This window comes from Vibrio anguillarum, assembly GCF_001989995.2.
In the GTDB taxonomy this organism is placed as follows: domain Bacteria; phylum Pseudomonadota; class Gammaproteobacteria; order Enterobacterales; family Vibrionaceae; genus Vibrio; species Vibrio anguillarum.
Genome location: NZ_JAHGUP010000012.1, coordinates 1 through 57,671 on the forward strand (window position 1 = coordinate 1; position 57,671 = coordinate 57,671).

The 57,671-nt window shown below is 44.6% G+C and carries 49 protein-coding genes and 2 tRNA genes (1 of these 51 running past the window's edge); 10 read left to right on the forward strand and 41 right to left on the reverse strand.

The window, feature by feature from the left end:
• Positions 1-2: 2 nt before the first annotated feature.
• The 11 genes from PL85_RS02425 to cysP all read right to left on the reverse strand — a co-directional run bounded on the left by PL85_RS02425 (position 3) and on the right by cysP (position 10,916).
• Positions 3-95: transfer RNA gene (locus PL85_RS02425), tRNA-Ser, on the reverse strand.
• 186 nt (positions 96-281) lie between these two features.
• On the reverse strand, positions 282-479 hold the full coding sequence (gene csrA / locus PL85_RS02430; protein WP_010320440.1) for a carbon storage regulator CsrA: 198 nt from the start codon (positions 477-479) through the stop codon (positions 282-284).
• Positions 480-571: 92 nt separating this feature from the next.
• Positions 572-1,759, reverse strand: a complete 1,188-nt coding sequence (locus tag PL85_RS02435; protein WP_115339504.1) for an aspartate kinase — start codon at positions 1,757-1,759, stop codon at positions 572-574.
• Positions 1,760-1,964: 205 nt separating this feature from the next.
• Positions 1,965-4,547, reverse strand: coding sequence for an alanine--tRNA ligase (alaS, locus tag PL85_RS02440; protein WP_115339503.1), 2,583 nt, complete (start codon positions 4,545-4,547; stop codon positions 1,965-1,967).
• A 121-nt stretch (positions 4,548-4,668) separates the two neighbouring features.
• Positions 4,669-5,172, reverse strand: coding sequence for a recombination regulator RecX (recX, locus tag PL85_RS02445; protein WP_017048942.1), 504 nt, complete (start codon positions 5,170-5,172; stop codon positions 4,669-4,671).
• 35 nt (positions 5,173-5,207) lie between these two features.
• Positions 5,208-6,254, reverse strand: a complete 1,047-nt coding sequence (recA, locus tag PL85_RS02450; protein ID WP_010320444.1) for a recombinase RecA — start codon at positions 6,252-6,254, stop codon at positions 5,208-5,210.
• A gap of 133 nt (positions 6,255-6,387) precedes the next feature.
• Positions 6,388-6,879, reverse strand: a complete 492-nt coding sequence (pncC, locus tag PL85_RS02455) for a nicotinamide-nucleotide amidase (RefSeq protein WP_088720873.1) — start codon at positions 6,877-6,879, stop codon at positions 6,388-6,390.
• 113 nt (positions 6,880-6,992) lie between these two features.
• On the reverse strand, positions 6,993-8,120 hold the full coding sequence (locus tag PL85_RS02460; protein WP_115339502.1) for a sulfate/molybdate ABC transporter ATP-binding protein: 1,128 nt from the start codon (positions 8,118-8,120) through the stop codon (positions 6,993-6,995).
• Positions 8,117-8,980: a sulfate ABC transporter permease subunit CysW gene (gene cysW / locus PL85_RS02465; RefSeq protein WP_088728610.1), complete on the reverse strand. Its 864-nt coding sequence runs from the start codon at positions 8,978-8,980 to the stop codon at positions 8,117-8,119. The genes PL85_RS02460 and cysW overlap by 4 nt, the downstream gene beginning before the upstream one ends.
• A gap of 10 nt (positions 8,981-8,990) precedes the next feature.
• On the reverse strand, positions 8,991-9,848 hold the full coding sequence (gene cysT / locus PL85_RS02470; protein ID WP_017046719.1) for a sulfate/thiosulfate ABC transporter permease CysT: 858 nt from the start codon (positions 9,846-9,848) through the stop codon (positions 8,991-8,993).
• Between the two features lie 66 nt (positions 9,849-9,914).
• Entirely contained in the window at positions 9,915-10,916 is a 1,002-nt protein-coding gene (gene cysP, locus PL85_RS02475) for a thiosulfate ABC transporter substrate-binding protein CysP (RefSeq protein ID WP_019281910.1), read from the reverse strand.
• Between the two features lie 212 nt (positions 10,917-11,128).
• Between cysP and cysM the strand changes: the two genes are divergently transcribed.
• Both cysM and mutS read left to right on the forward strand, forming a co-directional pair.
• Positions 11,129-12,019 carry a cysteine synthase CysM gene (gene cysM / locus PL85_RS02480; protein WP_115339501.1) on the forward strand — a complete coding sequence of 297 codons (891 nt, stop codon included), beginning with the start codon at positions 11,129-11,131 and terminating at the stop codon, positions 12,017-12,019.
• Between the two features lie 242 nt (positions 12,020-12,261).
• Positions 12,262-14,850 carry a DNA mismatch repair protein MutS gene (gene mutS, locus PL85_RS02485; protein ID WP_096035988.1) on the forward strand — a complete coding sequence of 863 codons (2,589 nt, stop codon included), beginning with the start codon at positions 12,262-12,264 and terminating at the stop codon, positions 14,848-14,850.
• 132 nt (positions 14,851-14,982) lie between these two features.
• On the opposite strand, the gene rpoS is transcribed toward mutS, so the two are convergent.
• The 11 genes from rpoS to folB form a co-directional block, all read right to left on the reverse strand.
• Positions 14,983-15,984, reverse strand: coding sequence for an RNA polymerase sigma factor RpoS (gene rpoS, locus PL85_RS02490; protein WP_017047531.1), 1,002 nt, complete (start codon positions 15,982-15,984; stop codon positions 14,983-14,985).
• A 72-nt stretch (positions 15,985-16,056) separates the two neighbouring features.
• On the reverse strand, positions 16,057-16,989 hold the full coding sequence (gene nlpD, locus PL85_RS02495; RefSeq protein ID WP_047688264.1) for a murein hydrolase activator NlpD: 933 nt from the start codon (positions 16,987-16,989) through the stop codon (positions 16,057-16,059).
• A gap of 5 nt (positions 16,990-16,994) precedes the next feature.
• Positions 16,995-17,621 (reverse strand): protein-L-isoaspartate(D-aspartate) O-methyltransferase, encoded by a 627-nt coding sequence (locus tag PL85_RS02500; protein WP_013857716.1) that lies wholly within the window; start codon positions 17,619-17,621, stop codon positions 16,995-16,997.
• Entirely contained in the window at positions 17,621-18,367 is a 747-nt protein-coding gene (gene surE, locus PL85_RS02505; RefSeq protein WP_094123537.1) for a 5'/3'-nucleotidase SurE, read from the reverse strand. The genes PL85_RS02500 and surE overlap by 1 nt, the downstream gene beginning before the upstream one ends.
• A gap of 12 nt (positions 18,368-18,379) precedes the next feature.
• Positions 18,380-19,477: a tRNA pseudouridine(13) synthase TruD gene (gene truD / locus PL85_RS02510; RefSeq protein WP_094131713.1), complete on the reverse strand. Its 1,098-nt coding sequence runs from the start codon at positions 19,475-19,477 to the stop codon at positions 18,380-18,382.
• Positions 19,478-19,634: 157 nt separating this feature from the next.
• Complete coding sequence (gene ispF / locus PL85_RS02515; RefSeq protein WP_013857718.1) at positions 19,635-20,120, reverse strand: 2-C-methyl-D-erythritol 2,4-cyclodiphosphate synthase; 486 nt, start codon at positions 20,118-20,120, stop codon at positions 19,635-19,637.
• Positions 20,113-20,844 (reverse strand): 2-C-methyl-D-erythritol 4-phosphate cytidylyltransferase, encoded by a 732-nt coding sequence (gene ispD / locus PL85_RS02520; protein WP_010320457.1) that lies wholly within the window; start codon positions 20,842-20,844, stop codon positions 20,113-20,115. Before ispD ends, ispF begins: the two co-directional genes overlap by 8 nt.
• Entirely contained in the window at positions 20,845-21,126 is a 282-nt protein-coding gene (gene ftsB, locus PL85_RS02525) for a cell division protein FtsB (RefSeq protein WP_026027578.1), read from the reverse strand.
• Positions 21,127-21,255: 129 nt separating this feature from the next.
• Positions 21,256-22,059: an undecaprenyl-diphosphate phosphatase gene (locus PL85_RS02530; RefSeq protein ID WP_115339499.1), complete on the reverse strand. Its 804-nt coding sequence runs from the start codon at positions 22,057-22,059 to the stop codon at positions 21,256-21,258.
• 12 nt (positions 22,060-22,071) lie between these two features.
• Positions 22,072-22,563, reverse strand: coding sequence for a 2-amino-4-hydroxy-6-hydroxymethyldihydropteridine diphosphokinase (folK, locus tag PL85_RS02535; protein ID WP_017047527.1), 492 nt, complete (start codon positions 22,561-22,563; stop codon positions 22,072-22,074).
• Positions 22,560-22,913 carry a bifunctional dihydroneopterin aldolase/7,8-dihydroneopterin epimerase gene (folB, locus tag PL85_RS02540; protein WP_013857722.1) on the reverse strand — a complete coding sequence of 118 codons (354 nt, stop codon included), beginning with the start codon at positions 22,911-22,913 and terminating at the stop codon, positions 22,560-22,562. Before folB ends, folK begins: the two co-directional genes overlap by 4 nt.
• A 187-nt stretch (positions 22,914-23,100) precedes the next feature.
• Here folB and plsY point away from each other — a divergent pair, with 187 nt between their 5' ends.
• Positions 23,101-23,703: a glycerol-3-phosphate 1-O-acyltransferase PlsY gene (plsY, locus tag PL85_RS02545; RefSeq protein ID WP_017047525.1), complete on the forward strand. Its 603-nt coding sequence runs from the start codon at positions 23,101-23,103 to the stop codon at positions 23,701-23,703.
• 110 nt (positions 23,704-23,813) lie between these two features.
• On the opposite strand, the gene PL85_RS02550 is transcribed toward plsY, so the two are convergent.
• Complete coding sequence (locus PL85_RS02550) at positions 23,814-24,662, reverse strand: alpha/beta fold hydrolase (protein ID WP_013857724.1); 849 nt, start codon at positions 24,660-24,662, stop codon at positions 23,814-23,816.
• 135 nt (positions 24,663-24,797) lie between these two features.
• Complete coding sequence (gene tsaD, locus PL85_RS02555; RefSeq protein ID WP_017046706.1) at positions 24,798-25,814, reverse strand: tRNA (adenosine(37)-N6)-threonylcarbamoyltransferase complex transferase subunit TsaD; 1,017 nt, start codon at positions 25,812-25,814, stop codon at positions 24,798-24,800.
• A gap of 240 nt (positions 25,815-26,054) precedes the next feature.
• On the opposite strand from tsaD, the gene rpsU reads away from it, so the two are divergent.
• The 5 genes from rpsU to PL85_RS02580 all read left to right on the forward strand — a co-directional run bounded on the left by rpsU (position 26,055) and on the right by PL85_RS02580 (position 30,755).
• Positions 26,055-26,270, forward strand: coding sequence for a 30S ribosomal protein S21 (gene rpsU, locus PL85_RS02560; protein WP_004396009.1), 216 nt, complete (start codon positions 26,055-26,057; stop codon positions 26,268-26,270).
• Between the two features lie 29 nt (positions 26,271-26,299).
• Positions 26,300-26,743: a GatB/YqeY domain-containing protein gene (locus tag PL85_RS02565; protein WP_010318215.1), complete on the forward strand. Its 444-nt coding sequence runs from the start codon at positions 26,300-26,302 to the stop codon at positions 26,741-26,743.
• Between the two features lie 95 nt (positions 26,744-26,838).
• A complete protein-coding gene (dnaG, locus tag PL85_RS02570) occupies positions 26,839-28,581 on the forward strand; it encodes a DNA primase (RefSeq protein ID WP_013857726.1) in 1,743 nt (580 codons plus the stop codon).
• 98 nt (positions 28,582-28,679) lie between these two features.
• Positions 28,680-30,536 carry an RNA polymerase sigma factor RpoD gene (gene rpoD / locus PL85_RS02575; protein ID WP_013857727.1) on the forward strand — a complete coding sequence of 619 codons (1,857 nt, stop codon included), beginning with the start codon at positions 28,680-28,682 and terminating at the stop codon, positions 30,534-30,536.
• Between the two features lie 143 nt (positions 30,537-30,679).
• A tRNA-Ile gene (locus tag PL85_RS02580) sits at positions 30,680-30,755 on the forward strand.
• Positions 30,756-30,979: 224 nt separating this feature from the next.
• Here PL85_RS02580 and PL85_RS02585 read toward each other — a convergent pair.
• The 8 genes from PL85_RS02585 to PL85_RS02620 form a co-directional block, all read right to left on the reverse strand.
• Positions 30,980-32,683: a S8 family serine peptidase gene (locus tag PL85_RS02585; protein ID WP_115339498.1), complete on the reverse strand. Its 1,704-nt coding sequence runs from the start codon at positions 32,681-32,683 to the stop codon at positions 30,980-30,982.
• Between the two features lie 312 nt (positions 32,684-32,995).
• Positions 32,996-33,292 carry a Dabb family protein gene (locus PL85_RS02590; RefSeq protein ID WP_115339497.1) on the reverse strand — a complete coding sequence of 99 codons (297 nt, stop codon included), beginning with the start codon at positions 33,290-33,292 and terminating at the stop codon, positions 32,996-32,998.
• A 144-nt stretch (positions 33,293-33,436) separates the two neighbouring features.
• The gene (locus PL85_RS02595) at positions 33,437-33,721 is read right to left on the reverse strand and encodes a type VI secretion system PAAR protein (RefSeq protein ID WP_115339496.1); all 285 of its coding nucleotides are present in this window, start codon (positions 33,719-33,721) and stop codon (positions 33,437-33,439) included.
• A 178-nt stretch (positions 33,722-33,899) separates the two neighbouring features.
• Positions 33,900-34,628, reverse strand: a complete 729-nt coding sequence (locus PL85_RS02600; RefSeq protein WP_017043424.1) for a hypothetical protein — start codon at positions 34,626-34,628, stop codon at positions 33,900-33,902.
• Positions 34,629-37,892, reverse strand: a complete 3,264-nt coding sequence (locus PL85_RS02605; RefSeq protein WP_115339495.1) for a T6SS effector BTH_I2691 family protein — start codon at positions 37,890-37,892, stop codon at positions 34,629-34,631. It lies immediately after the preceding gene.
• On the reverse strand, positions 37,889-38,776 hold the full coding sequence (gene vasW, locus PL85_RS02610; RefSeq protein ID WP_115339494.1) for a type VI secretion system accessory protein VasW: 888 nt from the start codon (positions 38,774-38,776) through the stop codon (positions 37,889-37,891). The genes PL85_RS02605 and vasW overlap by 4 nt, the downstream gene beginning before the upstream one ends.
• A complete protein-coding gene (locus PL85_RS02615) occupies positions 38,776-40,863 on the reverse strand; it encodes a type VI secretion system Vgr family protein (protein ID WP_115339493.1) in 2,088 nt (695 codons plus the stop codon). Before PL85_RS02615 ends, vasW begins: the two co-directional genes overlap by 1 nt.
• Positions 40,864-41,002: 139 nt before the next feature.
• On the reverse strand, positions 41,003-41,521 hold the full coding sequence (locus tag PL85_RS02620) for an Hcp family type VI secretion system effector (protein WP_013857791.1): 519 nt from the start codon (positions 41,519-41,521) through the stop codon (positions 41,003-41,005).
• A 303-nt stretch (positions 41,522-41,824) separates the two neighbouring features.
• Here PL85_RS02620 and arfB point away from each other — a divergent pair, with 303 nt between their 5' ends.
• Together arfB and PL85_RS02630 are read left to right on the forward strand one after the other, a co-directional pair.
• Positions 41,825-42,238 carry an alternative ribosome rescue aminoacyl-tRNA hydrolase ArfB gene (arfB, locus tag PL85_RS02625; RefSeq protein WP_017043428.1) on the forward strand — a complete coding sequence of 138 codons (414 nt, stop codon included), beginning with the start codon at positions 41,825-41,827 and terminating at the stop codon, positions 42,236-42,238.
• Between the two features lie 381 nt (positions 42,239-42,619).
• Positions 42,620-44,371 (forward strand): lysophospholipid acyltransferase family protein, encoded by a 1,752-nt coding sequence (locus PL85_RS02630; RefSeq protein ID WP_115339492.1) that lies wholly within the window; start codon positions 42,620-42,622, stop codon positions 44,369-44,371.
• Positions 44,372-44,917: 546 nt separating this feature from the next.
• Here PL85_RS02630 and PL85_RS02635 read toward each other — a convergent pair.
• The 9 genes from PL85_RS02635 to hsdR all read right to left on the reverse strand — a co-directional run.
• The gene (locus PL85_RS02635; RefSeq protein ID WP_115339491.1) at positions 44,918-46,924 is read right to left on the reverse strand and encodes an AAA family ATPase; all 2,007 of its coding nucleotides are present in this window, start codon (positions 46,922-46,924) and stop codon (positions 44,918-44,920) included.
• A 132-nt stretch (positions 46,925-47,056) separates the two neighbouring features.
• Positions 47,057-48,517 carry a Tn7-like element transposition protein TnsE gene (locus tag PL85_RS02640; protein ID WP_115339490.1) on the reverse strand — a complete coding sequence of 487 codons (1,461 nt, stop codon included), beginning with the start codon at positions 48,515-48,517 and terminating at the stop codon, positions 47,057-47,059.
• A gap of 85 nt (positions 48,518-48,602) precedes the next feature.
• The gene (locus tag PL85_RS02645) at positions 48,603-50,198 is read right to left on the reverse strand and encodes a TnsD family Tn7-like transposition protein (protein WP_019281928.1); all 1,596 of its coding nucleotides are present in this window, start codon (positions 50,196-50,198) and stop codon (positions 48,603-48,605) included.
• A 75-nt stretch (positions 50,199-50,273) separates the two neighbouring features.
• On the reverse strand, positions 50,274-52,016 hold the full coding sequence (locus tag PL85_RS02650; protein ID WP_115339489.1) for an ATP-binding protein: 1,743 nt from the start codon (positions 52,014-52,016) through the stop codon (positions 50,274-50,276).
• Position 52,017: 1 nt separating this feature from the next.
• A complete protein-coding gene (locus PL85_RS02655) occupies positions 52,018-53,160 on the reverse strand; it encodes an SIR2 family protein (protein WP_115339488.1) in 1,143 nt (380 codons plus the stop codon).
• Between the two features lie 9 nt (positions 53,161-53,169).
• Positions 53,170-54,393: a restriction endonuclease subunit S gene (locus PL85_RS02660; RefSeq protein WP_115339487.1), complete on the reverse strand. Its 1,224-nt coding sequence runs from the start codon at positions 54,391-54,393 to the stop codon at positions 53,170-53,172.
• 2 nt (positions 54,394-54,395) lie between these two features.
• Positions 54,396-55,889: a class I SAM-dependent DNA methyltransferase gene (locus PL85_RS02665; protein WP_115339486.1), complete on the reverse strand. Its 1,494-nt coding sequence runs from the start codon at positions 55,887-55,889 to the stop codon at positions 54,396-54,398.
• Positions 55,890-55,892: 3 nt separating this feature from the next.
• Positions 55,893-57,665, reverse strand: coding sequence for an AAA family ATPase (locus PL85_RS02670; RefSeq protein ID WP_019281924.1), 1,773 nt, complete (start codon positions 57,663-57,665; stop codon positions 55,893-55,895).
• A 1-nt stretch (position 57,666) separates the two neighbouring features.
• On the reverse strand, positions 57,667-57,671 hold the 3' portion of the coding sequence (gene hsdR / locus PL85_RS02675) for an EcoAI/FtnUII family type I restriction enzme subunit R (RefSeq protein ID WP_019281923.1). Its footprint extends 2,311 nt past the window's final position; 5 of the gene's 2,316 nt are visible here — the last part of the coding sequence; its start codon lies off the right edge, out of view; the stop codon is at positions 57,667-57,669.

Below are 57,671 nucleotides of genomic sequence, written 5' to 3' on the forward strand. Positions count from 1 at the left end.
AATGGCGGTGAGGGAGGGATTCGAACCCTCGATACGGCTATAAACCGTATACTCCCTTAGCAGGGGAGCGCCTTCGGCCTCTCGGCCACCTCACCGTCTTGCGGAGGCACATATTACTTTTTACCAAAAATATGTCAAACACTTTCTTGGTAAAAGCGACAAAAATCAAATCAACCGTTGGCTATTTAATCAAAGCGCTGTGAAATTAAACTTTTCTGTCATATCAGTGACTTCAAAGCATAAAAAAGGCCAGCAAAATTCGCTAGCCTTCCTTGTGATAATTAGTAGTTGCTAGGTGCAACACTACCATTACCTTTTTCAGCTTGAATGCGCATGTAGATTTCTTCACGGTGGACAGAAACCTCTTTCGGTGCATTCACACCGATACGCACTTGGTTACCTTTTACACCAAGAACTGTTACTGTCACTTCATCACCGATCATTAGTGTTTCGCCAACGCGGCGAGTCAAAATTAGCATTCTTTGCTCCTTGAGTAATCTCTGTATTATATTGCAACTGCGCTATTATCCACTAAAAGTTATATTTTCGTAAACTATCTATTAGTGCGCTCTCACCCTAAAGATGCATGTTTTAGGTGAGAAGTTAACAGCTCATCTGACCCTATATAGGCCTCATGTAAAATATTGGCTGCTTTATCAACATGTTGTGGCTGCATAACCAGCATTAACGATTGTTTATCAACCGAAAGAGAACTTACTTCTATTCCTTGTTCTGCCAGTAATTCACATGAGCGCTCAACTAATTCCTGAGCCAGCAAACCTACCGTGGTCAATAAACTAACGGGTTCACTATTACGGATTTTGTCATTGAAAACCAGAGCTAATTTAGCACATGCGTCTCGTTTTATAATGACACCTGTCCATTCTGCCTCTTCGATCACACTCCACACTTCGACACCGAGCATTTGGCACTGCTTGGCTAAACTCGGGAAATGATCATGTTGCACAGTAATAAGCGCCATGTCGCGTTGAATCGCAATGCCACATACTGCTTTATGACACTGCTCACCTTTGATTAGACTGCCTGCGTTTACATCAAAAGTAGACAATACGCGTAAAGGAACTTCATTTTCCCACGCATATTGCACACAAGGTAAATGCAGAACTTTAGCGCCTTTACGTGCCATTTCTTCCATTGACGGGAAATCAACGATCTCTAATTTTTGAGCCGTTGCAACCACACGTGGATCACATGTGTAAACACCATCCACATCAGTGAATATTTGACACTCATCGGCTTTAAGAGCTCCCGCTAGCGTCACAGCGCTAGTATCAGAACCTCCACGTCCTAAAGTGGTGATATCCCCATTCTCATTCACACCCTGAAAACCCGCTACCACCACAATATGATCTTGTGCCAGCAACTCGGTAATCGTTCGAGTATCAATCATTTTAATCGTCGCGTCATTGTGTTGATTATCGGTCACAATGTTCGCTTGAGCTCCGGTTAGTGAGCGAGCTGAATAGCCTAATTTATTGAGTGTCATCGCTAATAGCGCCATAGACACTTGCTCACCAGCAGAGAGCAAAACATCAAGTTCCCTTGCAGTTGGTACACTATCGATTTGTTGTGCTAAGCCCAACAGTCGATTGGTTTCTCCTGACATTGCAGAAACAACTACAACCACTTGATTACCATCATTCTTCGCCTTAATGATGTGTTCAGCGACGGTATGGATTCGTTCTATTGAACCCACCGAGGTTCCGCCAAACTTTTGCACGATAAGGGGCTTTTTCACCTATCTTCACCTTCCCAAGACCAAAGTCTCATTAGGACCAAATCGAAAGCAGAGCACTATGTTGAGTATCGATTCAGTAGTTACAAAAACAAAACCAAGCAGATAACTGGCTCGTATCCTATTGCGCCAATTAGACCACTTGGTTTGGTAAATAAAATTACGCCCAATCAAAAAACAGTGATTGAGCGTGACTTATTACAGCGGTTTATAGATGCTCAGCAATCCAAGCATCTACGGAAGCTAAAGCGCCAGGCAAGGCATTAACATCCGTACCTCCCGCTTGAGCCATATCCGGACGGCCGCCACCTTTACCACCCACTTGCAAGGCAACCATATTGACCAGCTCCCCTGCTTTAACTTTAGCGGTAAGATCTTTGGTCACACCCGCAATCAAACCCACTTTATCATCAGCCACATTACCCAGCATGATAATGCCACTGCCTAACTGATTTTTTAGCTCATCAACCATACCACGCAGCGCTTTGTTATCGGCGCCATTAAGTTGAGCCACTAGCACTTTCACACCCGCAATTTCTTTTACATTGCTGATCAGATTGGCACTTTCTTTCGCTGCAAGTTTATCTTTTAACTGCTGTAACTCTTTTTCCAAAGATTTCGCTTTAGCCGCCATTTCAGCCACTTTGACTTCATATTGAGCCTGCTGTTGATCCAATAGATCCAGCGCACCTTCACCCGTCACCGCTTCAATACGACGAATGCCAGCGGCAATACCGCCTTCAGAAACTATTTTGAATAGGCCGATGTCACCGGTGTTACTTGCGTGAATACCACCACACAGTTCGGTTGAGAAATCACCCATCGACAATACACGAACTTCATCGTCGTATTTTTCACCAAACAGTGCCATAGCACCTTTGGCTTTTGCCGCTTCGATGTCCATAATATTGGTTTCAATCGTGTGGTTACGGCGAATTTGCGCGTTCACTAGACGTTCCACTTCTTTTAGCTCTGCGGGCGTCATTGCTTCTAAATGAGAGAAGTCAAAACGCAAGCTTTCTGCTTTTACCAATGAGCCTTTTTGCGCCACGTGCGTACCTAATACTTGGCGAAGTGCAGCATGCAACAAATGTGTGGCGGAGTGGTTCAGTGAAATTGCAGCGCGGCGCTTAGCATCAACAATGGCTTTCGCTTCATCGCCTTTGGCGAGTACGCCCTCGATAAGTTCACCGTGATGAGCAATGGCGTTGCCGAGTTTTTGTGTATCTTCAACTTTAAACAAGCCCGTGGCCGTTTGAATAACACCCGCATCACCACATTGACCACCGGATTCAGCGTAGAAAGGTGTTTCGCCCAAGATCAAAATCGCTTTATCACCCGCAGATAGAGTGTCAACTTCATTGCCGTCAACAAACATAGCGGCAATGCGGCTCTCGCCTTGTGTCGCGCTGTAGCCACAGAAAGCGGTATTGGTATCAACTTTAATGATTGCATTGTAGTCAGTGCCAAATTGGCCCGCTTCACGCGCTCGTTGACGCTGCTCTTCCATCGCTTTTTCGAAACCTTGTTCGTCAATGGTCAGCTCACGTTCACGTGCAACATCATTAGTTAAATCAGCCGGAAAACCGTAGGTATCGTAAAGTTTAAAGACAGTTTCACCATCCAGTACGCTACCCTCTAAATTATCGAGTGCATCATTGAGGATCACCATACCGCGTTCAAGAGTGCGACCGAAGTTCTCTTCTTCAATGCGCAGCACTTTTTCTACAAGCGCTTGCTGCTTTTTCAGTTCTTCACCAGCCGTTCCCATCACTTGTGCTAATGGGCCAACCAGTTTGTGGAAGAAAGCACCTTGTGCGCCCAATTTATTACCATGACGCACCGCTCGACGAATAATCCGACGCAGTACATAGCCACGGCCTTCATTCGATGGCATCACACCATCCACAATCAAGAAAGCACAAGAACGGATGTGATCAGCAACAACGCGTAGCGATTGATTGGAAAGATCGCCATAACCCGTTACATCAGCGGCGGCTTTAATCAAGGCTTGAAACACATCAATTTCATAGTTTGAGTGAACACCCTGCATGATCGCAGAAATACGTTCAATACCCATACCAGTATCAACGGAAGGTTTTGGAAGTGGCTCCATCGTGCCATCGGCATGACGGTTAAACTGCATGAATACGTTGTTCCAAATTTCAATGAAACGATCGCCATCTTCCTCTGCCGAACCTGGAGGACCACCCCAGATATGATCGCCATGATCATAGAAAATTTCAGTACAAGGACCACACGGCCCCGTGTCACCCATTTGCCAGAAGTTGTCTGACTCATAAGCTTTACCACCCGGTTTATCGCCAATGCGAATAATGCGCTCAGCCGGAATGCCTACTTTTTTATTCCAGATATCAAATGCTTCATCATCGGTTTCATACACGGTAACCAGTAGACGATCAGCGGGCAACTTGAGTGTTACAGTAAGAAACTCCCACGCGTATGCAATAGCGTCTTCTTTGAAATAATCACCAAAGCTGAAGTTACCCAACATTTCAAAAAAGGTATGGTGACGAGCGGTAAAACCAACGTTTTCCAGATCGTTATGCTTACCACCAGCTCGCACACAACGTTGAGCCGTTGTTGCACGTGTATAAGCACGCTTTTCTAAACCAAGAAAACAATCTTTAAATTGGTTCATTCCTGCATTTGTGAACAACAGGGTTGGGTCATTAGCGGGGACTAATGATGAACTATCAACAATTTGGTGTCCTTTACTTTCAAAGAACGAGAGGAACGCGCGGCGAACCTCATCAGTGCTCATAAACATGCAGCTCTTCCTGAAATACTCAAGTTAGAATTTTGCGTTATTGTAAAGCATGGACAAGAGTTCGACTAGTTTTCTTATAGAAAAGGCATGGCAGGAAATAAATTGCGGATCAGACGAAGAGTTAAGCTTCCGATGATGATAAAGCGTAGCTAATTTGCTCGAAGCTAAAACCTCGATACTGCAAAAAACGTACTTGTTTGGCATGTTCTTTTGAACCTTTTTCCGCAGGTTCTCTGAATTTTTTTTCAGCCACTGCTTTTGCCAATTCAAACCAATCTTGAGGCTCTTGATATAAAGCGGTTTCAATATCATCGCTACTGACTCTTTTTTGGCTCAGCTCTTGTCGAATGCGCCGCTCACCATGACCTTTAGTGACATGTTGTCTTATTTGACTTGCGGCATAGCGCAGTTCATCCAAATAATGGTTCTCAAGGCAGTAACTCATTGTTTGAACGATAATTTCCGTATCATACCCTTTACTAATGAGCTTTTGCTGTAGCTCATGCTCGCTGTGATCTCGCCGGCTCAGTAATTGCAATGCGCACTCTTTGCACGATAACGTCGATTTGAATTTAGAGGAATACATACTGTCCCTATTGGTCATGGATAAAACAAAGCCCTGCATTGCAGGGCTTTGTTGAAATATAAACGTGGAGAAGATTACAACTCTTCTTCTTGAGGCATTTCGCTCAAAATAGGTTCTTCAACAATTAACTCGGCTGGATTGAGCAGCATTTCACGTAACTTAGTATCAAGAGCCATGGCGGCGGCTGGATTCTCTCTCAAGAATTTACAGGCGTTTGCTTTACCTTGACCAATTTTATCACCGTTATAGCTATACCAAGCGCCCGCTTTCTCAACTAATTTATGTTTCACGCCGAGATCAACCAATTCACCTTCACGGTTAAAACCTTGTCCGTAAAGAATTTGAGTATCCGCTTGTTTAAAGGGAGCCGCGATTTTGTTCTTAACCACTTTAATACGCGTTTCGTTACCCACGACTTCGTCACCCTCTTTAATAGAGCCTGTACGACGAATATCTAAACGAACTGAAGCGTAGAATTTAAGGGCATTACCACCTGTTGTGGTTTCAGGGTTACCAAACATCACACCAATTTTCATACGGATCTGGTTAATGAAGATGCACATGCAGTTGGACTGTTTTAGGTTACCCGTTAACTTACGCATCGCTTGAGAAAGCATACGTGCTTGTAGACCCATGTGGCTATCGCCCATTTCACCTTCAATTTCAGCTTTTGGTGTCAGTGCAGCCACAGAGTCAATGACGATAACATCAATGGCACCAGAACGGGCCAAGGCATCACAAATTTCAAGCGCTTGTTCACCCGTATCAGGTTGTGAAACCAACAGCTCATCGATGTTCACACCCAGTTTTTTAGCATAAATTGGGTCAAGGGCATGTTCTGCATCGATAAAAGCACAGGTTTTACCCACTCGTTGTGCTGCTGCGATCAATTCCAGCGTTAACGTTGTTTTTCCTGATGATTCAGGGCCGTAGACTTCAACGATACGTCCCATTGGTAAACCACCAGCACCCAATGCAATATCCAAAGAAAGTGAACCGGTAGAAATGGTTTCAACATCCATTGTACGGTTGTCACCAAGGCGCATGATCGAACCTTTACCAAATTGCTTTTCAATTTGACCCAGTGCTGCGGCTAGCGCCTTCTGCTTATTTTCGTCCATTACTTTCTCCAAACTGTCGCTGTGGGTAGCGGCTCGTTAAATTTTTTATCGACTCTTTAGTCGCCAATTGGGGTTAATTATACTGTTGATTCATACAGTGTCCATAGCTGTGTCGAAAAAATTTCGACTAGGTTCAATTTGGCTGCGATAAAAAGTGACTCACCACTTGTAATGCATGAGTAATCGCCTGCTTGCGCACCTGTGCGCGATCGCCTTTAAAACAAAGCGTCTCAGCACGTTCCCAGCCTTGCTTAGAAGCCCATGCAAAGCATACGCTTCCCACTGGTTTTTCTGCGCTACCACCGTCAGGACCAGCAATACCACTGATCGCTACACCAATAGTGGCTTGGGAATGCAAAAGTGCTCCTTGTACCATTTCACGCACCACGGGTTCGGAAACCGCGCCAAAATCCACCAGTGTCTGTGCTTTGACACCGAGCATCTCTTGTTTAGCGAGATTACTGTAGGTCACAAACGATCGTTCAAACCAAGCCGAACTTCCTGCAACCTCGGTAAGTGCAAATGCCACACCACCACCAGTGCATGATTCAGCACTGGTGAGGATCTCTTTTTGTGCTAACAATTGCTGACCTAATTGTTCACTTAATGCAAAAATCGCTTTCATTACGCCCTCTCCAAAGCCACGTTATCTTGCTTGAACCTTTATAGCAAATTGAATCTCCAGAAAACAGAATGGGCACGCAAGCGTACCCATTCTCAATCGTTCGTCCGTTGTATTTAGATCTCAAACATTAAACTATCTGCGTCTAAGAATGGCCAACGAATGGTGTGCGGAGTGCTGCTCTCCTCACCAAAAAAGTAGCCCACTTGTGGTGTAGCAAAGGTTTTGTCGCCTCGTGTGAGCGGTTGTTCACTCAATGCTCTATGGGTTAATTTTGCTTCCCATAATTGCTCACTCTCCCAGCCGACTGGCGCAAGTTCCACTCGCACTTCCGCGCCAACAGGATTGACAGAGACCACTTCAAAAGGCAATGAAGCTTGGCTATTTTGTTTGTTCGATAGGCTCAACTCATGGCTGCGTACATACAACTTTCCTGATTGATTAATCGCGTGATCTTTCGGCGGTAAGATAAACGATTGACCGTTGACCCACTGCTCGTTATTCCAGTTGGCTTGGAATACATTCACATTGCCAAAAAAGTCAAAGACGAAGCGACTGTTCGGTTGAGCATAAAGCTGCACTGGCGAGTCGATCTGTTCGATGCGGCCATTGCTCATCACGACCACGCGATCAGAGAGTTCAAGTGCTTCATCTTGATCGTGGGTGACAAATACGCTCGTAAAACCGAGCTCTTCGTGCAAGCTGCGCAACCAGCGGCGCAATTCTTTACGCACTTTGGCATCCAGTGCGCCAAAAGGCTCATCCAGCAGTAGCACTTCCGGCTTTGTTGCAAGAGCGCGAGCCAAGGCGATGCGCTGCTTTTGCCCGCCGGACAGTTGTTCAGGATAGCGCTCAGCTAAATGGCCAAGTTGCACAATATCCAATAGCTGTTTGACTCTTTTGGTGATTTCCGCCGCCGCTGGTCTATGACGGCGATCCATCACTTGCAAACCAAACGCGACATTGTCAGCCACCGTCATATGACGAAAAAGTGCGTAGTTTTGAAACACAAAGCCAACTCGGCGCTCGCGAACGTGAACATGAGTCACATCGCGATCTCTAAAATGAATCGTTCCGCTATCAGCACCTTCAAGGCCGGCAATAATGCGCAACAAAGTGGTTTTGCCTGAGCCTGAAGGACCAAGTAAGCCAATCATCTCGCCATCATCAATCTGTAACGAGAGCGGAGAGAGCGCTTGAAATGGACCAAATTGTTTGGAAATGTTGTCTAAACGTATACTCATACCGTCTCTTGCTCTCTGTTCGTTTTTGTCTGATTGTTGTGTTGACGCCATTCAACATAAGCTTTAAAAACTAAGGTTAATAATGCAATGAAAGCCAATAGCGAGGCGCTAGCAAACGCCGCTTCCGATTGATAATCTTCATACAGTAGCTGCACATGTAGCGGTAAGGTATTGGTTTCACCACGAATATTGCCCGACACAACCGCTACTGCGCCAAATTCACCAATGGCACGCGCATTGGTTAGGATGACACCGTAAATCAGTGCCCACTTTATATTTGGTAAGGTGACGCGACGAAACAGTTGCCACCAAGATGCACCCAAAATAACCGCGGCTTCTTCATCCGAGCGGCCTTGCTGCTGCATCAGCGGGATCAGCTCACGAGCAACAAACGGGCAAGTCACAAAGACCGTGACCAATAAAATTCCCGGCCAAGCAAACATCACTTGCAGATCGCGCTCAAACAACCACTCGCCCAACCAACCACTGCTGCCGTAAAGCAGTAAATACAGAAGGCCTGCAACAACCGGTGATACGGCAAACGGAATATCAATTAAAGTGGTTAATATTTTTCTACCCGGAAATTCAAAACGAGTCACTGCCCAAGCTAATAACACGCCGAACACTAAGTTAATTGGCACCGTGAGTAGCGCAACTAGCAATGTTAAACCAATGGCATGACGCGTATCGGGTTCAATTAAATGACTAATATAAGTCGATAAACCACTGGCAAAGGCTTGTTTGAAAATGCTCACTAGCGGGATAATCAGCAACAATGCAACCCAAAACAGCGCAAAGCCAATCAAACTCCACTTCACCCAAAGTGCTTCACCGACTCGTAACGGTTGATGTGCTTTCATCATCGGTTCCTTAACGTCCATGAATTCGACGCAGGTATGCACCCTGCCATAGATTGATCAGTAGTAGCAGCGATAACGATGCCATCAATACTACCGAGGCAATGGCACTCGCCGCCGGAAAATCAAATTCTTGTAAGCGTACAAAAATCATTAATGAGGTAATTTCACTGACGTAAGGCATATTGCCCGCAATGAAAATCACTGCACCAAACTCGCCCAAGCTACGCGTAAATGAGAGTGCAATACCAACCAATAGTGCTGGACGAATCGAAGGCATGATCACTTTCCAAAATACGGCGCTGTCTGATGCGCCTAACGTCATTCCCGCTTCTTCCTCTTCTTTGGAGATCTCTTCCAAGACGGGTTGTACCGTGCGCACCACAAACGGAATACTGGTAAACGCCATCGCGACAACAATCCCCAAGGGGGTATAAGCCACTTTAATTCCAAGCTCGCCAAGTACGCTGCCCACCCAGCCATTGGATGAGTAAAGCGTCGCCAACGTGATGCCTGCAACGGCGGTAGGCAAAGCAAACGGTAAATCGACTAAAGCATCAAGAATACGTTTGCCATAAAAATCATAACGAACCAGCACCCAAGCGAGCAATAATCCTAGCAAGCCATTAAACAATGAGGCGATGAGTGCCGCGCCCACCGTTACTTTGTAACTGGCCAGTACACGAGGGTCCGCCACCACCTGCCAATACTCGGTGAGCGACATTTGGCTCGTTTGCATAATCAAACCACTGGCGGGCAATAGCAGCACTAAGCTGACAAAAAACAGCGAAGTACCGAGGCTAATACCAAATCCGGGTAGCACCCTTTTATGGCGTGGGCGAGATAAAGAAGCGGTGAAGGAATGGCTCATAAACCCTCGAAACAAAACGGATGCGTAAGAAAACCACCCACACTCAGCGCAGGTGGCGATGACGAATTAACGACGTTGAAGTTGGTCAAGCTTCGCGCCATTGGCAAAATGAAGTTTCATGGCACTTTCCCACCCGCCAGCAATGCTCTCAACTGTTAGCAATTCAACTTCAGGGAAGCGATCAGCAAATTCTGCGTTCACTTTCTCATCATGAACGCGGTAGTTAAACCCAGCCAGTAAACGTTGCGCTTCTTCACTGTACAGATAAGCGAGATATTCTTTGGCTACCTCAAGCGTGCCTTTACGCTTGGCATTTTTTTCCACCACGGCCACGGGAAACTCGGCCAAGATAGAGGTCTTAGGCACCACTACTTGATATTCATCCACGCCATACTGCTGACGAATATTGTTCACTTCAGATTCAAACGTAATCAGCACATCGCCAATGCCACGTTCAACAAACGAAGTAGTCGCACCACGGCCACCAGTATCAAATACCGCGACATTGGCTAAAAATTGTTTGAGGAATTGATCCTGTTCGGCTTGGTTCTCTTTGCCAAAAGTCTTTTGTGCATAACCGACCGCGGCCAAATAGGTATAACGTGCATTGCCTGAAGTTTTAGGATTGGGGAATACAGAAGCCACATCAGCTTTAGCGAGATCGCCCCAATCTTGAATATTTTTTGGATTTCCCTTGCGCACTAAAAATGCGGTCGTGGAGTAGTAAGGTGAGCTTGCATTGGGCAATTTTTCTTGCCAATTAGCATCGATAAGCTTGCCACGATCGTGCAGCACCTGAACATCCGTTACCTGATTGAATGTCACTACATCGGCGGCTAACCCCTGCAAAATTGAGCGAGCTTGCGCAGATGACCCACCGTGCGACTGTTTGATCTCCACTGTTTGGCCTGTCTTTTGTTGCCAGTGTTTTTCAAACACTGGGTTATAAGAAGCAAACAGCTCGCGAGCGATGTCGTACGATGAGTTGAGAATAGTTTGATCCGCGGCCGAAACATTCAACGATCCTACGGCTAATAAGCTGGCTAAGGCTGACTTGATGAACTTCATATATTGCTACTCCCTAATCACTACGGCCAAAATGGCGTCCTTAGCAATTAGAGTATGAGGAAAATGAATTATAACAAAGAGGATAACTAGAACTTTTTGGAATAAACTCTAGCAATAAATTGTATGCCAATTACCAGCACGACTTTATAGTAGTACTCGGTAAGGTGGATACGTCACCTTACTCTTCCGAGTACAAAATTAAGGACAACATGATGGCGGACTTTCCAACGATTGAAGCATATGTCGGGCAAACGCCTTTAGTTCGCTTGCAGCGACTGGCGGCTCACACCTCAAGCACCGTATTGGTCAAGCTAGAAGGCAATAACCCAGCAGGTTCAGTCAAAGATCGCCCAGCGCTCAATATGATAGTGCAAGCAGAGCGTCGCCAAGAGATCCAACCGGGCGATACCATCATTGAAGCGACCAGCGGCAACACGGGTATTGCGCTGGCAATGGCGGCCGCCATCAAAGGCTACAAAATGATTTTAATCATGCCAGATAATGCTACCCAAGAGCGTAAAGACGCAATGAAAGCGTATGGTTGTGAGCTCATTTTAGTCAGCAAAGAGCAAGGCATGGAAGGAGCGCGCGATTTAGCATTAAAAATGCAAAGTGAAAGCAAAGGAAAAGTACTCGATCAATTCAATAACCCCGACAATCCGCAAGCTCATTTTGATTCTACTGGCCCAGAAATTTGGCAACAAAGCCACGGGGAAATCACCCACTTTGTCTCAAGTATGGGCACAACGGGCACCATCATGGGCACTTCTCGCTATCTAAAAACGCAAAATCCAGAGATAAGCATTGTCGGTTTACAACCAGCAGAAGGCAGTGCAATTCCGGGCATTCGCCGCTGGCCTCAAGCTTATTTACCCGGCATTTTTGAATCATCACGTGTTGATGTGGTACTCGATATCGAAGAGCAAGATGCCATCAATACGGCTCGTGCTTTGGCAACCCAAGAAGGTATTTGCGCTGGCGTCAGCTCTGGAGGCGCCGTTTTCGCTGCGTTACAAATCGCGCAACAAAATCCCGGAGCGGTGGTTGTCGCCATCATTTGCGATCGAGGCGATCGTTATCTCTCATCCGGTCTTTTTTCTTAGATCGAATCTCCAACCCAACGGGCTAATCAGTGCTGACGCGCTCATCACTTTTTAGCCCTTGGCTTTGCTTCCACATCAGCATCCCTTGATTGCTCAGCAATAGCGAAGTTTGTTATCCTCTCCAACTATTTAAATGCATGTTCTGACGATTCTTTCTAACTCATGTCAGAGCTAAGGCCGCTGCCATTCCTGTAGGGTGGTCATTTTCACAGTCAGCCATTGATAATCGAGTGACGAATAACATGAGCAAATCCAGCGCATCTTCCGCCGAGTCTTCACCACAGCACACCCCGATGATGCGGCAATATCTGCAATTGAAAGCCGAAAATCCCGATATTCTGCTCTTTTATCGGATGGGCGATTTCTACGAGCTGTTTTACGATGACGCTAAACGCGCATCGCAATTGCTGGAAATATCACTCACCAAACGCGGTGCTTCTGCGGGTGAGCCTATTCCAATGGCGGGCGTTCCCTATCACGCCGTGGAAGGTTACTTAGCGAAATTGGTACAGCAGGGCGAATCCGTCGCGATTTGTGAACAAATTGGCGATCCTGCCACCAGCAAAGGCCCCGTTGAGCGTAAAGTGGTGCGGATTGTCACGCCCGGCACGGTCACGGATGAAGCCTTACTCTCTGAGCGAATCGATAACTTAATTGCCGCCATCTACCACCACGATGGTCGCTTTGGCTACGCAACCTTAGACATCACTTCAGGGCGCTTCCAACTGAGCGAGCCAGAAACCGAAGAGGCGATGGCCGCCGAACTGCAACGCACCGCACCGCGCGAACTGCTCTTCCCTGAAGATTTCACGCCAGTCACTTTAATGGGCAATCGCAAAGGCAACCGTCGCCGCCCTATTTGGGAATTTGAGTTAGAGACAGCAAAACAGCAGTTGAACCAACAATTTGGTACGCGTGATTTGGTCGGTTTTGGCGTAGAACAGGCAAAACTGGGCTTATGCGCCGCTGGCTGCTTGATTCAATACGTGAAAGATACGCAGCGCACTGCACTGCCTCATATTCGTTCACTGACGTTTGATCGCCAAGATCACTCGGTGATCTTAGATGCCGCCACGCGCCGTAATTTAGAGATCACGCAGAACTTGTCCGGTGGCTTTGATAACACCTTAGCGGAAGTGCTCGATCACTGCGCCACCCCAATGGGCAGCCGCATGCTCAAACGCTGGTTACACCAACCTATGCGCTGTATTGATACGCTGAATCAACGCCTTGATGCGATCGGCGAGTTGAAACAGCTTGCTCTGTTTAGTGAATTACAACCTGTGCTGAAACAGATTGGCGATATTGAACGTATTCTTGCTCGTTTGGCATTGCGTTCCGCTCGCCCAAGAGACTTAGCACGCCTGCGACATGCGATGCAGCAATTGCCGCAGCTCAGTGAAATACTGCAACCCTTGTCGCAACCCCACTTAGTTCAGTTAACTCATCATGTACAGCCATTGGATGAGCTGTGCACACGGCTTGAGCGAGCGATCAAAGACAACCCACCAGTTGTGATTCGTGATGGTGGCGTGATTGCCGATGGCTACAGCGCCGAACTGGATGAATGGCGTGATTTAGCCAACGGCGCAACCGAATACTTGAATAAATTAGAAGCTGAAGAGCGCGAACGTCACGGCATTGATACGCTCAAAGTCGGCTACAACGCGATTCACGGTTTCTACATTCAAGTCAGCCGTGGCCAAAGTCACCTTGTTCCTCCCCACTATGTGCGCCGCCAAACGCTGAAAAATGCCGAGCGGTATATTATTGCCGAGCTAAAAGCGCATGAAGATAAAGTGCTCAACTCGAAATCAAAAGCACTAGCAGTGGAAAAGCAGCTTTGGGAAGAGTTATTTGACTTATTGTTGCCTCATTTAGAGCAGATGCAAAACCTTGCATCTTCGCTATCGCAGCTCGATGTGTTGCAAAACCTTGCCGAGCGCGCTGAAAGCTTAGATTACTGTCGCCCGACCTTAAGTAAAGAGCCAGCGATCCATATCCAAGCGGGCCGTCACCCTGTCGTTGAGCAAGTGATGAATGACCCCTTCATTGCCAACCCAATTGAGCTCAATCCGCAACGAAAAATGTTGATCATTACCGGGCCTAACATGGGCGGTAAATCGACCTACATGCGCCAAACTGCATTGATTACTTTATTAGCGCATATCGGTTGTTATGTGCCAGCAGAAGCAGCACACATCGGTTCGATTGACCGCATCTTCACCCGCATTGGTGCATCGGACGATCTCGCCTCTGGTCGCTCTACTTTCATGGTTGAAATGACCGAAACTGCCAACATTTTGCATAATGCGACACAAAATAGCTTGGTATTGATGGATGAAATTGGCCGCGGCACCAGTACCTATGATGGGTTATCACTGGCTTGGGCAAGTGCACAATGGCTCGCAAGCCAAATTGGCGCGCTAACGCTATTTGCCACTCATTATTTTGAACTGACCGAGCTGCCAAACCAGCTACCTCACTTAGCCAACGTGCATTTAGATGCCGTGGAACATGGCGATAGCATTGCCTTTATGCATGCGGTTCAAGAAGGGGCGGCAAGTAAATCTTACGGCCTAGCAGTGGCAGGTCTTGCTGGCGTGCCTAAAACCGTGATCAAAAACGCGCGCGCTAAACTGTCGCAGCTTGAATTACTAAGCCAGCAACAACCTAATAGCAGTAAAAGCTCAACTGTAGATATTGCTAATCAACTCAGTTTGATCCCAGACCCAAGCGAAGTCGAACAGGCATTAGCAGCTATTGATCCTGACGATCTAACGCCTCGCCAAGCATTAGAAGCGCTTTATCGCTTGAAGAAGCTAATGTAACAATCTGATATTACAAATAAAAAAGGCATCGATTTTAAGTCGGTGCCTTTTGTGCTTTTATGCAATAGTTTTATAAATCAACGGTTTTATAAATCAATGGTTTTATGAATCAAGGTCTTGTTGAACCAACCTTTAGTCGTATTCAACATTAAACAGCGCTTCCATGTTCAAGCCTTGTTTAACTAAGATCTCTCTCAAACGACGTAGACCTTCCACTTGAATTTGACGAACTCGTTCACGGGTTAAGTTAATTTCGCGCCCGACTTCTTCTAAGGTGGACGGTTCATAACCTAATAGTCCAAAACGGCGTGCAAGTACCTCTTTTTGTTTTGGGTTCAGTTCATCTAACCAATTCAGTAGTGATTCACGGATATCATCATCTTGCGTAGAAATTTCAGGATCAGAGTTGTTCGCATCTGGGATGATATCGAGTAGTGCTTTGTCACCATCGCCGCCAATCGGTGTATCAACAGAACTGATACGCTCGTTCAGACGCAGCATTTTACTGACATCTTCTACTGGCTTATCCAGTTGGAACGCAATTTCTTCTGCGGTAGGTTCATGATCTAACTTCTGCGATAGCTCGCGAGCCGTGCGAAGGTAGATATTCAACTCTTTAACGACGTGAATTGGCAAACGGATAGTGCGCGTTTGGTTCATTAATGCACGTTCAATGGTTTGACGGATCCACCAAGTAGCATAGGTTGAGAATCTAAAGCCACGTTCTGGATCAAATTTTTCTACCGCGCGGATCAAGCCTAAATTACCCTCTTCAATTAGATCGAGTAAAGCCAAGCCACGATTACCATAACGGCGAGAAATTTTAACGACCAAACGTAAGTTACTTTCGATCATGCGTTTACGAGCAGCTTCATCGCCTCTCAGTGAACGACGAGCATAAAGTACTTCTTCTTGAGCTGTTAATAATGGAGAAAAACCAATCTCGCTAAGATACATCTGTGTTGCATCTAAGCTTTTTGTTGACGCATCAAATCCTTCTTTGGCATCTTCGATTTGAACATCGTCATCGCTTTGGCTTTTAGTGGTGGTGAGTTCTTCATCAACCTCAATCGAATCCATGATCTCTTGGTCTTCAAACTCTTCGACTTTCGTTACTGCATTGCTGATACTCATAGCGCCTCCCCCTGGCGAGCTAGCAAGACATTACTACTTTCTAATGTCGCTACATGACTCTTTCAAGTATGTTTACGGTAAGTAGCGTTTTGGATTCACCGACTTACCTTGATAACGAATTTCAAAGTGTAAACGAACACTACTGGTTCCTGAGCTGCCCATGGTTGCTATTTTTTGGCCAGCTTTAACACTTTGTCCTTCTTTTACCAGTAACCGATCGTTATGAGCATAAGCACTGAGGTAGTTATCGTTATGTTTAACAATCACAAGATTGCCGTAACCTCTTAATGCATTTCCCGAATAGACAACGGTTCCTGCAGCAGTTGATAAAATGGATTGACCACGCTGTCCTGCGATATCGATCCCTTTATTTCCTTGATCGCCTGCTGAAAAGTTTTTAATTATTCTCCCTTGTGTCGGCCATAACCATTTTGAAACTTTATCATCTTTTGGTTTAGCAAAGGTTACATTAGCATTAACATTTTGCTTACCTTTTGAATCAACATACTCTTTTGATTTCGATTGTTCAACTACCTTAGGAGGATCTTTCTTTGCGACTTTGGTCGAAGAACTTGCGGCATTAGATCCACTATTTTGATTAGAGTTTTTACTCACTCCGTCTACAACCATTGGGGGGGAAACTAAGCCAGCCATTGTGCTCGAAGGGGTTGCAGCCACAATGACTTCTGTTACACCACTACCACCGTAAGCAGGAGGCGTGTAATTGGGGATCCATAATTTGAGTTTTTGACCGGGATGAATGGTGTAAGGTTTTTTTAAATTATTGAAACGGATCAAGTCGTTTACATTTTTATCTGTGACGTAAGATATAAAATAGAGCGTATCGCCTTTTTGCACTTCGTAAAAACTGCCGCGATAACTACCACGAGGAATGGCATTATAGTCTTTATTGAGCCCAGAAACGGGTGCAGGAGTATGAGCAGCACATCCGATAAGGACGCTACTAATTAGCACCATTATTACTCTGTTTCTTAGGTTACTCATCATCACTAAGCTAAATCACCGGCAACTAAAGGAACAAAACGCACCATCTCAATGGTGTTAGAAATAAAATCATCGCCTTGGCGAACTATTTTCAATAACTGTTGCTCACTACTGCCGACAGGGATCACTAAACGGCCACCTTCCGCAAGCTGATCAAGCAGCGCATTTGGGACAAATTCGGCCGCTGCCGTAACAATGATCGCATCAAAAGGAGCTTTAGCATCCCAGCCCAACCAGCCATCACCATGCTTAGTGGAGACGTTATAAATATCCAGTTGCTTTAAACGACGCTTCGCGTCCCACTGCAATGACTTGATCCGTTCAATCGAATACACGTGCTCAACCAACTGGGCAAGCACAGCGGTTTGATAACCCGATCCTGTGCCAATTTCTAAGACCTTACTCTGCGGCTCAAGTTCTAAAAGCTGCGTCATTTTTGCCACAATGTAAGGTTGTGAAATCGTTTGTCCTTGGCCTATCGGCAAGGCATTGTTGTCATAGGCTTGATGCATCATCGCCTGAGAAACAAAGCTTTCTCTTGGCAAACAATGAATGGCATCCAAAACGGTTTGATCTTGGATACCATTCGCGATCAGAAATTCAATTAATCTGTCGGCATGTGGATTGGCCATTACCCTTTTTCCTTCAACCAGTTATCCATACTTGGCAGTGACTCGTGAGCCGTAAGATCAACCTGCAACGGCGTCAAGGAGACATAGCCATGCTCAATCGCATAGAAATCAGTCCCTTGCCCTGCATCTTGCTCTTTACCCGGAGGACCTAACCAATAAATATCATGCCCACGAGGATCTTTCTGCTTAATCATACTTTCTGCGTGATGGCGAGCACCTAAACGCGTCACTTGAATACCCGTTAACTCCTCAAATGGACGATCTGGTACGTTCACATTCAATAATCTATTGGTTGGGATCGGGGCATTGAGATGCTGTTCGACCAACTGGCGCGCTATCTGCGCTGCCGTAGTAAAATTAGCCGTCCCGACCAGTGAAAACGCGATCGCTTGCACCCCAAGAAAGTGCCCTTCCATCGCCGCCGCAACCGTGCCCGAATAGAGCACGTCATCGCCCAAATTCGCACCATGATTGATGCCTGTCAGCACCAAATCAGGCAGATCATCTTTGAGCAGTTCATTGAGTGCAAAATGCACACAATCGGTTGGTGTGCCTTGCACTGAATAGGTATTAGGTGCAATGAGATCCACACGAAGCGGCTGCTCTAATGTCAGCGAATTGGAGGCTCCTGACCGATTACGATCCGGCGCGACAATCACGATCTCGGCGAGATCCGCCAGCGCGCGTGCTAGGGTATTTAAACCTTGCGCATATACACCATCATCATTGCTTAATAAAATCTTCATCGAGTTTTATCCTTAGAACTCGCGTTCAACCGCTATCTCTTCAACCAATTCGCGAATGACTGAGGTAGCAAAACTTCCTGCATCTAAATCAAAACGTAACGTCACATTGTCTTGTTCAACTGTCCAAGAAAGATTCTGAGGCTTAAGCATCAGCGCCCGGCGCTCATGACGCATACGATTGCTGCGGATCAGTGCCATCAAGTCAGGTTCAGCATCAAGGTGAACTTGTTCTAAATCTAAAGCCTCACCTTGTGTCGGTAGTGCGTTATCGCCCGCCAAAGCAGCACTTATTTGCACTTCATTCAATGCCAGTTTGTTATTGAGATCGGTAAGATTCGCCAAGGTAACTAAGGTCGTTTTCTCTCCCTCAAGTGCGATATCTCCTTCGATAAATTGGTGTAACTTATCTTGCTCGATACGGGCAGAGACAATTTGGTTGAAAATCCACGAACGGGCCGCCGAAAGATACAAACTGCGCTGATTTTGGTTACGTGAACGCACGTTCTCTTTTCCCCAGCGACGCGCTTCACTGAGGTTATTGCCGTGATTGCCAAAACGTTGGCTACCAAAATAATTAGGCACACCGTGCGTGGCGATGTGCTCTAATCGCGTCACGACTTCGCCGGTGTCGGTGACTTCAGAAAGCGTGATTTCAAAATGATTGCCAACTAAATCTCCGGGGCGCAACTTTTTATTGTGACGCGTAGTTTCCAGAATTTCGATGCTCGGATATTGAGCCAAAAACTCGGTGAAATCTGGCGTCTCACCTTTTGGTAAATGCACACTGAGCCACTGCTGCGTAACCGCATGACGATCTTTCAGACCAGCCCAACTCACATCTTTTGATTTCACACCACATGCTTTAGCCAATTCATTGACCACAAAACTGGTATTTTCACCGGTTTTACGAATATGAACCATTAAGTGCTCGCCGCTTCCTGCCAGTTCGAATCCTAAGTCTTCAATCACTTTAAAGTGCTCTGGCTTGGCTTTTAGTTTGGCTTTAGCGGCTGGTTTACCACAAAGGTAAGCCAATGAAGATAATATATCTGACATGTTTTCATCCGTCGCTGACGCGAGTTGGCGGTAATAATAAAAACAGCGACGCATGAGCCGCTATTGCGCGTTACTGAGCGTGCCATTCGTTGGCGGAAGTCCATCAATAACGTGTTTTTACATAGAAGGAGAGGCAAGTGAATTGCCATTACCTCTTCAATTTGCTGGGTCGTTTTATTAAGGCAATATTATGCTTTGATCAACCGTGCATTTAATCTGTAGTACATTTGATCAATAAGACAACCGCTTCGCAAGCAATACCTTCTTTGCGCCCAGTGAAACCAAGGCGCTCGGTTGTGGTTGCTTTGACGTTAATATTATCTAGCGTCGTTTCAAGATCTTGCGCAATGGCAGCGCACATCGCTTCAATATACGGCGCCATCTTCGGCGCTTGCGCGATAATGGTGACGTCGGCATTTCCTAAACGGTAGCCTTGCGCTTTCACACGGCGATAGACATCTTTCAATAATTCACGGCTATCTGCCCCTTTCCATTTATCATCGGTATCGGGGAAATGGCGGCCAATATCACCTGCGGCAATCGCGCCAAGCAGCGCATCACTTAAAGCATGCAAGGCGACATCACCATCGGAATGAGCAATTAAGCCTTGCTCATAAGGAACGGCAATTCCCCCAATGATGACTGGGCCTTCACCGCCAAATTTATGAACATCAAAACCGTGGCCAATTCTAATCATGGTTATTTCCTATTGCGGCTAGTGAAGAAGTACGACCTAAATAAAACTCAGCTAAAGCGAGATCTTCGGGTTGCGTAATTTTGAGATTATCCGCCCGCCCAGCGACCAACGCTGGATGTAACCCTTGCCACTCCATTGCGGATGCTTCATCTGTGATGATGACTTGCTGATCTAACGCGTCCGACAAAGCCTCAAAAAGCGGCTTGGCTCTAAACATCTGGGGGGTGAGTGCATGCCATAATGCGACGCGATCAACGGTATGATCAATGTTGTTTTCGCCATCAGCACGCTTCATTGTGTCTCGAACGGGTGCAGCTAAAATCGCACCTACCGGATGCTCTTTAGCTGTCGTAATCAATCGGTCAATATCTGCAAAAGTAAGACAAGGCCGCGCTGCATCATGCACGAGAACCCATTCACCTAGGGAATTAGCTAAAACATATTGCAGCGCCGAGAGCACTGAGTCGGCTCGCTCTTGACCACCGCTGACACGAATAACATTGGGGTTAGTGGCTAATGGCAGAGCAAAATAGTAAGGATCATCGTCACTGACGGCGACAACAACGCGATCAATATTAGGGTGCGCGAGCAGCGTCGCTATTGTGTGTTCGAGAACGGTTTTGTTGTGTATGGTTAAATACTGTTTCGGACGATCCGCTTGCATTCGGCTGCCAACACCAGCAGCCGGTACAATCGCGGTAAGAGAAAGCGTACTGTGCGGCATTTATTGACTATCCTCACCGACCAATCGATAGAAAGTTTCACCTTCTTTTATCATTCCTAATTCATGACGCGCTCGCTCTTCAATCGCGTCCAATCCTTGTCGTAAATCATCAATTTCGACGAACATTTCCGAATTTCGTAGCGTTAGGTTTTCGTTTACTTGTTGCTGCACGTCAATTTCATCGACAATGGTTCGATAATCAGCAATGCCATTTTTACCGAGCCACAAATCGTACTGTAATAAACCGAATAATAACGCCAATGTCACCGCAAAAAGTCGCATCACATCTATAACCATTCAAAACGCTCACTATGAAAGAGAACGTAAACGATAAACAAAGCGTGCTGTTTAAAAAAAGTGACGCTCTAACACAGCACGAAAATGATGGCTATTTATACCACAAGCCTTTATTTAACTCATCATTAGGAACGCAAATAAGCCGCCACCCAGAATTAAACGGTAAATGACAAACGGAGTCATACCCATTTTAGAAATCAGTTTTAAGAAGAAATGGATACAAATATAAGCACTGATAAAGGAGGTCAGGATACCCGTCATTAAGAAACCGACATGCACAGGTTCGCCACTGGTCACCAGCTTTAACCCTAAATAACCACCCGCCAAAACAATGATGGGAATCGACATCAAGAAAGAAAAACGCGCGGCCGCTTCACGAGTAAAACCAAGATACAACGCCGCAGTGATGGTCGCTCCTGAGCGAGAGGTACCGGGGATAACCGCAACTGCTTGTGCCAAACCAATTATCAGCGATTTTTTCCAATCTGCTTGGTATTCATCATCCGCTAATGGAGCGTTTTTATCGACATACCACAGTAATAGACCAAAAATAATAGTGGTGGTTGCTATCACCCAAGCACTGCGTAGGTAGAGTTCAACAATATCTTTCATAAAAAAGCCGAAAATACAGGCAGGGATGGTTGCTAGTACGATCATCCATGCCAGTTTCGATTCTTTACTGCGCTCGCCTTTAAAAATCGAGGCAAAAAAAGCGCGCAGTAAAGTCACGACTTCTTTCCTAAAATAGATAACCACGGCAGCTAATGTGCCGACATGCACCGCCACATCAAAGGCAAGACCTTGATCTTCCCAGCCTAAAATGGCTGAAGGCAAAATTAAATGGGCGGAGCTGGAGATAGGTAAAAATTCGGTTAAGCCTTGAATCAAAGCCAAAAAAAACGCTTCTAAATAACTCATTACTGACTCTTATTAATTAATGTCGAACCAAAGTTTGACAGGGGTGAGCGATTCTAAGTTGATCGCCTGTTGCCATATTTGACGCACACTACGACCATCATTGGGAACGATCCGTTCCGGTGACAAATCGTAAAGTGGTTGTATGACAAATGGATATTTAAAGATATCACTGCGTGGCAGTTCAGGATCTTGCGCTGAAATTTCTTCACCAAACAAGATGATATCGAGATCTAAGGTGCGATCTTGAAATTTTTTCGCCTGCGGGTCGCGCCCCCATCGAGATTCAATCGCTCGAAGTTGCGCCACGAAATCACTCAACGAAAGCCTTGTTTCCAGCGCAACGACTAAATTATAAAAGGCCGCACTATTGAACCCAACCGATGCACATTCGTAAATGGTCGAGATCTGTAGATGATTTCCGATGGTCGACAATTCCTCGATGGCCGCTTCGATATGTTTGCGTCTTTCAATATTAGAACCGACGCCAACATAGACCGTAGTCATGCATCGCCTCGCTCAATAATAACGCCAACACTGGATGCCTGTGCTACCGCGCCGGGCTTTGCTAAGCGAATTTTAACCCAAGGAACGGAAAAACGCTGCATCAGAAGCTCTGCTACTTCTTCTGCAACACGCTCTACCAATAAAAAGCGACCATTTTCAATATGTGCGATCACCGCTTGACTCACTTGTGCGTAGTCTAATGCATCGCTCACATCATCACTTTTACCTGCGGGTTGATTGTCGTGCGCCATTTCGATGTCGAGCACCAACTTCTGCTTAATCTCTTGTTCCCAATCATACACGCCAATGGTCGTAATTACCGTCAGCTGTTCAATAAAGACTTTGTCCATTTTTGCGTCTCTTCCTCTAGAGGTCGGATACCCTAATTACGTAAAAAATCGTACTATTTTGCCTAATCGCGATATCATATACCCAAACTGAGTCGAGATGCGAAATCCAAAACATTTTTTTGCTTTTCATCATGGTTAACAATGGCTTGTGAACTTGCTTTAGGGCATTTCCACTGCAGAGGTACTTATGACACCACTCGCACTGATAATGATCATTTCTGCCTATTTACTGGGTTCGATCTCAAGTGCGGTGTTGATCTGCCGTTTATTACGCCTGCCCGATCCTCGCAATATGGGCTCAAATAACCCCGGTGCAACTAACGTATTACGCATTGGTGGAAAAAAAGCCGCCATCGCGGTACTGCTGTGTGACATGCTCAAAGGTACTATTCCAGTATGGGGCAGCTACTATTTGGGGATTGACCCCATTCTATTGGGCCTAGTCGCCATCGCCGCTTGCCTTGGCCATATGTATCCTATTTTCTTTCATTTTAAAGGCGGAAAAGGTGTTGCAACAGCACTGGGAGCAATCGCACCGATCGGTTTAGATCTCACCGCACTTATCATATTGACTTGGGTCAGCGTTGCATTTTTATTTCGCTATTCATCCCTAGCGGCTTTGGTTACCGTGCTGCTCGCTCCGTTCTACACTTGGTTGATCAAACCGCAATATACCTTACCGGTAGCAATGCTGTGCTGCCTTATCGTGTTTCGTCATCACCAAAATATTAAACGGTTATTGGCTGGCACAGAACCGAAAGTGGGTGAGAAAAAAACGCTTGGTTCTTGAGCTAGCTTGGATGATGGATAAACCCGCTATCAAAGAACGTCAATGACGAATAAGCAAAAGGCCTCTTACGAAGCCTTTTTGATTAAGCATGACCCGCTAATAAGGGAAGACTAGCTAAGCGCTTTTTTCAAGAAACGGGTCAACATGGCGGTAACGTACTCAGGTTGCTCTAAGTTACTGATATGTCCAGCATTAGCAATAACCTCTAACTCACTGCCGTGAATGGCATCATTCATTAAGTAAGCCTCAAGAGGCGGACGAGGCATATCTTCAGCGCCAGCTGCAATCAACACTGGCAACCTCAATTGCTCCACCTCTTCAATCATGTCACGACGACCGAAGATCATTTTCCCCAACCGAGCCACTTCCACCGCTTGTTGACCAGTAAGCGCCGATAAATGTTGCTTGAATCCAGCCACTAATGCCGGAGATTTCTGCTCGCCATCTTTTGCAAAAAACATCGGTACAACTGCATCAACAATCGGTGATGGCACTTGCTGCATCGCCGCAATCGCATCGAGCATGGCAAAATATTTTGCATGGCTGACTTCAGGCTCTAGACCAACAAAGGTATCCATCATCACTAATGATTTCACGCGCGCAGGCGCAAGAACGGCTAACTCAGCCCCCCACATTCCACCTACAGAAAGACCAATGATAGAAAACTGCTCAATCGATAAGTGGTCCATCAAAGCCAAAATATGCTGAGCATAATCTTTTAGTGTGTTCATGGATGACGGTGCGAAATCTGACTGACCATGCGCCCATAAATCAGGCACGATACAGCGGTAGTGTTGACTCAACGCTTCCACCTGAGGTGCCCACATTGCGCTATCCCACAGATAGCTGTGACCGAAAACAAGCACTTCACCTTGCCCTTGATCCAAATAACGCATCTGGCAATCATCAATAACAAATGTCTTCATTGTGAATCCAATATTAGTAAAGTAGGTTGGCATTGTAGCATTGATATGAGCGATAACAGCTCAGAGCAGAATGTAAGCAATGGCTAATTAAAATCAATACAGAACGCCACAGAAACGGAAGTACCAAAGAACAAAACGGCCTCTAAAAAGAGACCGTTGCGACACCCGCTAAATAATGGGTTTAAGTTGATCAATCGGCCAGCGAGGTGTTGCCTGCACCGCTAAATCGACTGTTTCACCATTTTTTAAACGCTGCATACCCGCATAAGCAATCATTGCACCGTTGTCGGTACAAAACTCAGTACGCGGGTAATACACTTCACCACCAATTTTTTTCGCCAGTGCGCCAAGCTCTGCGCGTAACTGTTTATTGGCACTCACGCCACCGGCAATAACAATGCGTTTCATGCCAGTTTGCTCAAGGGCGCGTTTGCACTTAATCACTAAAGTGCCACACACCGCCTCTTGAAAGGCATACGCAATATCCGCTCGGGTCTGATCATCATTCTCATTAGCTGCAATCGTATTGGCTGTAAATGTTTTTAAACCAGAGAAACTCATGTCTAACCCTGGTCGATCCGTCATCGGACGCGGAAACTTAAAACGCCCTGGCGTTCCTTTTTCAGCCAAACGAGCCAACAATGGCCCCCCAGGATAATCAAGCCCCATCAGCTTCGCGGTTTTATCAAACGCCTCACCGGCCGCGTCATCAATAGACTCTCCGAGGATCTTATATTCACCAATCCCTTTCACCTCTACCATCATGGAATGACCACCGGAAACCAGTACGGCCACAAACGGAAACGGAGGCGGATTATCTTCAAGCATCGGAGCTAAAAGGTGCCCTTCCATATGGTGAACAGGCACCGCAGGCACATTCCACGCATAAGCCAAACTACGGCCAATCGTCGCGCCAACAAGCAGCGCACCCACTAAACCAGGACCTGCGGTGTAAGCCACGCCATCAATATCCGCAGGCGTCAAATTCGCTTCAGCCATCGCTGCTTTTATCAGTGGAATGGTCTTTTTAACATGGTCTCTAGAAGCAAGCTCCGGCACCACACCGCCGTAATCGGCGTGCAGTTTTACTTGGCTGTACAATTGATGAGAAAGTAAGCCTTTCTCTTCGTCATAAATGGCGATGCCAGTCTCGTCACACGAGGTTTCAATACCAATAATGCGCATAATTTTCTCAGCACGCTTTCATCAACAATTGGAAATGGCCGCCATGTTACCCCGCCTTGGCTCCGTAAACAAATTTTGTACAGACTATAATCGACAAAGTGCTTTACAAAGCTATTGCGATCGGATTAAAATTCCGCACCATTTTTGATCAAGCTGATAACCGAGCAAACAGACAAGAAATCTTGTGGTTTAAGCCTCAAAATATCAGCGTTAACGAATAACCCCTGAGGTGAAAGGCATATGCCAATAGTTAAAGTACGTGAAAACGAACCGTTCGATGTTGCATTACGTCGTTTCAAGCGCTCTTGCGAAAAAGCAGGTATCCTTTCTGAAGTGCGTCGTCGTGAGCACTATGAAAAACCAACTACCGTTCGCAAACGCGCTAAAGCAGCAGCTCAAAAGCGTCACGCTAAGAAGCTAGCTCGCGAAAACGCACGTCGCGTTCGCCTGTACTAATAACCTTTTTCCATTAAGGAACGAGAGTTATGGCTCTAATTGATATCCTCAAAGAAGAGCAAAAATTAGCGATGAAAGCCAAGGATAAAGTACGCCTTGGCACTATTCGTTTAGCCTTATCCGCGATCAAACAACGAGAAGTCGACGAGCAGATCACTCTGAACGACGACGATATTCTTGCTGTGATGGTAAAAATGGTTAAACAGCGTCGCGACTCTGTCGCTCAATATGAAGCTGCCAATCGTCAAGATCTCGCAGATGCAGAGCAAGCAGAAATCACTATCCTTGAGGCATTTATGCCTCAGCCGTTGAGCGATGATGAAGTGAGCGCATTAATTGATGATGCGATCACCCAGTCCGCTGCTGCTGGCATGCAAGACATGGGGAAAGTGATGGCTGTCTTGAAACCGCAAATTCAAGGGCGTGCAGATATGGGTAAAGTCAGCGGATTAGTTCGAACTAAACTCGCTTAAATGCCCGCATCAAATTGCATCAAGCCGTGCTATCCTCTGGAGCGCACGGCTTGTTTGTATCTAATCATTCGTTTTAATCTTTTCTTTTAGGTTTTATGGCAGGACACATCCCTCGCAGTTTTATTGATGATCTCCTTGCTCGACTTGATATTGTCGACATCATAGACGCACGTGTGAAACTTAAGAAAAAAGGTAAGAACTACGGTGCTTGCTGCCCATTCCATAATGAAAAAACGCCCTCATTTAGTGTAAGCCAAGAAAAACAGTTCTATCACTGCTTTGGTTGTGGCGTGCATGGCAACGCCATCGACTTCATGATGGAATATGAACGCCTTGAATTCGTCGAGGCCATCGAAGAATTGGCTTCTTTTGTGGGGCTAGAAGTTCCCCGAGAGCAACGCTCTAGTGGCCATTTCTCATCAGCCCCTAAAGCCAATAGTGAAGAAAAACGCACCCTTTATGACTTAATGGGCAGCATTGCGCAGTTTTACCGCAACCAACTCAAAGTTCCGGGTAATCGTCATGCCATCGAGTACCTAAAAGATCGCGGTCTTTCTGGCGAAATCGTGCAGAAATTTGGTATTGGCTATATCGCTGACGAATGGGATTTAGTGCGCAAAAACTTCGGCCAGCAACAAGAAAGCCAAGAGATGCTCGTCACTGGCGGCATGTTGATCGAAAATGACAAAGGCAACCGATACGATCGTTTTCGTGGACGTATTATGTTTCCCATTCGCGACCGCCGCGGACGAGTGATCGGCTTTGGTGGACGCGTTACGGGTGATGGAACGCCAAAATACCTGAACTCCCCAGAAACCCCCATTTTCCATAAAGGTAAAGAGCTGTATGGCCTATACGATGTCATGCAAGCCTATCGTGAACCCCCGCAAATATTAGTGGTTGAAGGTTATATGGATGTGGTGGCTCTGGCGCAATATGGGGTCGACTACTCGGTTGCTTCGCTAGGAACCTCAACTACAGGCGATCACCTGCAACTGCTTTTTCGCCAAACCAATACGGTGGTCTGTTGCTATGATGGTGACCGAGCAGGGCGAGAAGCGGCGTGGCGTGCACTGGAAAATGCGTTGAGTTATCTCAAAAGTGGCAATATTCTTAAATTCCTGTTTTTACCTGACGGTGAAGACCCAGATAGCTACATCAGAACCCATGGAAAAGCGGCCTTTGAACAGTTAGTGCAAGATGCTGAACCCTTATCCAAATACCTATTTACCAACCTACTGTCACAAGTTGATGTCGGTAATAACGAAGGGAAAGCGGCGCTTGAGGCGCTGGCACTACCACTGATTAATAAAGTGCCAGACACATCTCTACAAGCGCAATTGCTCAAAATATTAGGGCAAAAAACTGGGATTTATAAAAAGCCATCACTGCCAGAATCAGACAAACACCGCTCACAGCCACACAAAGAGCTCAAACGCACACCGATGCGTGAAGTGATCGCTTTGCTTATTCAAAATCCAAGCTATGCTGAAATGGTGCCTGATATTTCCAGCGTTCAATCCTTGCCCATACCCGGTTTAAGTTTATTAATTGAGGTACTTGAGAATTGTCAAGCGTACCCCAATATTACTACAGGCCAATTGCTTGAACACTGGCGCGGTAATAAAAACGAGACCCTTCTGTCTCGCCTCGCAAGTTGGGAAATTCCACTTGTTGAAGACAACCAAGAAGAACTATTTTTAGATTCATTGGACAAAATATTGGCTCAATGCATCGAAAAGCAAATTGAAAACCTGCAGGCAAAAGAAAGAAGCGTCGGTTTATCAGCCGAAGAGAGACGGGAGCTTCAAGACTTAATGAAAGACTTGAAAGCGTAACCCAGTTTAAATAGTCAGCAATGAATAAATTTGTTAGTATATGTGGTTTGCATTTCGCATACTAATTCCTTCACCAGATATGAAGTTGGATACCGTCTATGGATCAAAATCCGCAGTCACAGCTAAAACTACTTGTCATTAAAGGCAAAGAGCAAGGCTATCTGACCTACGCCGAAGTAAATGACCACCTACCAGCAGAAATCGTAGATTCCGAGCAGGTAGAAGATATCATTCAGATGATCAATGACATGGGTATTAAGGTGGTAGAAACTGCCCCTGATGCCGATGATCTTGCTCTAAATGATGACAACGCAATCACCGATGAGGATGCTGCCGAAGCTGCAGCCGCTGCATTATCCAGTGTAGAAAGCGAAATTGGTCGTACTACCGACCCTGTGCGCATGTATATGCGCGAAATGGGTACCGTAGAACTGCTGACTCGCGAAGGTGAAATTGATATCGCTAAGCGTATTGAAGATGGTATTAACCAAGTTCAACGCGCAGTGGCTGAATATCCAGGCACCATTCCATACATCTTAGAGCAATTTGACAAAGTTCTTGCTGAAGAACTTCGTTTAACAGACCTGATCTCAGGTTTTGTTGATCCTGACTCAGATGCAACGAACGCCCCAACAGCGACCCATATCGGTTCAGAGCTTGCTAGCGCTGACCTTGCTGATGAAGACGACCTTGATGATGACGACGATGACGACAGCGAAGATACTGACTCTGAAGAAGATGCAGGAATCGACCCTGAGCTTGCGCTAGAAAAATTCACCGAACTACGCAACAAGTATCAAAATCTTCAACTCGCGAAAAATGAGCATGGCTATGACAGCAATAAAGCCGCCCAAGCCACCGAGTTGATGTTGGATATTTTCCGTGAATTCCGACTCACGCCAAAGCAATTTGACTACCTAGTCAACAAGCTTCGTACCTCTATGGATCGCGTTCGTACTCAAGAACGTCTGATCATGAGAGCTGCGGTCGAATACGGTAAAATGCCTAAGAAATCATTCATTGCCTTATTCACTGGCAATGAATCAAGCGATGCATGGTTAGATGAAGTACTCGCTTCAGAAAAACCTTATGCAGAAAAAATCAGACAGCAAGAAGAAGACATTCGTCGTTCAATTCATAAATTGAAAATGATCGAAGAAGAAACGTCTTTGAATGTACAAAACATTAAAGACATCAGCCGTCGCATGTCTATCGGTGAAGCGAAAGCTCGTCGAGCGAAAAAAGAGATGGTTGAAGCAAACTTGCGTCTGGTTATTTCTATCGCGAAGAAATACACCAACCGTGGCCTGCAGTTCTTGGATCTTATCCAAGAAGGTAATATCGGCCTGATGAAAGCGGTAGATAAGTTTGAATACCGCCGTGGTTATAAGTTCTCAACTTACGCCACTTGGTGGATTCGCCAAGCTATCACACGTTCAATTGCAGACCAAGCACGTACTATTCGTATTCCAGTGCACATGATCGAAACGATCAACAAACTGAATCGAATCTCACGTCAGATGCTGCAAGAGATGGGCCGCGAGCCTCTGCCAGAAGAATTGGCAGAACGCATGCAAATGCCAGAAGATAAAATTCGTAAAGTACTGAAAATTGCTAAAGAGCCAATCTCTATGGAGACACCTATCGGTGACGACGAAGATTCGCATCTTGGTGACTTTATCGAGGATACAACCCTTGAACTACCACTTGATTCTGCTACGGCCACCAGCCTAAGAGCAGCGACTCGTGACGTTCTTGCTGGCCTAACTCCTCGCGAAGCGAAAGTACTGCGTATGCGTTTCGGTATTGACATGAATACCGACCACACGTTAGAAGAAGTTGGTAAGCAGTTTGACGTAACGCGTGAGCGTATCCGCCAAATTGAAGCGAAAGCACTGCGTAAACTGCGTCACCCAAGCCGCTCTGAAACATTGCGCAGCTTCTTAGACGAGTAATCGCAACCTATCCAATCTAAAAGGTGAGCACAAGCTCACCTTTTTTGTATCTCATGGTTTAAGTGGATAAAAACCAAGCGCATTTACCCTATTTTGCGGGTAGACACTCATAACTGCATCCCCTATAATCACACACCTAATTTGGCCCCTTAGCTCAGTGGTTAGAGCAGTCGACTCATAATCGATTGGTCCCCAGTTCAAGTCTGGGAGGGGCCACCAAATTCTAGAAGGTTAGTAAGCGTAGTGTTTACTGACCTTTTTTTGTACCTGACGATTTTGGGTCAGGTAACCCCGATCACGCACTCTTCTCTGAATACAAAAAGGCGCAGCTGGATGATATCAGCTACGCCTTTTATTACGCTCACTGTTATTAAATTAAGCCATCGGTAAATAGACCGGTGCTTGCACAACAAGCCAAAGTTGATCCATTACCGACTGCGACACTACTTACTCGCGATTGTTTCAAAAGCGGCTTCAGCATCAACCATTCCACCCGAGATCGATAGCGCACTGAATGGAACAAGCGTTTCAGGTGATGATGGTTTTTTCACTAACAGCTCAGGATAACGACGGGCGCTATCAAGTAATAGAGCTTTGAGTTCTACTGCGGAGAGCTCTGGATAGCGTGACCACACCATAGCGGCAACGCCTGATACTACAGGTGCAGCCATACTCGTACCACTATAGGATGCGTAGTTATTGCCTGGCGTAGAAGAGAGAATGCGATAACCGGGTGCAAAGATATCAACCGATTTTTGTCCATAATTACTAAAACTGGCGACAAAATCTTCATTCGCGTATTTCGCTGATGCCCCTACGTCTATCCAAGTTGCAATAGGTGACGATTCGTAAGTATCGGCAAAACGATTAGGGAAGCTTGGTTTACTATCATTATCACTTTGGCTATTGCCTGCAGAATGGATGATTAACACACCTTTGCTGGCCGCATAACGAAACGCGTGGTCAACTACAAATTTACGTGGTGAATAGCTTTTACCAAAACTCATGTTGATGATTTTTGCGCCATTATCCACCGCATAACGCACAGCGTTGGCAATGTCTTTATCGCGCTCATCACCATTAGGCACCATACGCAACGACATGATTTTCACATCTTCAGATAAGCCGTCAATACCGATACCATTGCGACGCTCTGCCGCAATAATTCCCGCCACATGCGTACCGTGTGATGCATCAGGCCCTTTTACATCATTATTTCCATACCCCTTTTCCCAAGGGTTGCTGATGTCATCTAAAACGATATCAGCACGAGGATCAAACTCAAGGTTGTAGTAGTAATCTAACGCATTTTTGTATCGGCTATGTCTGGATGCAAGGTAGTCAAACGAATACCAGTCGTCGAATAGTGTCAACAACGCTTGAGCAGCGGAGACAACTTCAGGGTTCGGATGTGACAGTAAAATGAGCAAACCTTCGGCCGTAAAATCTTTATGCTGATTCAGTGCTGAGATTTGCGATTTATATTGATTCGCTTGCTCAATAGCATCAGTGACCTGCGCGAGCAGGGTTTGGTTACTCTGAACCTCGGCTAGATATTCCGTTTCTATTGCTTGGTAGTAAGCACGTTTTTGCTCAGGTATCCAATCATTGCCTTCTAATAAATCCAGGTATTTTTTGTACTCACGCGTCAGCTCTAATGTATCGTAATCCACATTGATACCAAGCGAGTTGCCTAAGAAATTCCAACCATACACATCATCAATATAGCCATTACCATCATCATCAATGCCATTGTTTGGGATTTCTCCCGCATTAACCCATAACTTGTTCTTTAGATCTTCGTGTTCAATGTCCACGCCCGAATCTAACACCGCCACGATAACAGGCTGAGGTTTAAGAGGGGGCATCAAGGATTCATACACATAATCCGATCCAACCCCTTGGATAGAGGAATAGTTAGCCGAGAGATTAAACCAATCCCCACGCTGTTCAGAACTCCCAATCATACGCATGAAAAACAAACGAGGTTGGATAGCTTGTGGAGTATAGTCTTCAACAATATTACCTTTTATATCTTTAATAAAAGGCGAATTAATTGGGGTGGGTTCCACACTGACGTTTGCCGAAACCGATGCTGAAACGAGTATTGCTGCAGCAAGAGCAGAATATTTGTATCCTTTATTCATTTTATTACATCCTATTTAATACGCTTAGAAAGCGACCAAAAAGATAAAACGCAATACAATGAAAATCATTCACAACAACAATAAAACCATACAGCCATCTCACTATTGTGAATGCTTTGTGCTGAAAATTTGATCTAAGCACCATTGATACAATGGTGAATAGAAACTCACAAGATATTGATAAATCTATACTTTAACGACATAAGGACGATCATTAACAAGTAAAGTTCGATAGACGGCATCTCAACTTTCAGGCTTGAATCCTAGCGATGGAGTAGAGATAAACACCGTCTAGATTTTACTGGCTTGTAACTAAATCGAATAATCGAAAACGATGATCTCTTCGAGCAAAGGACGAAAGATATCCTTTAGCGCGTTATGCTCTGGATGAGGTAGGTAATTTTGGCGCCCTTGCTCATCGCTAAATGTCATTAAAACGCTGTGAGTATAACCTTGGTTTTTGCCTTCTGGGCTGTCGTTCACGCCCCACTCAACAGCGGAGACCCCCTCGATTTTCTCTGGCATGGCTTCAAACAGCGACTTGAGCTGTTGGATGTCGGCAGGCTGAGCTTGTGGTTTGAATTTGATTAATAAGATATGGCGGATCATTGTTCGCTCCGTTTCTGTCCGTAGAATTTCTTTTCATAAAGAGGGATAACGCTGGCTCACTGGTGCTAACGGTGCTGCGCTTAAAACAATAAAGCGGCACTCAAGGTTTGAAGCGCCGCTTTATTGATTAAATGGGCTACAACCTTAACCAATATTGACCGATGAGCCACCAATAATTACGCCACCGCAGTCAACGGCATCGCCGACTCGCGCGGCGGGCTTGCCATCAATCATAACGCTACCCGAGCCCCCTTTAATTGTACGTGGGTGGCTTGGGTTGTTCGGCTTATCATGAGGCTCTAGCGGGTCCCCCAGCCTTGCCACTGCTTTGCCATCAATTTTTACCGTCGGTGACCCAGCGGTGATCGGCGTCGGAGGAAAACCATCATGATCGGATCCGATATCTCCTACTAATGCACCATTTGCCATTGATTTGCTCCTTATCAGATTCGTTGATTAAGCTTGTTGCGATGTTGTTTACCCTAAGGGCTTAGGATTTTATCGGCTAGTGATACACCATCAACACCGCTAAACAGCCAAAAGTGAGCTGTACGCAGCAGACACAAATTAGAGTACCAAAGTGCCGCTGGTGTGAAAAACCTTTATGCTATTCCTCTTTTAATTCTTGATTAAAGATAGGATGCTTGTACTGATCATTAACTCGCCGTAACGGAAGATAGTCGACATTATTATGAACACTCTTCACGAGCTCAATAAAACGTGTTTTTTCATCAAAGGAACTAAAAAAAAGTGTTCTACTAAATCGAGGATGTCTTCTGCTTTCGGAATTCAATTTCACCATCTTTTCTTTGATCGGATCAAAAACAATCAATTGGTCAGCAAAGTAAACATCTTTCTGATGTACGGTGGGATGGAAGTTGGTCAAACCAAAGGCCAGCAGGGCAAAACCGCCTGCACCAACAAACGCTAACGGACCAACGACGGCTAAGGCTAGCAAACAGACCGCAATCCCCACCCAAGCAAAACCGCGTACAAAAGTGTAGGCCGCATCCGGGATCACTTCTTGATCGGTATAATGCACACCCGCTTGCGTTAAGCTGTAACAATAGCGGTGGTCGGGCATCAAAAGATACCTTCCCGCCGACATGCCCGCCAAGCCAAAGCTGATAAACCCCCAAAACTCAGTACTGTTAAAAGCAATATCCCCGAACACAAGAAATAGTGAGGGAAGCAAAAAGCCTGCAATGACGGCAATAATCCAACGAGCGATATCACCTCGTCGCTCTGAAAATGCCACACATTCCCACTGATACAAAACCTCACTGCTGTGTAAATTTGCCTTTAACTGCTCTAACTCATCTTTATCAATTAACATTTAACCCTTTCCTACAACGAGATTTCTTGTGGCAATATCATTCGCCTCTGCAGATTGTAAATCTAATTCCCCCACGCGAGTTCCGCGGGCGCAAAATTTGAGACTCTGTTCCTTGACCCAATGCAGGGGCAGTGCAACGCAAACTCCAACGGTATCCTTATCACTGCCACCCAATGTAATGCGATACACTGGTTGCTCATCTTCAATACTCCATTTACCCTGCTGTTCATCAATCAAGACCAGAGGATTTGCCGATTGGGTTCGGTAGGAATACCCCTCTTGTGGTGGTAAACGCGTGATTTGCAGCCCAATGGTTTGGCCTTGCATATAAGAGGGTAACACGAGTTCCAACTGCCACTGCATAGTCGGTCGGTACGCTTGATAACTGAGTTTATTGGCGGGAACTGGCATTAAACGAATATTTGGTCGGTGGAGAAGGCGCTCTAACTCGGTCAATTCTTGGCCCACCGACCAATGAGCACTCTCTTTCCCCCACGTCGATTTTGATAACCAGATTTCTAACTCTGAGCGTTTAAACACATTGGTCAAAATCACCCCGATCAAATAGACAATACCAATCACAGCAAAACCGGCGAGCATCCAACCAGCATTGATGGCTGCGATTGATCCAAACCCCATTATTCGACTTACTCCGTATACACCTAACTGAATAGCAAAAATCAGAGCCTGTGCTCCCGTTGCTCCAGCTTTTAACAAATAACCGAAGCGCTCAAGATCGGTTTTACTGCTGTCATTAAACTTACCCCAGCTTTCCCATGCCTCTAACCCGCTGGCAATCATGCCAACGGTAGCCACCAAGGCGATGGATTTAGAAAAAGTTTTTAGGGCATCTTTGGCTTTAAGGCTGGATGCCTCACCTAATGCTTCTTTTAGTGATTTATCCAAAAGCTCATATTTAACAATCGTCTTCCAAGCGCGCCCAGCACTGATGGCACCGGCGGCCACAATGGTATAGCCAGTGGCATAAATGGCTTCGCCCAACGCCGGATTCTTCGAAGGATCCCAACTGGGGTATTGTGCGACCTTACCGCGGATATTCTCCAAAACCGCCATGGTATTCCATAGGTTCAGTGCAAACAGCAAGCCCCCTAATCCACCCAGTTTCTGGCTCACCGACGCGCTACTGGTTTTGACGTTTTTCGATAGCGCGCTCAGTTTCTCATTTACCGACTGCTGAAAAGTGTTCATCACCGCTTGGTTTTTGAGCGTCAGCATCATCGGCAGTTCACTACTGAGTAATTGCCCTAGCTTACGTTGTGCGGATTGCGCGGTCGCAATTTGATGGTTTTTCGGGCTCACATTACCGGGCTTGAGTTCCAGAGCATTATTCATCTCTTGCAAGATGGCATTCAACTTAGTCTCAAATTGCTTAATCTCAGCCGCATACTTGGGGTTATGTTGCAACACCGCCTCTTCTCGTACTAGGCTTTCCACTAATAATAAGCGAAGGTTAGCCAGCAAACTGGGCGTTCCTCCTTTGGGCTGAGTCTGATAAGGAAACAGCAACTCCATCACCGCTTGCCAACTCTCTTTCGCTTGATTGGCTACCGCTTTTTGCAGTGCACCAAAACTCGATTGAACGGGTTCAATCCATGTCTTAAACCATGCTTTTTCCCGAATGCGGCCATCTCCCGTGAAAGTATCCCAGTTTGCGATCGCGGCCGAAAACGCCACCATATCACTAGGATTACCGGTAGAGAGAAAGGAGGTGCTAAAATCTTGGATGTGGCTGTTAATGGCTTGATTCGCCTGCAGAGAAAAGCCTGTTGACGCGAGCGCCATGAGGTTTTTCGGTGAATCAAAACTGAGCTCTTTTTTGAGGGTCTCAAGCGCTTTCTCATCATGATTGACTTGCGTAACTGCCACTAGAAATTGGCTAATTAACGCTAACAAATACGCTTGCTGGATCTCATCTTGGTTATCTATACCAAGTAGAATCGGGTCAAGGCCAAGCTGGTTGAAGGCAGACATAAACTGCGCATAGTGCTGTTTAATCTGTTCATCCAATCCTTTGAGTTGGGTGTAATGCTCCACCAAAAAGTTATCTAAATCCGCCCAGCGCACTTCATCGTTAAAACCGTTGTCTTTTTTGCGCCACTTGCGCATCTGAGCACTGGTGGGTTCAAAACGATAGAGTGTTTTCAATTCCGCCAATTGCTGATCCGCTTGCTGCTGCATGGGGGAAAGCGCCTTTGATGGCGTGATCCCTTCACTGGCTAATTGGCTAAATTCCATTTCGGCTAATTCAGCCGTAGCCCAATATTCAGTAATGGCTCTTTCTAACTCTAAAATACGGATAGGATCTTGTTTTACAAAATCGGGAATTTCTTTTTCTTCAAGACGAATTCGGCCTAATGTGCGTGTCAGCTCTGCCATCTGCATTTTATGCTGTTGCGCTTCATCACCAACCTCTTTTTTAGTTAGATCTGCCACTTGGGTAGTAAAAGTAATAAATAAATCTGACACATCCGCTAAAGGGTCATTCAGAGCCACAAATAAACCGCAGTTTTGCTCTGGCAAATCTTGCAAATAATCACTGCTGCTCACCACCGCTTTGTCGACCACGAACTTGAATTCAGTATCTATCGCCGCTTCTTCACTTTTCTCTACCGGTAATGAAGGGGTACAGGTAGCTTTAAAAATATCCTGCTCAGCTGGCGTCCCGATGTCCGCTACATAGTCTTCAAGATACTGAGCAAAATGCGCATGAAGGTGAGAACCATTGGACTCAAACTGTTTAAGGCTCACTTTACGCATCACAGCATGACGACTGCTGGTATTGGAGCGCATATGCTCACACACTCGCCACGTCCATCGTTGATGCGCATAACCGATAGAGAGAGTGTGCTGGGCGGGATAGAGTAAACAGCTTTTGCTTTCACCTTTCGAGCCGCGCTCGTGAGTGGGTTTGCTTGCCTCATCGTCAGACCACTCAATTTTGGTCAAGGTGCTGCCAACGACTTCATATTCGTGCAGTGTTTTTGCTGTTTCATCATAGACATAGAGCCAGCCATCACGCAGTTGCCTTAAGGTGTAGCTACGCTGCTTGGTAGAGAATTGACCTTTCCACTGTCGCTCAGCTTTGGGTAAAGGGTGTAATGCTTGACCTTGCTTATCATAAACATCAAAGGCATAACGAATAGGAATTATCCCTATTAACGGCTGTTTAAAAGGACATGCACTGGCTGGATTTTGCGCATCATTGGTCTGCCCTGTTTTCGCAGCTTGATTGGGATTACTCATCCTTGAACCTCCTGTGATGATTGTGAATAGTGATAAGCCAGCTCTGCGGCAGCTTCAATGCGTTGCGAAGGCGTACGACTTGAAGCCTGATGCAACAAAGGATCAATCTCGGGATACTTCCCTTTTTCAAGAGCATCAACGCCTAAAAACCCCAACACATTAAAAAACAGCATTAAATCTCGCTCACTGCTAAAGCCCTGCTGGTAAGCCCATTGAGCATAACGATGAAATAATTCAGGGTCAGACTGCCACTGCTGCGCTAAATCCGGAAACCACTGCTGCACATGCCGCTCGACCGTTTCTAAGGTATTGAGCCATGTGATGTTGCCAAGCCGTTGCCACTGTTCATCGGTTAACTTGAATCGCACAGGAGTGTCCTGAGTCGCCGTCAGTTCTGGTCGTTGCACATATTGCCAACCTTGACGTGTCGGCAACCAAGCTCGATTGATCACTTTCCACAGTGGTTGGCATTGGGTACTCAAAAGTACATACGCGCATTCACTGTTCGCCATTTTAAGAAACACCGTTGAACCATAAGGGGATTCCACTTGGATCAAACGACGCAGTTGTTCAGCAATCTCTTCAATGGACTCTAAAGAAGCAAAAAAGAACCCAGCTAACCCCTGATTCTGCTCAAGGAACCAGGTTTTAACTGCATCCGTTGCCAAAACGAGATAAGGAGACACCTCTTTAAGCTGCTCAAAAGGCGGAAAAAGGTACAAAGGCTCCAAAACCAATTCACCCGATAGACGGTACAAGGCTTGTGCTAGATGGCTGATTTGAGCACCATCAACCAAAAGGTAAAGCCTTTCTTGTGTATCCATTTCCATCTCTGGAACCGAGCTCACCCAGTTATGCACGACAAAGGAATTTGTTGAACGCATTAATTTCCCTTTGCCTCTTCACACACTTCACACACAGGTGCAGGACCTTTGAGTGCTTCAATTTGTCGCGCCTTAAGTAAAGGTGACATGGATTGCTGAGTGGGAGTTACTGCTGCTAGCTCAATCTCTTGCGGCGTTTTGGCTTCATCAACCCCTTGTGGCAACGCCGCTACAACACCGCCATAACCCGAGCCGCTGCCTGCGCTGCCGCCGGAGTTAAGGTTGATCGCAGGCCCGACTAGGTGCACGCCGCCGCCATCCACTTTGATAAAACTACCCGCTGCTTTAATGGTGATCTCATTACCCGCATCTAACACCAACTTATTGCCTGCTTTAAGGTGCACTTCATTTCCTGAATCAAAAATCGTTTTTTCACCGATTTTTTGGTGCAGTGAGCCCCCCACTTCAAGGCTATGATCTAACGCTATTTTCTGACGGCTTTCGCCCTCGGCCGTTAGGTGTTGGTTATTTTTAATGTGGCTGAACTGGTCGTTATCCACTGTCAGGTGTTTATCGTGTTTGATGTGTGTGGTGGCATCATTAAGCACTAGTGCTTCATAGTCTTTTTGCGCGTGTAGGTAGATTTTCTCTTGCCCTGCTTGATCTTCAAAACTCAGCTCATTAAAGCCTTCACCTTGGTGGGTTTCACTGCGCAGTACGGTTTTGGTTTTGTTATCTGGCAGTGTGTAGGGCGCTTTATTGGTGGCGTGATAAGCGCGGCCCGTGACTATGGGTTGATCCGGATCACCGTTTAAAAAATCGACAATCACTTCATGGCCAATTCTTGGGATAGCCATCATGCCATATTGGCTGCCAGCCCAACCTTGCGACACCCTCACCCAACATGAACTGTGCTCATCGCCGTTAGAATATCTGTCCCATGGGAAATGCAGTTTAACGCGGCCATACTCATCGCAGAAGATCTCTTCGCCATCGGGGCCAACCACGTGGGCGATGCATGGGCCATCCACTTGCGGCTTGGTGTGTGGTGTTGCGCGCCACGTTACATCGGCCGGGATCAAGGTAAATTGGTTACTGTAGGTCGTTGCACCACTACCGCCAGACTCTTCTAATGCTTGCGGCTGCCGGCCTTGATGGTTTACTTGCACCACAACCCAATCTCGGTTCACGCTGTCGTCTAAATGTTCGGCCAAATCAAACAGGGTTCCGGCTTGCAAACGCGCTTCATTGCTTTGGCCTTGTGCGGTACGCGCCTGCCTTCTTAGGTACTCTAAACGAATTTGGTTAAACGCTTTACCGCTCTCATCGTCTTTAAATCGACCCGGGAAATCAAAATGTTCATAGTGGGTCTGCTGGTAATCCATCGCGGTGCCGAGTGCACTTTGCTTAAAACCGTAAATCGGTTTTTTAAAGCTGTAATCCGCCAATTGGCTTTCCGCCACTTGCGATTGCGTATGGCTGATTAAGTTGGAAATGTAAGGCGTATCAACGATACCACCGGACAGCACATTGTAAGGGATCGGTGTATCGAGCTTCGTTAAGCTTTGACTGTCGTCACTGAAAATGAGGGTATGTTTACCTTCTTCATGCAGGAGGTGGTAGACCAAGCCCTCTTCAGCGGCTAAGCGGTGTAAAAAGTGGATATCGGTTTCACGGTACTGTACGCAGAATTCGCGCTGAAGACATTCTCGTTTAAGTGCGAAGGCATAGTCGTCAATGCCCATCTCTTGTAGCACAATAGAAAGAATTTCAGGTACGGTTTTAAGCTGGAAGATGCGGCTATTTTGGCGCAGCGACAAGCGCTCTAATGCAGGTACTAAAGTGAGTGAGTAAAAGGTGTGATGATGACCAATATCGCCTTTACTGAACTGGCGCACGATGCCATGCACGCGCTGCACCACACCGCCATTACGAAAAACCGTTAGCTGAGCTGTTTTGTCGACGACATCGATTGCACTCAAAATAGATTGACGGCTTGCGAGCTCAATGTGGTAACGAAACCCATAACAAGGCTCGCCATTGGCCAGCGCACTCTCCGATAAGGATTCTTGTCCTTGGTATTCTCGCACCACAAATGCATCGTCGGCGAGCCCGTCAACCTTTAACGTAAAATTCAGCGTGGCCATCTTCCATCCTCTTTACATTAGAAACAGCAAAGCCTTAAGCAAGTCACACTCATTGAATGTACTTTGCTTAAGGCTAAAAAAGGTGGCTGGCAGGATTGGCTTTGCTTACGCAACATCAGCCAGCCACCCAAATCAAAGCTTACGCTTCTACTGGTTTGCGCCAGTCATCTGAACCTGAAGTACCCGCGTTCACGTGATCCCACAGGATTTTACGGTAAGACATAGAAACCGTAACGTTTTGCGTGAAGTCGCCGTTCGCAGGATCTTGGCAGTGTGGCATTTCGCAATGAATGTCCACGATAGACGCGCTTTCAAGTTTAGTGGTGAAGAAGTTCTCTTGTTTACCTTCGATAGAAGTGCGGTACCATTTTAGCTCAACCGATTTCATCTTCTCGCCAGACGCCAACGCGTTATAAAGAAGAGGAACCGCTTTATTTAGCGCAACGGTGAATTTGAATGGTTTGTGAACACGTTGACCAGAAGGCTGACCTGATTGTGGGTCAGTCGGTACTGTCACAACGTGGTCAAACATTTGAACCAACATTTGATCTTCATGACCTTCAACGAAAGCATCGCCGATAGAGTCAGTAGAAAGAGCGCCTGCAGTGATGAGACCCTGAGTTTCGCCTTCGATAGAGATATAACATGGAGTTGGCATGACTTAATCCTTATTCAGTAAGAAAAAGCGATGGAAATTGCATCGCGTTATGTAATGTTTCTTAAAGCAAAGGGAATGCCAAAACAAAAACAGTTAAATTTCAAACAATTAAATTATAAGCTTTCATTTTCGAGCAAGAACTTGCTCGTCCGGGTAGAAACTTGCTCGTATCAAGCAAGTTTTCGCTGCGATTTCGCAATACGTCACTCTGTATCGCTTTTCTTAATCTAGCCACAATCTGCGGTAGATAACCTTAGCCACCTCAACTAGAATGCGGATTGAACACATTTTTACTTTGGTTGTATGCTCAAACTATCCAACACTATTGAACTGGCAGACTGGGAAATCGAACTTACTGCGATTCGTGCAGCCGGAAATGGCGGGCAAAACGTCAATAAAGTCTCCAGTGCGATCCACTTACGTTTTGACATCAGACGCTCAACGTTACCGGACATCTACAAACAAAAATTACTCGAAAGACCAGATTCCAGAATGACCAAAGAGGGCGTTATTGTCCTCAAAGCGCAATCTCACCGCACCCAAGAGCTGAATAAAGAAGATGCACTCAAGCGTCTCAAAGAGATTATTCTTTCTGCGATGGTGATAGAAAAACCGCGCCGGGCAACCAAACCGACAAAAAGTTCTCAACGTCGGCGAGTTGACGAGAAAAAACGGATAGCGGCCAATAAATCATTGCGCGGTAAAGTCTCTTTTTAAATGAATGGATTGGCAGCAAGGCAAAACAAAGAAGAAAAGAAATAAGCAACCTCGCGCTAAAAACAGCAACGGGAGCACGAAGCTCCCGTTTATTCCAGATCAGCAAAACAAAGGTTCAATTGACATTTTTATATTTTGTACCGCCCTTATAAGCTAGCACCAAATAAGCAGCACCAAAACAAAACCAGTTCATTTTGTGAGCAGAAAATGATTTATTGTTGCTAAAAAATCATTGTTGCATCAAAGATTCTAGTTCATCTCCAATTTGAGACGGATTTCATTAAACTGTAAAAAAAGAGCAATCAATTACTCACTTAAGCGCAGCCAGATTGTCATCTTCCCTCTTTAGCATAAGCACAAAGCATAAAATGCGAGGTTGCTATGCTCACGATAAGCCCTTTTAAATTACCGAGAAAAACGCCGTTTGGACTAGGTGAACACTTCACTGAGTGGGCTACAGGCCTTACTCGTTTAGATAAGTTTTATGCACAACGCCCACCCCATTGTGATACCGCAACATTTTTGCGTTTTACGTTAGAGGTATTGGGTATTGACTATCAAGTGGTGAAAGGATCATTAGCTCAAGTGCCCGCTCAAGGCGCGACAGTCGTTGTTGCAAATCACCCACTTGGCTGTGTGGAAGGCGTTATTCTGGCTGAGATGCTGCTTTCAATTCGCTCTGACGTGCAGATATTGGCCAATCACTATTTAAAAACCGTACCAGAGTTAGATTCGCTGTTTATTGGTGTAGATGTTTTTGAAGGCAAAGCAGCGCAAAAAGCAAATATGCAAGCCTTGAGAGCCGCCAATAAACACCTTGCTCAAGGTGGGCTACTATTGATGTTTCCAGCAGGTGAAGTGTCACAACTGGTTGATAGTAAAACTCAGAGACTGGAAGACAAACAGTGGAGCCGTTCAGTCAGCCGACTGATACAAAAGCATCAAGCAACGGCATTACCTGTGTTCATCAACGGGCAAAATTCGAAACGCTTTTACATGGCTGGAAAAATCCACCCGCTATTAAGAACATTAATGTTGGGCCGTGAACTGCTCAATAAAAAGCATCAGCGTATCGAAATTGCTATCGGAGATGCGATCAATCATAAAGAAATCCAACATCTGTGTGATGAAACACTGGTCAACTATTTAAGACTCAACACCTATCTTTTAAGCCACATCAGCCCAGCCAAGCGTAATAAAACCAATGATGAAACATTGCCACCAATCGAGCCACGACTGCCATTAAGCACTTTATTACACGATATCGAGCAGCTTTCTTTTTCTGATCATCTATTAAGGCATAACGAATTCGATGTGTATTGTACCAGCGCAGAAAACATCCCCTCGTTACTGCACGAAATAGGACGAGTGCGAGAGCACAATTTCAGGCTAGTAGGTGAAGGCACTGGCACCGAGCTCGATATCGATCAATACGATCGCAACTATCTGCATCTATTCATTTGGGATCGCGAAGCACAGAAATTGGTCGGAGCTTACCGTTTAGGCTTAGTCGACCGTATTGTGCCGATAAGCGGTATTGCAGGTTTGTACTCACGAACGCTGTTTCAGTATGACCACCGCTTTCTCAATACCATAGGTAATGCAATTGAAATGGGGCGTTCAGTCGTCGACATCGAGTATCAAAAAAGTATGGCTCCGCTATTGCTGCTTTGGAAGGGAATCGCAACCTATGTGCACCGAAACCCGCACTATACGCACCTATTTGGACCCGTAAGTATCAGCAATGATTACAGTGAAAGTGCGCGCCGTTTATTAGCCGACACAATGACGCAGCACTACTACAATAACCAACACGCCCATTTGGTAGAGGCAAGTAACCCACTCCCCAAGCAACAAGCTCCTTGGAATGCCAGTTTGCTGAGTGCATTGGCTGATTTACAATTGCTTTCAAAAGTGATTGCCCGGTTGGATGAAGGGAAAAGCGTACCGGTGCTACTGCGTCAATACCTCGGTTTAAATGGCAAGTTAGTCAGTTTTAACGTAGACCCTGATTTTAATGATTCGTTAGATGGCTTGATTGTGGTCGATTTACGCAACGTTCCGGTGCGCAGCTTAAGCCGCTACATGGGCACCAAAGAAGCATACGAATACCTCACCCATCACGCGCTTTAACTCTGTTGTTCGGGTTGTTTATACCTCCTCTTTTTAAGGGGAGGTATCCCTATAACACACTCCCCCAACCTAGCACTCCTTTTGAAGAAAACAGAGCTGATTTTCGCATATTGGATAGCACTATCAGGGGCGCTTTCAAATTAAAAATGGCTTACTCCCAACGCTCACAAAATTGATTCTCTCCCCCTAAAAGGGGGAGGAACAAAAGCGTTATGAGCATCTACTTTAAAAGCATTAAGTGGCAGAAGCGGGTTTGTGCCGAGTCGCTTGTTTACATCACCTCGGCCAAGTGTTTGAGCAAAGAAAAACGATCAAACTTTATCGTCTTCCGACAATATTGTAGGAGGATAGTATAGTTTGATCAAAAACCATCTCAATTAGGATGGTTTTTAATACTATAAAAAATAAAGTTTGATCACTTTACCCATAATTGTACAAACCTGATGGCAATGTTTTGATAATAAAGTTTGATCATTTTAACAAGCTACCATACTGGTAAAACTTTTTTGCACATTCATGGCTTTCCCTTAGAAAGAGCTCGATCAACTATTTTAGTAGATGATTGATTTTTTCTATCAATTTCGTCCACTGTTCACGTTCTTTATCACTTAAAGCACTACTATCGTTTTCTCTTGTCCAACGAACATATGCTTTCGCCAAGCGATATTTTGAAAATTGTTCAATCTCAGCATTGAAGATACTTACTATTGGCCTGTCTTTTTGTGTCGAAACTATCTCTGAAACATCTGTTCCAAATGTATCTTTAGCAACTAAAGTTAAAGTATCGCGCAGCAAATCCTCAATTTCAGCTTTAGCAATAGAACAGTAATCTTTAGTTCTTAAAATATTTTTATTGCCTAACGTGCTAACAAGAGTTTCCTGCTGAGCAGCTTGGTCACCAGCTGAGTCAGAATCCAATAGAGCAGCAACTTTTAAGTTATGTGCATGTAAGATTGTTGCATAATAAACAACTTTACCTGCTGTGTTAGCAAAAACCAACGCTATTTTATCATTGAGCTTATTAGGTAAAGACTCATTCATTAACTGAGCAGTCGCTTCTATATACCAATAATCAGTCAGCCCTTCTAATATTAAATTTCTTTGCTGGGAAAATAGGCTATTAGCCAAATCGTAGCCCAAAGCCTCTTGCAACGGCAATAACCCGGCAGGATCCTCAGAGGATAATGTTGTATGTACTTTTGTTCCCAAAGTCCGCTCTTTCATTTCGACGACTCGAACAATATCGAGTTCATCAGGACCGACTAAAAATGGGGAGTGAGTGGTAAAAAGAGTTTGGTTATTTTCAGCTAGTCTGGAAATCGTTTCTCGAAAATCCCGTTGTTTCAATGCATGTAGACTCATTCCTGGTTCATCTAATAGCAATATTGCATTTTCGTGTTTATCCATAGCTTCTGAGAAAAATACGATAAAAAATGATACTAACCATTGGAAGCCTTCAGATCGTTGGTCTAACTCAATATCAACACCAAGATCATCTTCTACAACGACTTTCAAATATTGGCCATCTGCAACTACCTTCAAACGATCAGCTTCTGGTCGTTTTGGATTTGGCATCCAAACTAATTTGATTTCATTAGTCAATCTAACGCTTGCTGCATTTAATTGATAACTTCTGCTGTCCAAACGATCCTTGTATGCTTTCAGTGCATTAGTATCACTAATATTTGGGCTGGGAGTATTACCTAACTCTGATAATTCTTTTGCAGTGAAACCTAACAGTTTTAACAGACATAAATTCCCATAATCATAATATTCATCATCAAGAATGTTTTTTTCAACCCTTTGAGCCAGATGCCCAAGATGAATTGTTGGTTTAACCTTAAAATAATTATTGAATAAAATGAATACCGGAACTCTTTGGTCCAGTATTTTGAGAACTTCTTCCCTCTTCAAGTTTTCCTTAATCTTATCTAATAGTTCTGCGTGACGATTTTCCTCAACTTCATTGCCTTCCTCAACATACTGATAGTGATCATTTAGCCACTTTTCTATGATTGAGACTAAATCCCCTTCTATTTTTGTTGAATCAGTCCAGTCTGAACTCAACGAATTCAAAGCTTCACTTGGGCTTAGTGAACCATCTTCCGTTACATATGACTTATCCATATGTGAAGTCATTCGCAATAAAGATTTTTTAATATCACGGTAGCAAACGACGTCGGGTGCGCTCATTAAAGCATGGCATACTGTATTATTTAATTTTTTAAGCCGCTTATACTGACATTGGTGGTAAGCTGTTGGTATTAATTTCTTGTCGACATCATCTAACTCGAAGTAACCAGTAACAACAGTAACCTCGGTGGGGTCAATTCTCCCTGTGGTAATATCGTTATATTTTGAACGAGGATAGTCTCTAAGCGGATCAAAATCATTTACATCATTGGGCTTGTTTAACTGTTGTAAGGCTTGAAGAAGTACAGTTTTTCCAGCTTCATTCGGGCCAACAAGAATTGTTTTCAATTTTTCAACTTCAAATTCACCAGTATCAATTATGCTGCGATAATTCTGAACTCTTGCCTTTACTAATCTCATATTCTACTCCTGACGTTTTAATTTATCTTATCAGCTAATATAGCCAGATTAATCATATCTCCATAAAAACCCAATATCACAATTAACAAGAGACTATTTAATGTTGTCCATCGACGACATAAAGAATTGAGATCATTTAAGATCTGACATCTTCTGTATATCCCTCAACTTCCCACACAGTATCTCAGCCCAAGCCTCTACATACTCGTCAGCGGTGATATCACGCTCGACATCATTTTCCTTCTTGGTCTTTTTAGGGTGACGGCAGAACTTACTGACAACGGTATTCTTTTTAATCCAGTCATGATTCCAGCCGCGAGCTTGGTCCGAGTAATCTTGGAGGATGGATTTTAATATCTGTTCAGGATTTGAATCAGTCAAAAATGAAACAACCAATGTACTCACGTTGGTGGGTCTATTTAAGCTATCTACATCGACTTCAATGACAACAGCACCAACATCTAAATAGCTGATGTTTGCCATGTGATAACGAAGAAAGCTGCCGTCTACGGTATTGAGTACCATTCGGCTGCCAGTTTTTGGTGGCGGGAACGAACCACATCTCACACCATGTACCGTGAAGTCTTTCTTTGTTTTAATAACCTCAATAGCTCTCTCAAATAGTCGGAATTTTTCCGTTGGTTCAGCGTCGATAAAATCGTTAGAATCCTCATCGCCTTCATTCCGGTTCAGCCCATAATCAAACTCTTGATTGTTTCCATCTTTGACAGCATTGCCCACACTGGCCCCTTCTGATTTTTTTTCATCCGAAGGTAGATTTTTTGATTTACCAGGCCGTTCTTGCTCATCCTCAATTTCTAAACCTATATTGCCAGCATTTATAAAATTAAAACTAAAAGCCTGATCGTCTTTCCGATGTAATCTTTTACCTAACTTTGGTAAATCCCCCATATCTAATTCAGGATTAGGGTCATTTGGTGGCAATTTCTTAACCTTACGTTCTTTATGAGGGACTGGCACTAAATGTTTCAACTTTGGATGCTTAATCTTCAAACCAACAGGAGTAACAAATGAATTGTCATTGATCGTAGCAATCTCTGATACCCAGAAATTTTTTAGATTTTCAGAGTAAGAACCCGCTAATTCAAACTCCCATCCCACAAGTGGTGGAGGAACAAAACCAAAATCGTACACATCAGAAGAGTCGATTTCATTTACAGATTTAAATATAGAGAAAAAACTTTTCGCAGCAGATGGATCAGTTAGTAACCATGCTAAATGTGATTTCGATTTTCTAGATCTAATATTCGAAACTGGGTAGTTGGTTGAATCAGGAAAGATGATTTTGGGGTCACTTGGATCTTGATTGTAATGTGCTATATCCATAACCCCGCCAGAGCTGAATGCGGCTCTTATCAGATACTGGTTATGGAAGAATAGAACTCGGGCCAACTCAAAATTAGTCACTGATATGGTAACGTCACGATTGGTTGTATAACATCGATACACGGTATCATCAACGGTTCGCCTTACTTGGCATGGTAATTCACCAGTAATGGTTATAGACAGCTTCTCAAGCGATTTATCTGCCAGCCTTTCCTTATCTTTGTACGAACTTTGACTGACCATCATACTAGCTAATTCTATTGGAACGGATTCCCAATCATCATGACCATCCCAATTCAAGACTAAATGGGGACGTACTTTTTGTCTAAAATTACGATGAAGCGCGATGCCAACGATTTGAATTAACTTTGTATTCTCCGGTAATCCGCGCTTGGCGCGTGATTCTGGGGATGTCCACTCGGAGAATTTCTTTTGCAGGTTCCCGAATGCGTTCTTTACTGAGTCCAGCGCTACGTTCAAGTTCATATATTTGAGGAATTGCCTGTCCGTGATTAAGCTTATCGACAACGATAGCGAGTAATCGTCTTAATTGGTACTCGTCTACCGACTCTTGATAACGATTTAGGAAACAATTACATAAAGGTAGTTTTCTAAGTTTATCAGGGATCAAATTCGTCGCATTAACCTGTTTTGCAAACCATGGACGAGACTTCCTAGGCAAAAATAAAGCTAAGTATGTTTTCTTTTCTATAAATATGAGCTTTTTAACTAATTCTCGATCTCTCATCTCCCAATCAACGCGACGATCTATACGCCTTTTTTTCACATGATCCAATGAATGCTGGATGTGCCAATCACGATCAAACCGATATAACCATGAATAAACTCTCGCTCCCTCTCTAGTCGACCGAATATCTTTGAGTGAGTTAAAAGTCTTGAGAAATTTTAACCAAATCGAACGATACTCCGTTTTTCGTGCTTCATATTCAGACGTGAAATAGCGATTTTTCGAACTTGGCGTATCTGGCAACTTATCAACTTTTAAACATTCGTCCTCTATCGACATAGACTGTCCCAATAATGCAATCATGACAGCTAAATGATGTAGATACGAAAAAGCTCTACGGTGCTTGCGGAACATTGCAAGTAACCAGTTATTCTCAATTTCTAGATTCAATCCATTTTTAATCAACCAGTTGTCACCCCAAGTACTTCGAACCATAAACTGAATCAATGACTGGTCTATATGGCCTCCTAACATTAAATTTAGTGAACGAGCTAGATTTTGATAATAGAGACTCCACTGGTTAACCGAATGACAGGAAGCTCTAAAGCATAGCAAACGATAAATTTGTTTGGAGAGAACCGTTTGGTTGGTATCTGACTCGACCATTGCCGCGCCAACCGAAAGAAATTTTGATTTTTCGTAGTGTGGCACCACAAAAGCATGGCGTTGTGATGAATGAATACTGATGTCGCTCTCAACTAAGAGGCACGAATGAATTGAACAGCAGGACATACCAGGCAATTGAAAATGACGTCGCCAATAGGTTTCGCCGAGGGTGTCTAAATCATATTTAAGGCAAACAGGACAATATCGAAAACGCTGCGGCCAGATAAGCTTAGATGCGTTGATCCCAATACTTGTCAGGCTTTGGTTCTTATTACCAACAATCAGCTCTTGCTTTTGTGCATCGCACCTAGCTACATCCATAAAGGGCTTAAAAACACCAAGCAAAGAATGATCATCAATAACTTGCTCAGGAGATATATTCCAGATATGACCAACATTTGATAGTAAAAGCTGGATATGCCCCTGAAATATCGAAGATGGAACAAAATTCCTTGAGCCGAACAGTACCTCTAGTGCCTGCTTATCGGCATTTATTCCTTGCCGTAAGATAAAACGAGCCAATACACTTGATAACAGTTCATCTTGATAGGGAACCGGAAATTGCATGATCATAAAAAACCTTTATATGAGGTTTTAATACAACCAAGTGTAGTACTTAAAAACTACTCGCCCATTCCAAGTTAAACACTATTTACTCTGATAGCGCCACTTCGTCACCACCGCACCAATCTGCTCTATCGTCATCGCCTGTTGCTGCCAACCTTTATCGAAATTAACATCATTTGAGCGAGGCAACTGGTCATCAGATAAGCTGCGAATCATCACTCTAGTTGGTAACGTTGCTGCTTGTCCGACAAATATGGCCTCCTGACGCCTTAAACCGGAGAGCATTTTTGTTAAGCCAGACATCGAATCCGGTAACACACTACGAACATGTTCACGGTCGGCATCATTGGTTATTCGAAGTACAATCCATGAGTTGCATTGCGATAACACCGTTGCCTCAACTTCACTCGGTCTCTGAGAAACGAGTAACAGACCAACGCCATACTTACGGCCTTCCTTCGCAATTCGACGAATTGCAGACTGCGCTGCCTCATACTGAGCTTCACCACGATTCGGTACGTATCGGTGTGCCTCTTCACACACCAAAAGTACAGGGCTATTTTGCCGTTCAGCTTCGGTTTGCCAGACTTTAAGCTGAAACACGATTCTCGCGATTGCGGCGCTAGCTACCCCTGCCACTTCATTGGGTACACCGGACAAGTCAACAATCTGCACTGTGGTTTGCTGCGTTAAGAACTGATTGACGATTGTAGGTAACGGATCTTTGTCACCATCCCAACTTTCCATCATGAATTTGAGTCGACCATCTTTTAGTAATGAATCTATCTTTCGAATAACTCGACTAAAATCCTCATGCTGCTTTTTATCTTTGTTTTCTGGTCGCTGCGCGTTGATGGCACCGATTAATCCTTCTTCGTAGCGCGCTCCATCTTTGAATCCGAAATGATCTAAGCCTTCTGCACTTCCAATAATGTAAGGGATCGGCGAGTCAACCGTTAACTGATTATTATCAAGCCCAAGCTGTCCAGCTGCTGCCTCACGAACCGCTATTAGGGCATTTTTAATTATGTTTGATTGTGATGTTGCTGCAAACTCGGTCTTGCCGATAAACAAGCTCAACGACTCTTCTAAATCGAGTAACCAATACGGTAGTTTTAGTGAACCTTCATCGGTCGATAAACGTTGGTGTGCAGGGAACGCTTTGCCGTATTCATTATGTGGGTCAAGGATAATAATTTGTGGGTGCCAGTGTTCATGATTGGCGACCTGGCCACGTTCGAGAATACTGTGAATAACTGCCGCCACAGTACCTGATTTACCGGCACCGGTAGAGCCTAGGATGGCAGTGTGCTTACCTAGTAATTCATTTAATTCAGCGTAACAAGGTGCACCGCCTGAGCCAACATGCTCACCAAGTTGAATAACCGCGCCTTTGGCATCACCGTAAATAAACCTAAGCTCTGATTTTGGTGTCAGATAAATGGTTTGCTGAGGCAGAGGGTAAGTTGCTACACCACGTTCAAACTCAAGAGAAAATTCATCTTCTCCCTTTCTGCGCCATTCCCCTTCGCCAAATAAATCAGCTTCAATTATTCGCTCATCTGAAGACACGACAGGCAAGCCCTTTTCTAGTTGGTAGTCAGCCTTCATACGTAATCGACTAACTAACCCATAAATAGAGCGGCGACCAAAATGAACTTTGATGATTGAGCCAAACTGCCCAATCGGATAGTTTTCACCAGCAAATACGCGGGACAAGTCTGAAATCGTAGGGTCGAGCTCGGCGATAATCCGCGAGCCATCGACCTCAATAATTTTACCGATAGAGAGATTCTCAATGGGTTTTATGTATTTGTTGTCCATATCAAATACCTCCTTCAAGGATCTGGGTTAGGTTTTCAAACTTCCACCATTCAATGCTATTTTCTGAGGTTGCCTTGTGATCGGCGTGATAAAAACCTTTATCGGCAAAAATAAGTACTTGTTCATTGATCGAGCTGTCTTCATACCAAATTTTCAGCGCGCCACAAGGTACAGGGTCGCTCGTAAACGCAATCACGGTTAAATTGCCATTTGAAGTCCTTAAACCACGTTCGATTTCTAGGTTGATATGTGCATCGCCAAAACTATAACCTGCAATTAATAAAACTCTTTGGCTACCACCTCGCGGGTTTAAAACAGCTCTTGCTCTGTGCATTAAATTTGCGTAAGGGTCGAGTTGAGTTTCACGGTATTTAGTTGATGCAGGCCAAATCATAATCTTCGCAGCTTGATCTTGGCTACGTTTTAAATGCGGAGCAATACGTAATGGTGTTGATGAAGAAGTATGTTCAGCCCAATTAATGGAACCATGAAGCTTAAATACTCTGGCATCTAGATTGTTCTGTTCAAACGTCAAAGGGTTCCACCATCCTGATACACCGCCTTCTAAACCATCGGCATATCTCAATTGTGATAGTGCGAGTGAGTCTTCAATTAATGTGTCGTAGTTCATCACCAGATAATCAATGGTACTCGGTAGGCTCTCTTTCCCTGGTCGCATTGGTCGATGCAGTGACTGAACAAAACGCTCATGTACAGCAGAATCTACTTCAACATTAATGACGTCAAAAATAGCGATTTTTATCTCGTTTATCGCTTGCAATAGCTGATCGTTGCTGTATTCAGTACCTCCAATCAATACGCTGCTAGCTGTTACATTGCGATTTGTTCGGCGAGCAGTGATAGCAAGCCAATCTACGAGTTCGCTTAAGTAGTCTTCTATATGCGAAGCTGGATTTGCGCCAGCAAAAGAGTTTTGTATGGCAATCAATATCTGCTTTGAATCATCGGAGAGCTTGTCACTTTTTAGTGCTCCTTCTGTCAGCTGGTTTGTTAATGGAAGCCCAGCACAAAAACTGGCCCCTGCACCTAACAGAACCGCTTTTGAGTGTGAGAGCAACTCTTCGAGTTTGTTAATTGCCTCTCTGAACTCTTTCTGTTCAAAAACTGTGGTATCGAATGCCATACTCCCTCCTTAGAGCTCGCCTTTAAAGGCGGAATCGAGAATTGATGCTTTTAATGAACGCATTAATTCTACTTTTTCATTTAATTCAGCTTTTACTTTGTTTCTGAAATTCGAAACTTCATCGATCTTTCGGCAAATTGTTTCTTGTAGCTGTTTGTTGGGCGCACAAAACGAAAGTGCTTTAATACCTTTCTGGTTGATGATGGGTAATGTCGCGGTTGATGCGTTTGTCAGAATTTCTGGTTTAATAAACCGAAACCAGTAATACGCATATCTCGGAATTATGGCACTGTTAAATTTCATACCGGTTATTTGCTGGTTAGAACTGGCATCTTGCTCTAAATAACCGATCTTACCGATGGTCGCTCCGATGGCGACGAGCATGATCGTACCTGCATCAAACTTACGTGCTTTACCAGCATCAAATGCTTTTTGACTGAGTTTTTTATTGGAATCAGACAGAATATCGTGATCACCAAAGTCAGAAGGCGCAAACCAGTTAATGTCACCATTTTCGTAAAATTCAGGTTGCTTTGTTGGCGGTGTTGTCCCCGTCTGGATCTGCTCAATATGCTTTTCGACCGTAGATAGACCAGCCAACTCAATTGCTTGCATCATTTGCTGGTTTATCGTGCTCGCATACAGCGCATCAGCCAGTGTGACGCTTTCCTGCAAATGCTCGATGGCGGTATCGATGCGGGTGAGCAATGCATCGAGTTTTTCAACGATACGTCTTTGTTCTTCTTTGCTCGGTAATGGAACACTCAGGCCTTTGAGTACCGTATTGTTTACGCCTGCTTGACCAATCCATTTTTTACATATTTGATTGAAGTACCCAGAAGTTTGGAGAGAAACTAACCAATAGACCAAGAATTTGCTATGGACCTTATCATTAGGAACTATCCTTGTAAGGTGGTTGCTAAATGCAAAATCATAGTCTTGGTCAACATATGCCGTTTTTCCGACAAGTTCTTTACTATTAGTATTGTTAAATAGAATCTCACCTTTGAATATTTTTGACTTTTTTTCATCGATTTTTTCATGACTAACTTTGATTATTTGATCAAAATTCAAACAACCTCTTGTGCTTATATTGTGCGTTCTTAAATGCACGTAGCCATCTGAAGTTTCAAAACTTTTGTTACATGCAAACCCAGAGCTCAGAGACTTCGTCACGTCTTTGACTTGAACATTAATCCAGCCTTTAGGTAGTTGATTTAAAACCTGTTCCATGCTTATTTCTCCGCTAACAGGTTTTCAATTTCATCCAATAGGCCTGACACCAGTTTTTCTTTGATGCGGATCTGCTTAAGAATATCGCTAGGTGCTAAATGCTCGGCATCTTTCTGTTTGGCTGGGTTTTTGGCGGATAGATCATAGTCCTCAGATAATTTGCTGGCTGAAACTGTCCAGGAGCGTTCGGTGGTTTCACGGCTGCGGTAAAGCTCAACAAACTCTTTTAGGTGCTCATCGGTGATCGGTTTGTTTTTGGTGAGCTTCTGTTCTGGCTCGCATTCGTAATACCACACATCGCTGGTGCCGCCGCTGCGCTCAAAAAACAGCACGTTGGTTTTAACACCCGAATAGGGCAAAAATACCCCAGCAGGCAGGCTTAAAATGGTGTGCAGGTTAAAATTTTCCAGTAACTCTTGTTTAACCTGCTTAAAAGCGCTGTTAGTTTGGAATAGCACACCTTCCGGGACGACAATTGAAGCTTTACCACCACTCTTCAGGGTTTTCATAAAGTGCTGCATAAACAGCAGTTCAGTGGCGTTTGCTTTAATTGGGAAATTTTGTTGGATCTGGTCTTTCTCTTTACCACCGAATGGTGGGTTAGCCAGAATAATATCGTAACGATCTTTTTCCTGAATATCACGAATATTCTGAGTTAAGGTATTACCACGGAACAGATTAGGTGATTCGATACCATGCAGAATCATGTTCATCATGCCCATAACATAGGCTAGTGACGTTTTTTCAAAGCCCCAATACGCATCGAAACGCTGGAAGTCATATTCTTCGCTTGTGAGCTCTCTAACTCCACGTTTTTTACGATTTTTTGGTAGATTATACTCAAAAGCATCGACTAAGAAACCACAAGAGCCTGCTGCTGCATCGTAGACTTTATCTAGAGGCTGGGGATCTAACGTCTTCACCATGGTACGAACTACTGGTCGCGGCGTATAGAACTCACCGGCGTAACCACCGGCATCGCCCATGTTTTGTAGCATCCCTTCGTAAACCAATGACAGTTCGAACATTTCATCACTAGACTGGAAATTCAGCGTATCGATAATATCAAGTACTTCGCGTAGGGTATGACCAGAAGCTACCTTGTTATCTAAATATTGGAAAATAGCACCAAGCTTGTATTTAAACGATTTTCTATCTACGTTAACCCCAGTGAACTCTTCTCCCTTTAGGTAGGGGAACAGCTCATCGTTAACATATTTTGTTAAGTCATCACCCGTACGGACCTTGTTAATATCCAGTTTGCCCTCAGCATTTTTAGGGCATGCCCAATTTGACCAACGATGCTCTTCATCTAATACCGGTTGGTAGTCTTTACCAGACAGCATTGCTTCATCTTCTTTTTCAGACTCGTAATCATCTAAAAATTTTAAAAACAACACCCAAGAGGTTTGCTCTGTATAGTGCATTGCACCACTAATGCCATCGTCGCGGCGCAGTATGTCGGTAATTCGGTCAATCTTTTGTTGTAATGACATGGCTTATAGTTTTCCGATAATAAAATTGTACATATTGGTGATGTCTTCGCTGATTTCGTCTGGCGGAATCTGGTCGATATAGGCTTGGAGCTTGTTAATGTCGAGCCCGATACCTTCGGTATTGATCAGAGGGTCAATGACATTTTTGGCATTCAATCGACGGATATCGTCGTTATCACCTGGGGTGTTTGGCTGTAAATGATTTCGCAGTGCAATATCAGCGTTATTGATTTCAGCAAGAACATTGTGATGCGATAGCGCTGTATGTGAAAGCAGATAATTTTTGATTTCGCGGCGTTTCCAAGTCAGTAAATAGCAGTTTATTCTCTCTGGACAAGGCAAAACTAAGTCAAATTTGTCAGGGTAATCAACTCCAACTACCTTGACACCACTTTGTGCGTGAATGTTAGCTTCTGGCAGTTCGTCTCGATCGCATACCATGAACACATTTGTTATTTTGCGTGGATGAAGAGCTTTATCTTTTCTGTGCACTTCCGCCTTGCACACTCTGAGATGTTCTTTCATATCTCTCAATTCATGCAGCCAATTGATCTTAGGCGCGCCGAAGCTGTCACCTGCCGCACTGTAACCAGATGACTTTGCTATAGGACTGATTGAGGAAAGAGGTGTCCAATCAAGCCCTTTCTTCTTTGCTAATAACTCAAAAATCTTCCAATCGTTGTAGTAGTCAATCAAGCAGATGTTGTTCAATTTGGAGGCTATTTCTAACTCGACGACTTTACTTTTAGATAAAATTTTCAATCTTTCCAAGAGCTTTTGAGATTTCTGATCATTTTTTATCTGCCCATTTTCAACCAAAAACAATGATTCGAAGTCATTCTCAGCGATTGAGTCGACTAAATGAGTTGTGGTTATGACCTTACCCTTAGTTTTGCTTAGGATGTCCCAAAGGAGCTCAACGTTTTTATGGTGCAGGTGTGAGTCAACTTCATCCAACATGAAAAGAGAAGAAGTGCTATCAAATAGATCAATTAGTGAAGCAACGAATAGAAACTGATACTCACCATCACTGAGCAATGAAAATTCAATATTATCAGTTAGGTAAAGCAAACTTTCAGAAGCTGAAAAGAAATATTCGTTGTATGAGCCTTCGATTAGAAATTTTATAGCATCAACTCTAGAGCCATCAAAAACATCAAAAAAATTCTCATTAGTTACCTCGACTTCGGTTGACTTTAAGCCTTTGCCTTTTTCTAGCAGAGCATCAAGGTCTGGAAGTGTTTCTATCTTCTCAAGAAAGGCGTCAAGTCTCTGATTAAAAGGTCTTTTTCTTATCGATGGGTGTTCATAGTCTTTAGCTTCAGCTATCTGGTCTTGTTGTACATTCTTTATGTAAGTATCAGGAACAGATATTTTCAGTCTCAATTTAACTGAAACTTGATCCTTGAATGCCTTGTGGTTGTTAACAAAATTAAAAACTAAGCCGTTACTCTTGAATGTATAGGCGAGAAACGTAAGGAATCGAACATCTTTCTGAGTAAAGAAAAGGCTAGAAAAATCAATGTCACTTATATCTTTTCTTGATCGTAAAGAGGCTAGTCTTCGTTCGAAAAAGGAAGAAAAGTTTTCATTTTGTCCTGAAGTAGCACAGATCAGCTGAAGCGTTTCACTAGGTTCCTCAATCTGCTTTCTAAAGATCGAATGTAAGATACTGGATTTTCCGCTGCCATTTTCACCAATTAAAGTGGCAACCTTATTGATGTTTAAGGTTTGTGGCTGGTCGTACAGCGGGTTAGGTGCGAGTGTTAATTCCATTTCAGT

Bases quoted from the DNA above. Each gene is read 5' to 3' on its own strand.
- PL85_RS02670 (WP_019281924.1), bottom strand. From the start codon at position 57,665: ATGGAATTAACACTCGCACCTAACCCGCTGTACGACCAGCCACAAACC.
- tsaD (WP_017046706.1), bottom strand. From the start codon at position 25,814: ATGCGCATTATTGGTATTGAAACCTCGTGTGACGAGACTGGCATCGCC.
- cysM (WP_115339501.1), top strand. From the start codon at position 11,129: ATGGCGGACTTTCCAACGATTGAAGCATATGTCGGGCAAACGCCTTTA.
- nlpD (WP_047688264.1), bottom strand. From the start codon at position 16,989: ATGAGTAACCTAAGAAACAGAGTAATAATGGTGCTAATTAGTAGCGTC.
- PL85_RS02635 (WP_115339491.1), bottom strand. From the start codon at position 46,924: ATGAGATTAGTAAAGGCAAGAGTTCAGAATTATCGCAGCATAATTGAT.
- PL85_RS02595 (WP_115339496.1), bottom strand. From the start codon at position 33,721: ATGGCAAATGGTGCATTAGTAGGAGATATCGGATCCGATCATGATGGT.
- dnaG (WP_013857726.1), top strand. From the start codon at position 26,839: ATGGCAGGACACATCCCTCGCAGTTTTATTGATGATCTCCTTGCTCGA.
- rpoD (WP_013857727.1), top strand. From the start codon at position 28,680: ATGGATCAAAATCCGCAGTCACAGCTAAAACTACTTGTCATTAAAGGC.
- ispF (WP_013857718.1), bottom strand. From the start codon at position 20,120: ATGATTAGAATTGGCCACGGTTTTGATGTTCATAAATTTGGCGGTGAA.
- folK (WP_017047527.1), bottom strand. From the start codon at position 22,563: ATGACTACGGTCTATGTTGGCGTCGGTTCTAATATTGAAAGACGCAAA.
- csrA (WP_010320440.1), bottom strand. From the start codon at position 479: ATGCTAATTTTGACTCGCCGCGTTGGCGAAACACTAATGATCGGTGAT.
- recA (WP_010320444.1), bottom strand. From the start codon at position 6,254: ATGGACGAAAATAAGCAGAAGGCGCTAGCCGCAGCACTGGGTCAAATT.
- PL85_RS02665 (WP_115339486.1), bottom strand. From the start codon at position 55,889: ATGTCATTACAACAAAAGATTGACCGAATTACCGACATACTGCGCCGC.
- PL85_RS02600 (WP_017043424.1), bottom strand. From the start codon at position 34,628: ATGTTAATTGATAAAGATGAGTTAGAGCAGTTAAAGGCAAATTTACAC.
- PL85_RS02660 (WP_115339487.1), bottom strand. From the start codon at position 54,393: ATGGAACAGGTTTTAAATCAACTACCTAAAGGCTGGATTAATGTTCAA.
- PL85_RS02620 (WP_013857791.1), bottom strand. From the start codon at position 41,521: ATGCCAACTCCATGTTATATCTCTATCGAAGGCGAAACTCAGGGTCTC.
- plsY (WP_017047525.1), top strand. From the start codon at position 23,101: ATGACACCACTCGCACTGATAATGATCATTTCTGCCTATTTACTGGGT.
- cysW (WP_088728610.1), bottom strand. From the start codon at position 8,980: ATGAAAGCACATCAACCGTTACGAGTCGGTGAAGCACTTTGGGTGAAG.
- PL85_RS02565 (WP_010318215.1), top strand. From the start codon at position 26,300: ATGGCTCTAATTGATATCCTCAAAGAAGAGCAAAAATTAGCGATGAAA.
- PL85_RS02550 (WP_013857724.1), bottom strand. From the start codon at position 24,662: ATGCCAACCTACTTTACTAATATTGGATTCACAATGAAGACATTTGTT.
- ftsB (WP_026027578.1), bottom strand. From the start codon at position 21,126: ATGCGACTTTTTGCGGTGACATTGGCGTTATTATTCGGTTTATTACAG.
- PL85_RS02460 (WP_115339502.1), bottom strand. From the start codon at position 8,120: ATGAGTATACGTTTAGACAACATTTCCAAACAATTTGGTCCATTTCAA.
- PL85_RS02500 (WP_013857716.1), bottom strand. From the start codon at position 17,621: ATGGCCAATCCACATGCCGACAGATTAATTGAATTTCTGATCGCGAAT.
- PL85_RS02630 (WP_115339492.1), top strand. From the start codon at position 42,620: ATGCTCACGATAAGCCCTTTTAAATTACCGAGAAAAACGCCGTTTGGA.
- pncC (WP_088720873.1), bottom strand. From the start codon at position 6,879: ATGAAAGCGATTTTTGCATTAAGTGAACAATTAGGTCAGCAATTGTTA.
- truD (WP_094131713.1), bottom strand. From the start codon at position 19,477: ATGCGTCGCTGTTTTTATTATTACCGCCAACTCGCGTCAGCGACGGAT.
- surE (WP_094123537.1), bottom strand. From the start codon at position 18,367: ATGAAGATTTTATTAAGCAATGATGATGGTGTATATGCGCAAGGTTTA.
- PL85_RS02615 (WP_115339493.1), bottom strand. From the start codon at position 40,863: ATGGCCACGCTGAATTTTACGTTAAAGGTTGACGGGCTCGCCGACGAT.
- vasW (WP_115339494.1), bottom strand. From the start codon at position 38,776: ATGCGTTCAACAAATTCCTTTGTCGTGCATAACTGGGTGAGCTCGGTT.
- recX (WP_017048942.1), bottom strand. From the start codon at position 5,172: ATGCAGGGCTTTGTTTTATCCATGACCAATAGGGACAGTATGTATTCC.
- PL85_RS02585 (WP_115339498.1), bottom strand. From the start codon at position 32,683: ATGAATAAAGGATACAAATATTCTGCTCTTGCTGCAGCAATACTCGTT.
- rpsU (WP_004396009.1), top strand. From the start codon at position 26,055: ATGCCAATAGTTAAAGTACGTGAAAACGAACCGTTCGATGTTGCATTA.
- PL85_RS02605 (WP_115339495.1), bottom strand. From the start codon at position 37,892: ATGAGTAATCCCAATCAAGCTGCGAAAACAGGGCAGACCAATGATGCG.
- ispD (WP_010320457.1), bottom strand. From the start codon at position 20,844: ATGCCGCACAGTACGCTTTCTCTTACCGCGATTGTACCGGCTGCTGGT.
- PL85_RS02640 (WP_115339490.1), bottom strand. From the start codon at position 48,517: ATGATGGTCAGTCAAAGTTCGTACAAAGATAAGGAAAGGCTGGCAGAT.
- PL85_RS02530 (WP_115339499.1), bottom strand. From the start codon at position 22,059: ATGAGTTATTTAGAAGCGTTTTTTTTGGCTTTGATTCAAGGCTTAACC.
- cysT (WP_017046719.1), bottom strand. From the start codon at position 9,848: ATGAGCCATTCCTTCACCGCTTCTTTATCTCGCCCACGCCATAAAAGG.
- PL85_RS02590 (WP_115339497.1), bottom strand. From the start codon at position 33,292: ATGATCCGCCATATCTTATTAATCAAATTCAAACCACAAGCTCAGCCT.
- PL85_RS02655 (WP_115339488.1), bottom strand. From the start codon at position 53,160: ATGGCATTCGATACCACAGTTTTTGAACAGAAAGAGTTCAGAGAGGCA.
- PL85_RS02650 (WP_115339489.1), bottom strand. From the start codon at position 52,016: ATGGACAACAAATACATAAAACCCATTGAGAATCTCTCTATCGGTAAA.
- alaS (WP_115339503.1), bottom strand. From the start codon at position 4,547: ATGTTTATGAGCACTGATGAGGTTCGCCGCGCGTTCCTCTCGTTCTTT.
- PL85_RS02645 (WP_019281928.1), bottom strand. From the start codon at position 50,198: ATGATCATGCAATTTCCGGTTCCCTATCAAGATGAACTGTTATCAAGT.
- arfB (WP_017043428.1), top strand. From the start codon at position 41,825: ATGCTCAAACTATCCAACACTATTGAACTGGCAGACTGGGAAATCGAA.
- mutS (WP_096035988.1), top strand. From the start codon at position 12,262: ATGAGCAAATCCAGCGCATCTTCCGCCGAGTCTTCACCACAGCACACC.
- folB (WP_013857722.1), bottom strand. From the start codon at position 22,913: ATGGACAAAGTCTTTATTGAACAGCTGACGGTAATTACGACCATTGGC.
- cysP (WP_019281910.1), bottom strand. From the start codon at position 10,916: ATGAAGTTCATCAAGTCAGCCTTAGCCAGCTTATTAGCCGTAGGATCG.
- rpoS (WP_017047531.1), bottom strand. From the start codon at position 15,984: ATGAGTATCAGCAATGCAGTAACGAAAGTCGAAGAGTTTGAAGACCAA.